At 34.3% G+C, this 57,671-nt stretch carries 54 protein-coding genes and 4 tRNA genes (1 of these 58 running past the window's edge); 32 read left to right on the top strand and 26 right to left on the bottom strand.

From position 1 onward, the window contains the following. Positions 1–1,657 carry the 5' portion of a hypothetical protein gene (locus tag H5T45_00990; protein MBC7128292.1) on the bottom strand. Its footprint begins 74 nt before the window's first position, so only the first 1,657 of its 1,731 coding nucleotides appear in the window; its start codon is at positions 1,655–1,657; its stop codon lies beyond the left edge, outside the window. A gap of 71 nt (positions 1,658–1,728) precedes the next feature. Between H5T45_00990 and H5T45_00985 the strand changes: the two genes are divergently transcribed. The 3 genes from H5T45_00985 to H5T45_00975 all read left to right on the top strand — a co-directional run bounded on the left by H5T45_00985 (position 1,729) and on the right by H5T45_00975 (position 3,176). Then, positions 1,729–2,064, top strand: coding sequence for a carboxymuconolactone decarboxylase family protein (locus H5T45_00985; GenBank protein ID MBC7128291.1), 336 nt, complete (start codon positions 1,729–1,731; stop codon positions 2,062–2,064). Beyond that, the gene (rnz, locus tag H5T45_00980; protein ID MBC7128290.1) at positions 2,064–2,978 is read left to right on the top strand and encodes a ribonuclease Z; all 915 of its coding nucleotides are present in this window, start codon (positions 2,064–2,066) and stop codon (positions 2,976–2,978) included. Before H5T45_00985 ends, rnz begins: the two co-directional genes overlap by 1 nt. Before the next feature lie 125 nt (positions 2,979–3,103). Further along, positions 3,104–3,176, top strand: a tRNA-Gln gene (locus H5T45_00975). On the opposite strand, the gene eno is transcribed toward H5T45_00975, so the two are convergent. Both eno and H5T45_00965 read right to left on the bottom strand, forming a co-directional pair. After that, positions 3,174–4,427, bottom strand: a complete 1,254-nt coding sequence (gene eno / locus H5T45_00970; protein MBC7128289.1) for a phosphopyruvate hydratase — start codon at positions 4,425–4,427, stop codon at positions 3,174–3,176. The genes H5T45_00975 and eno overlap by 3 nt on opposite strands. 31 nt (positions 4,428–4,458) lie before the next feature. Further along, complete coding sequence (locus tag H5T45_00965; GenBank protein MBC7128288.1) at positions 4,459–4,749, bottom strand: DUF5611 family protein; 291 nt, start codon at positions 4,747–4,749, stop codon at positions 4,459–4,461. Positions 4,750–4,791: 42 nt separating this feature from the next. On the opposite strand from H5T45_00965, the gene pyrH reads away from it, so the two are divergent. Together pyrH and H5T45_00955 are read left to right on the top strand one after the other, a co-directional pair. After that, positions 4,792–5,445: a UMP kinase gene (pyrH, locus tag H5T45_00960; GenBank protein ID MBC7128287.1), complete on the top strand. Its 654-nt coding sequence runs from the start codon at positions 4,792–4,794 to the stop codon at positions 5,443–5,445. A gap of 4 nt (positions 5,446–5,449) precedes the next feature. Beyond that, the gene (locus H5T45_00955) at positions 5,450–5,644 is read left to right on the top strand and encodes a DUF2116 family Zn-ribbon domain-containing protein (GenBank protein ID MBC7128286.1); all 195 of its coding nucleotides are present in this window, start codon (positions 5,450–5,452) and stop codon (positions 5,642–5,644) included. Here H5T45_00955 and H5T45_00950 read toward each other — a convergent pair. Beyond that, positions 5,641–6,657, bottom strand: coding sequence for an RNA 3'-terminal phosphate cyclase (locus H5T45_00950; GenBank protein MBC7128285.1), 1,017 nt, complete (start codon positions 6,655–6,657; stop codon positions 5,641–5,643). The two genes, H5T45_00955 and H5T45_00950, sit on opposite strands and share 4 nt — an antisense overlap. A 42-nt stretch (positions 6,658–6,699) precedes the next feature. On the opposite strand from H5T45_00950, the gene H5T45_00945 reads away from it, so the two are divergent. Next, positions 6,700–6,774: transfer RNA gene (locus tag H5T45_00945), tRNA-Met, on the top strand. Here the strand turns inward: H5T45_00945 and H5T45_00940 are convergent. Next, positions 6,775–8,976 carry a CDC48 family AAA ATPase gene (locus H5T45_00940; protein ID MBC7128284.1) on the bottom strand — a complete coding sequence of 734 codons (2,202 nt, stop codon included), beginning with the start codon at positions 8,974–8,976 and terminating at the stop codon, positions 6,775–6,777. Between the two features lie 288 nt (positions 8,977–9,264). On the opposite strand from H5T45_00940, the gene H5T45_00935 reads away from it, so the two are divergent. The 9 genes from H5T45_00935 (at position 9,265) to ftsY (ending at position 13,315) form a co-directional block, all read left to right on the top strand. Next, positions 9,265–9,654, top strand: coding sequence for a hypothetical protein (locus H5T45_00935; protein ID MBC7128283.1), 390 nt, complete (start codon positions 9,265–9,267; stop codon positions 9,652–9,654). Between the two features lie 61 nt (positions 9,655–9,715). Beyond that, positions 9,716–9,916 carry a hypothetical protein gene (locus tag H5T45_00930; GenBank protein ID MBC7128282.1) on the top strand — a complete coding sequence of 67 codons (201 nt, stop codon included), beginning with the start codon at positions 9,716–9,718 and terminating at the stop codon, positions 9,914–9,916. A gap of 73 nt (positions 9,917–9,989) precedes the next feature. Beyond that, a complete protein-coding gene (locus H5T45_00925) occupies positions 9,990–10,424 on the top strand; it encodes a 30S ribosomal protein S19e (protein MBC7128281.1) in 435 nt (144 codons plus the stop codon). 20 nt (positions 10,425–10,444) lie between these two features. Next, entirely contained in the window at positions 10,445–10,768 is a 324-nt protein-coding gene (locus H5T45_00920; GenBank protein MBC7128280.1) for a hypothetical protein, read from the top strand. Between the two features lies 1 nt (position 10,769). Beyond that, positions 10,770–10,925 (top strand): 50S ribosomal protein L39e, encoded by a 156-nt coding sequence (locus H5T45_00915; GenBank protein MBC7128279.1) that lies wholly within the window; start codon positions 10,770–10,772, stop codon positions 10,923–10,925. 4 nt (positions 10,926–10,929) lie between these two features. Continuing rightward, positions 10,930–11,331, top strand: coding sequence for a 50S ribosomal protein L31e (locus H5T45_00910; protein ID MBC7128278.1), 402 nt, complete (start codon positions 10,930–10,932; stop codon positions 11,329–11,331). Then, on the top strand, positions 11,315–11,995 hold the full coding sequence (locus H5T45_00905; protein MBC7128277.1) for a translation initiation factor IF-6: 681 nt from the start codon (positions 11,315–11,317) through the stop codon (positions 11,993–11,995). The genes H5T45_00910 and H5T45_00905 overlap by 17 nt, the downstream gene beginning before the upstream one ends. A gap of 17 nt (positions 11,996–12,012) precedes the next feature. Continuing rightward, a complete protein-coding gene (gene pfdA, locus H5T45_00900; GenBank protein ID MBC7128276.1) occupies positions 12,013–12,426 on the top strand; it encodes a prefoldin subunit alpha in 414 nt (137 codons plus the stop codon). After that, positions 12,410–13,315, top strand: a complete 906-nt coding sequence (ftsY, locus tag H5T45_00895) for a signal recognition particle-docking protein FtsY (protein ID MBC7128275.1) — start codon at positions 12,410–12,412, stop codon at positions 13,313–13,315. The genes pfdA and ftsY overlap by 17 nt, the downstream gene beginning before the upstream one ends. On the opposite strand, the gene H5T45_00890 is transcribed toward ftsY, so the two are convergent. Both H5T45_00890 and H5T45_00885 read right to left on the bottom strand, forming a co-directional pair. Beyond that, positions 13,293–15,584: a beta-galactosidase trimerization domain-containing protein gene (locus tag H5T45_00890; GenBank protein ID MBC7128274.1), complete on the bottom strand. Its 2,292-nt coding sequence runs from the start codon at positions 15,582–15,584 to the stop codon at positions 13,293–13,295. The genes ftsY and H5T45_00890 overlap by 23 nt on opposite strands. Before the next feature lie 9 nt (positions 15,585–15,593). Further along, entirely contained in the window at positions 15,594–16,520 is a 927-nt protein-coding gene (locus tag H5T45_00885) for a flippase-like domain-containing protein (protein ID MBC7128273.1), read from the bottom strand. Positions 16,521–16,565: 45 nt separating this feature from the next. Between H5T45_00885 and H5T45_00880 the strand changes: the two genes are divergently transcribed. Further along, positions 16,566–18,731 (top strand): PAS domain S-box protein, encoded by a 2,166-nt coding sequence (locus H5T45_00880; GenBank protein ID MBC7128272.1) that lies wholly within the window; start codon positions 16,566–16,568, stop codon positions 18,729–18,731. On the opposite strand, the gene H5T45_00875 is transcribed toward H5T45_00880, so the two are convergent. From H5T45_00875 to eif1A, 11 genes are read right to left on the bottom strand one after another with little or no spacing between them, the layout of a single operon-like run. After that, positions 18,732–20,399 (bottom strand): glutamate--tRNA ligase, encoded by a 1,668-nt coding sequence (locus tag H5T45_00875; protein ID MBC7128271.1) that lies wholly within the window; start codon positions 20,397–20,399, stop codon positions 18,732–18,734. It lies immediately after the preceding gene. Further along, entirely contained in the window at positions 20,396–21,343 is a 948-nt protein-coding gene (locus H5T45_00870; protein MBC7128270.1) for a polyprenyl synthetase family protein, read from the bottom strand. Before H5T45_00870 ends, H5T45_00875 begins: the two co-directional genes overlap by 4 nt. After that, positions 21,331–22,341 carry a type 2 isopentenyl-diphosphate Delta-isomerase gene (locus H5T45_00865; GenBank protein ID MBC7128269.1) on the bottom strand — a complete coding sequence of 337 codons (1,011 nt, stop codon included), beginning with the start codon at positions 22,339–22,341 and terminating at the stop codon, positions 21,331–21,333. Before H5T45_00865 ends, H5T45_00870 begins: the two co-directional genes overlap by 13 nt. Positions 22,342–22,361: 20 nt before the next feature. Continuing rightward, positions 22,362–23,687: an MFS transporter gene (locus tag H5T45_00860; GenBank protein MBC7128268.1), complete on the bottom strand. Its 1,326-nt coding sequence runs from the start codon at positions 23,685–23,687 to the stop codon at positions 22,362–22,364. Next, a complete protein-coding gene (gene purC / locus H5T45_00855; GenBank protein MBC7128267.1) occupies positions 23,677–24,696 on the bottom strand; it encodes a phosphoribosylaminoimidazolesuccinocarboxamide synthase in 1,020 nt (339 codons plus the stop codon). Before purC ends, H5T45_00860 begins: the two co-directional genes overlap by 11 nt. A gap of 16 nt (positions 24,697–24,712) precedes the next feature. After that, complete coding sequence (locus tag H5T45_00850; protein ID MBC7128266.1) at positions 24,713–25,465, bottom strand: isopentenyl phosphate kinase family protein; 753 nt, start codon at positions 25,463–25,465, stop codon at positions 24,713–24,715. Further along, positions 25,462–25,860 carry a DUF126 domain-containing protein gene (locus H5T45_00845; protein ID MBC7128265.1) on the bottom strand — a complete coding sequence of 133 codons (399 nt, stop codon included), beginning with the start codon at positions 25,858–25,860 and terminating at the stop codon, positions 25,462–25,464. Before H5T45_00845 ends, H5T45_00850 begins: the two co-directional genes overlap by 4 nt. Continuing rightward, on the bottom strand, positions 25,851–27,017 hold the full coding sequence (locus tag H5T45_00840) for an aconitase X catalytic domain-containing protein (GenBank protein ID MBC7128264.1): 1,167 nt from the start codon (positions 27,015–27,017) through the stop codon (positions 25,851–25,853). The genes H5T45_00845 and H5T45_00840 overlap by 10 nt, the downstream gene beginning before the upstream one ends. 36 nt (positions 27,018–27,053) lie before the next feature. Beyond that, positions 27,054–27,578, bottom strand: a complete 525-nt coding sequence (locus tag H5T45_00835) for an RNA-processing protein (protein MBC7128263.1) — start codon at positions 27,576–27,578, stop codon at positions 27,054–27,056. A gap of 5 nt (positions 27,579–27,583) precedes the next feature. Then, positions 27,584–28,282: a serine protein kinase RIO gene (locus H5T45_00830; protein ID MBC7128262.1), complete on the bottom strand. Its 699-nt coding sequence runs from the start codon at positions 28,280–28,282 to the stop codon at positions 27,584–27,586. Continuing rightward, the gene (eif1A, locus tag H5T45_00825; GenBank protein MBC7128261.1) at positions 28,279–28,587 is read right to left on the bottom strand and encodes a translation initiation factor eIF-1A; all 309 of its coding nucleotides are present in this window, start codon (positions 28,585–28,587) and stop codon (positions 28,279–28,281) included. Before eif1A ends, H5T45_00830 begins: the two co-directional genes overlap by 4 nt. 81 nt (positions 28,588–28,668) lie before the next feature. Between eif1A and H5T45_00820 the strand changes: the two genes are divergently transcribed. After that, entirely contained in the window at positions 28,669–31,917 is a 3,249-nt protein-coding gene (locus tag H5T45_00820) for a DNA polymerase II large subunit (protein MBC7128260.1), read from the top strand. Between the two features lie 34 nt (positions 31,918–31,951). Continuing rightward, a tRNA-Tyr gene (locus H5T45_00815) sits at positions 31,952–32,060 on the top strand. Between the two features lie 160 nt (positions 32,061–32,220). Here H5T45_00815 and aspS read toward each other — a convergent pair. Next, the gene (aspS, locus tag H5T45_00810) at positions 32,221–33,510 is read right to left on the bottom strand and encodes an aspartate--tRNA(Asn) ligase (GenBank protein MBC7128259.1); all 1,290 of its coding nucleotides are present in this window, start codon (positions 33,508–33,510) and stop codon (positions 32,221–32,223) included. A gap of 188 nt (positions 33,511–33,698) precedes the next feature. Here aspS and H5T45_00805 point away from each other — a divergent pair, with 188 nt between their 5' ends. The 4 genes from H5T45_00805 to H5T45_00790 are packed head-to-tail and all read left to right on the top strand — an operon-like array spanning position 33,699 to position 38,504. After that, on the top strand, positions 33,699–35,837 hold the full coding sequence (locus H5T45_00805; protein MBC7128258.1) for a DEAD/DEAH box helicase family protein: 2,139 nt from the start codon (positions 33,699–33,701) through the stop codon (positions 35,835–35,837). A gap of 6 nt (positions 35,838–35,843) precedes the next feature. Then, on the top strand, positions 35,844–36,050 hold the full coding sequence (locus H5T45_00800) for a hypothetical protein (GenBank protein ID MBC7128257.1): 207 nt from the start codon (positions 35,844–35,846) through the stop codon (positions 36,048–36,050). Then, complete coding sequence (locus tag H5T45_00795; protein ID MBC7128256.1) at positions 36,038–38,059, top strand: hypothetical protein; 2,022 nt, start codon at positions 36,038–36,040, stop codon at positions 38,057–38,059. Before H5T45_00800 ends, H5T45_00795 begins: the two co-directional genes overlap by 13 nt. Beyond that, positions 38,052–38,504 (top strand): hypothetical protein, encoded by a 453-nt coding sequence (locus H5T45_00790; protein MBC7128255.1) that lies wholly within the window; start codon positions 38,052–38,054, stop codon positions 38,502–38,504. Before H5T45_00795 ends, H5T45_00790 begins: the two co-directional genes overlap by 8 nt. A gap of 73 nt (positions 38,505–38,577) precedes the next feature. Here H5T45_00790 and H5T45_00785 read toward each other — a convergent pair whose 3' ends face one another. Further along, the gene (locus H5T45_00785; protein ID MBC7128254.1) at positions 38,578–39,183 is read right to left on the bottom strand and encodes a DUF1614 domain-containing protein; all 606 of its coding nucleotides are present in this window, start codon (positions 39,181–39,183) and stop codon (positions 38,578–38,580) included. A 4-nt stretch (positions 39,184–39,187) separates the two neighbouring features. Next, positions 39,188–39,805, bottom strand: coding sequence for an HAD family phosphatase (locus H5T45_00780; GenBank protein ID MBC7128253.1), 618 nt, complete (start codon positions 39,803–39,805; stop codon positions 39,188–39,190). Positions 39,806–39,873: 68 nt separating this feature from the next. Here H5T45_00780 and infB point away from each other — a divergent pair, with 68 nt between their 5' ends. The 4 genes from infB (at position 39,874) to H5T45_00760 (ending at position 44,833) form a co-directional block, all read left to right on the top strand. Then, positions 39,874–41,592 carry a translation initiation factor IF-2 gene (gene infB / locus H5T45_00775; GenBank protein MBC7128252.1) on the top strand — a complete coding sequence of 573 codons (1,719 nt, stop codon included), beginning with the start codon at positions 39,874–39,876 and terminating at the stop codon, positions 41,590–41,592. Further along, entirely contained in the window at positions 41,585–43,417 is a 1,833-nt protein-coding gene (locus tag H5T45_00770; protein MBC7128251.1) for an ATP-dependent DNA helicase, read from the top strand. The genes infB and H5T45_00770 overlap by 8 nt, the downstream gene beginning before the upstream one ends. A 21-nt stretch (positions 43,418–43,438) precedes the next feature. Continuing rightward, positions 43,439–43,509: transfer RNA gene (locus H5T45_00765), tRNA-Cys, on the top strand. Between the two features lie 37 nt (positions 43,510–43,546). Then, positions 43,547–44,833, top strand: coding sequence for a tryptophan--tRNA ligase (locus H5T45_00760; GenBank protein MBC7128250.1), 1,287 nt, complete (start codon positions 43,547–43,549; stop codon positions 44,831–44,833). Here H5T45_00760 and H5T45_00755 read toward each other — a convergent pair. Both H5T45_00755 and H5T45_00750 read right to left on the bottom strand, forming a co-directional pair. After that, positions 44,830–45,147, bottom strand: a complete 318-nt coding sequence (locus tag H5T45_00755) for a hypothetical protein (protein ID MBC7128249.1) — start codon at positions 45,145–45,147, stop codon at positions 44,830–44,832. The genes H5T45_00760 and H5T45_00755 overlap by 4 nt on opposite strands. 51 nt (positions 45,148–45,198) lie before the next feature. Continuing rightward, positions 45,199–48,282: a carboxypeptidase regulatory-like domain-containing protein gene (locus H5T45_00750; protein MBC7128248.1), complete on the bottom strand. Its 3,084-nt coding sequence runs from the start codon at positions 48,280–48,282 to the stop codon at positions 45,199–45,201. 168 nt (positions 48,283–48,450) lie between these two features. Between H5T45_00750 and H5T45_00745 the strand changes: the two genes are divergently transcribed. Genes H5T45_00745 through H5T45_00725 form a run of 5 tightly spaced genes read left to right on the top strand, consistent with a single transcriptional unit; the run spans position 48,451 to position 53,115 of the window. After that, complete coding sequence (locus H5T45_00745) at positions 48,451–48,855, top strand: hypothetical protein (GenBank protein MBC7128247.1); 405 nt, start codon at positions 48,451–48,453, stop codon at positions 48,853–48,855. Positions 48,856–48,860: 5 nt separating this feature from the next. Beyond that, positions 48,861–49,910 carry an ATP-NAD kinase family protein gene (locus H5T45_00740; GenBank protein MBC7128246.1) on the top strand — a complete coding sequence of 350 codons (1,050 nt, stop codon included), beginning with the start codon at positions 48,861–48,863 and terminating at the stop codon, positions 49,908–49,910. Continuing rightward, positions 49,907–50,311, top strand: a complete 405-nt coding sequence (locus tag H5T45_00735; GenBank protein ID MBC7128245.1) for a CoA-binding protein — start codon at positions 49,907–49,909, stop codon at positions 50,309–50,311. Before H5T45_00740 ends, H5T45_00735 begins: the two co-directional genes overlap by 4 nt. A gap of 13 nt (positions 50,312–50,324) precedes the next feature. Then, the gene (locus tag H5T45_00730) at positions 50,325–51,320 is read left to right on the top strand and encodes a bifunctional phosphoglucose/phosphomannose isomerase (GenBank protein MBC7128244.1); all 996 of its coding nucleotides are present in this window, start codon (positions 50,325–50,327) and stop codon (positions 51,318–51,320) included. A 55-nt stretch (positions 51,321–51,375) separates the two neighbouring features. Further along, positions 51,376–53,115, top strand: a complete 1,740-nt coding sequence (locus H5T45_00725; GenBank protein ID MBC7128243.1) for a succinylglutamate desuccinylase/aspartoacylase family protein — start codon at positions 51,376–51,378, stop codon at positions 53,113–53,115. An 11-nt stretch (positions 53,116–53,126) separates the two neighbouring features. Here H5T45_00725 and H5T45_00720 read toward each other — a convergent pair whose 3' ends face one another. Together H5T45_00720 and H5T45_00715 are read right to left on the bottom strand one after the other, a co-directional pair. Continuing rightward, a complete protein-coding gene (locus tag H5T45_00720) occupies positions 53,127–53,567 on the bottom strand; it encodes a toprim domain-containing protein (protein ID MBC7128242.1) in 441 nt (146 codons plus the stop codon). After that, a complete protein-coding gene (locus H5T45_00715) occupies positions 53,564–54,907 on the bottom strand; it encodes an NADP-dependent malic enzyme (protein MBC7128241.1) in 1,344 nt (447 codons plus the stop codon). The genes H5T45_00720 and H5T45_00715 overlap by 4 nt, the downstream gene beginning before the upstream one ends. Before the next feature lie 201 nt (positions 54,908–55,108). Between H5T45_00715 and H5T45_00710 the strand changes: the two genes are divergently transcribed. Beyond that, complete coding sequence (locus H5T45_00710) at positions 55,109–55,339, top strand: hypothetical protein (GenBank protein ID MBC7128240.1); 231 nt, start codon at positions 55,109–55,111, stop codon at positions 55,337–55,339. 151 nt (positions 55,340–55,490) lie between these two features. On the opposite strand, the gene ligA is transcribed toward H5T45_00710, so the two are convergent. Continuing rightward, complete coding sequence (gene ligA, locus H5T45_00705; protein MBC7128239.1) at positions 55,491–57,485, bottom strand: NAD-dependent DNA ligase LigA; 1,995 nt, start codon at positions 57,483–57,485, stop codon at positions 55,491–55,493. Positions 57,486–57,671: the final 186 nt, after the last annotated feature.

Here is a 57,671-nt window from a genome sequence, read left to right as displayed (position 1 = left end):
CGATTTTTCTTAATTTTTTATATTCTATACCATATAATTTTTTATCTATTTTTTCAAATATGCTTTTCACAATTTCAATTCCTTTTTTATATTCCCCTTTTTTTATATAATCCGATGCTTTACTATAATCACCATCAAATTTGCTACCATTTATAATACTTTCAACATCCACTCTTGTTTTGCACATGCTCAAAATAATTTCTCCTATATCATGAGAAAATCTTCCAATGCTATCAATATTTTTTTCAATTTCACATATTGTTGTATAGTAATCTTTTTTCCATAAATTCCTCAAAAAATTTTTTTCATGCTCGCTGGCATTTAACCATATTCTCTGAATTATTATTGCTTGCTTTTGCATTTCAATATCAACAGCAGTTAGTATATCGCCAGCCTTCTCAATATTTTTTTTAGCTATATCTTCTGCTTTTTCATTTTCATATAAAAGCATTTCTTCAAAGTTCCCAAAACTAACATTTCCATGCCCATATTTTCTTAAAATTGTAAGGGCAATTTCACTTGCTTTACCATTTTTATAATCTTCATATATATCATAATCGCATATATGAACTGGAATAAATACTGATGCGCATTGGTCGGGTGCAAACCATCCAGCAAGCAGCGTATTTGCATTGCTCAGTGGTATTTTAAAAATCATACATGCTTTCATTTCATTTTCACATAAGCCCCTCAGCCCCTCTATTTCCCATGAATGAATGCGAGATATATTCATCAGATCAATTACACCTATATCTCCATATTTTTCATTTAAAATTTTTGTGATTCTACTTTCCCATTCATAATATTCATAACAAACCTTTAAATTAGCTTTTTTTCCATTTGCTTCTTTAAATTCAACATAAAAATTCCCAACTTTGCTTCCATTTCCTCTTTCGATTTTTATCTCGCTTCCAAAAGGAAATTCATTTACAACAACATATCCATCTTTGACTTCCACCAATTTTACTCCGTAAATTCCTCCTATTCTTATTACTTCTTTTTCAAAAGCATCTCCTTCAAAAACTCTATCAAAAGATGATGCTATTCCAATTCTTCTTAGTAACCTGCTTTTCCATAAATATTCTGGATAATTTGACATTACATCTATACTACTCGCCTTTCTCGAATAAAAATGAAATGCATCCGCCTCAACAACATAAGCATCTTTTCCAACAACAAATAGATTTTCTCCTATGCCAGGGGCACGCATATCAACAACTTCTTCAAGCAAATCAAGGGCTTCTTTCTCGCTGCCCGCCTGCTGGGCGGCGTAGCGGAGCCAGTCAAAATCATCCCATGCTTTTCTTGTTGGATTTATGTAATATGTTGGCACATCCGCATCGCCATATGCAATTCCTGCGCTTGTCATCATCATTCCAGCCTTTATTATGTTTGGGGGTGTATCGCCGGCTGTTGCTACTCCTATAATCTTGTATTTTGTTTTAAATGCCATGTTATAGTTTCTCCATGGGTGGTGGTATGTATATTCATATCCTTCATTTACAACAAATAAAACCTGCAAGCCGGAGCGGGATGGGTCACGAATTTTCATAAAAAGATTGTAATTTCCTGATGTTGCATCATCCATTACAATTATATCCTTGCATGCCGATGAGACAGGAAGAATTAATATTATAAGCAGAGCAATTTTCTTCACAAAAATAATAAAAAGGAGGTAAATTTATTTTTCTAATTGCAAAATATTTTTATTACTAAGATATATTAATCATGGGAAAATTTAGAGAAATTGTTGAAAGTTATAAAGAGGCAAAAAAAGATTTGATAAGGAATGAGCCAGAAACAATGAAAAATTACCAGAAATTTGTTGATTCGGTTCTTAAAGATGCTCAATTAAGCACAAAAACAAAAGAGTTAATTGCCCTTGGGATAGCAATTGCAAAAAGATGCGATTACTGCATTGGCATACATGTTGAAAAAGCATTGAAGGCGGGAGCAACAAAAGAGGAAATTATTGAAGCATCTCTTGTTGCAGTGCTCATGGAAGGAGGACCAGCGATGACATACTTTACTGAAGTTAAGAAAGCTTTGGAAGAGTTTTGCTGATGCAGCTCTATATATATTTTCTGGGGACAGGAGGAAGCTGGCCAACAATTCAGAGGAATGTATCTTCAATAGCAATAAAAAGAGGGGGAGAAATAATTCTTTTTGATTGCGGAGAAGGAACACAAAGACAGCTTCAAAAATCTGAAATAAGTTATATGCAGATAAAAAAAATATTTATAACACATTTCCATGGCGACCATATCCTTGGTCTGCCTGGATTAATTCAAACATTTCAGCTGAATGATAGGAAAGAAGATTTGTATATATACGGGCCAAAAGGGATAGATAAAGTTGTTAATGATGTTATTCATCTTGGCTATTTTAAGCCATCTTATAATATATACCCCCAAGAATTGAAAGAGAATGACTGCGTTGAATTTGATGGATATAAAATAAAGTGCATTTTTGTAGAGCACAATGTTCCAACCCTTGCATATTGTTTGGAAGAGGATATGAGACCAGGAAAATTTAATAAAGAAAAAGCTCTCTCGCTTGGCATTCCAGAAGGTCATCTTTTCAGAGAGCTACAGAAGGGAAAAATTATAGAAATAAACGGGAGGAAAATAACCCCTGATATGGTTCTTGGCGAGCCACGTCCTGGAAGAAAAATAGTTATATCTGGAGATACAATGCCTTGCAACAAACTCATAAATTTTGCAAAAAGAAGCGATGTGTTAATACATGATGCAACCTTTTCATCAGATATGGAAGAAAAAGCAAGAGAATATTTCCACTCCACCGCCATGCAGGCGGCAAATATAGCGAAGGAAGCATGCGTAGAAAAATTAATTTTAACCCATATAAGCCCGAGGTACAAAAATGCAAAATCCCTTGAGGAGGAGGCAAGGAAAATATTTCCAAACTCATATTTGGCAAATGATTTCATGAAGGTTGAGGTTAAATTGAAGAAATAATTTGAGGAGTGAGGTAGAGGAGGTGAAAAGAAAATAAAAAGATGACCTCACTCCTCATAATGTATAGAATATCAATTTATAAATTTTTGGTAAAAATTTTAAAGAGTAATTTTTTTACATTGTTCAGCCCCGTGGTGTAGTGGTCAAGCATGTGAGGCTCTGGACCTCACGACCCAGGTTCGAATCCTGGCGGGGCTATATTCTCCATTTTTTGCCAGCATATATTGGCTTTTCAATTTCTTCTTCAATTCTAATCAACTGATTATATTTTTCGGTTCTTTCTGCCCTGCAGGGGGCGCCTGCCTTTATCTGCCCGCAGTTTATTGCAACCGCAAGCTCAGATATAAATGAATCGCATGTATCACCTGAGCGATGTGAAACCATTATTGAATAGTTGTTTTCATTGCATATTTTTACAACTTTGAGAGTTTCGCTTAGCGTGCCACACTGATTTGGTTTTAAAAGCAATGCATTGCATGCTTTCTTTTTTATTCCTTCCTTTAATCTTTTTGCATTTGTAACAAAAATATCATCTCCTACAATCTGTATCTTTTTCCCCATTTTTTTTGTTAATTTTGAAAATCCATCCCAGTCATCCTCGCTAAATGCATCTTCTATTGAAACTATATGATATTCCTCCACTATTTCTTCATAAAAATCTATTAGCTCATCCCGGCTTTTTTCCCCTTCTATATAGTATAAATTATCCTTATAGAAAGATGAAGCAGCACAATCTATTGCAAGCATGACTTCATTTTCATATCCATTTTCTTCAATAGCATCCATTATAAGCTCAAGAGCATCTCTTGTTTCTTTAAGAGGAGGAGCAAAACCACCTTCATCACCAACATTTATTGCATTTCTTCCATATTTTTTAAGAATTATTTCCTTTAATGAATAATAAACCTCACAACCCATCCTTATTGCTTGAGAAAAACTTTTAGCCATTATAGGGGCAATCATAAATTCCTGTATAGCAAGCTCATTTCCCGCATGCTTTCCACCATTTATTATATTCATAAAAGGAATTGGCATAAGATTTGCTTCTTTGTTTAAATAAAGATGGACAGGGATTTTTTTTGAATTTGCAGCGCATTTACAGCAGGCAATAGAAGTAGCTATGCAAGCATTCCCCCCAATTATCCTTTTATCAGGAGTACCATCTATTTTAATAATTTTTCCATCAATTTCCTCCTGCTCATTTACATCCATTCCAACAATAGCGGGTGCAAGAATTGTATTAACATTCTCTATCGCCTTCCTTACCCCTTTTCCATGAAACTCCTCCCCACCATCTCTCAGCTCCACCGCCTCTCTGCTCCCGCGGCTTGCGCCGGATGGCGCGCTTGCCCTTCCCTCTGCATTTTTTGTTTTTACCTCAACTTCTATGGTAGGATTTCCCCTTGAATCAAGAATTTGCCTTGCCTTTATGCTCTCTATTCTCTGCATGATAATAAATAAGGAATATTTAATAGATTTTTTAATTTTCCAATTCTTTTTCAAGCAATTTTTTCCTTTCTTTTGCTGTTCTCCCTGTTGCTTCAAATAAAAAATTATTCCATTTTTTCAATATTTCTGGATTTGGCTCTATTTTTTCTGGTGGCTTTATATCTATTAGTATTTCGTTTCCCTCTTTTTTTATAAATATCTTCCCTATTCCATTTTCTTCAAACTCAAATCCCTCATTCAAGTTTCCTTCAACACTAAAATATTTTTTTAGCAATTCGTCCAGATTTGCTTTATGCCCTTTTTTTATTGAATATCTTCGCATAATGGTATAGAAAACATTTTATAAAATCTTTTTAATACAAGCATGAAAGTTGTTGTTTCACTCGGTGGCTCATTGCTTTCATTGGATAATCCAGAATTTATAGAAAAACTTTCTCTTCTTTTAAAGAAAATATCAGATGAAATTTCTCTTTTTATTGTCGTTGGCGGAGGAAAAACTGCAAGAAATTATATATCTACTGGAAGAAAATTTTGCGAGGATGAAAGATATTTAGATGAAATTGGGATAGCAGCAACCCGCTTAAATGCTTATCTTATAAATTCCTTCTTCAGAAAAAAAATTCCTCTGACTATAGAAGAAGCATTGCAGATTGGCCCGCCGGTTGTAATGGGTGGAACTTTCCCGGGTCATTCAACTGATGCAGTTGCTGCAATGCTTGCAAAAGAAGCAAGGGCGGATCATCTTGTAATAGCAACAGATGTAGATGGTATATATGATAAGGATCCCAAAATTTATAGGGATGCGATAAAATTTGATAAAATAAGGATAGATAAGCTGATAGAGATGGTTGGGGGAGAATGGAAAATGGCTGGATATAAAGTTGTTGTTGATCCTGTTGCCTGTAAAATAATAAGGGATGGGAGAATAAAAACATTTGTTGTAAATGGAAAAAATCTGAAAGAATTAGAAAATGCTATATATGGAAAAGAGTTTAATGGAACAGTTATAGAGGTATGAAATGATTCCCCAGCACGGACATTGCCATATATGTGGAAAAGCAATAAAATATGGTGAGGATTTTTGCAGTGAGAAATGTAAAAGTGAATATGAAGGATATATAAAAAAGAGGAGGAGATTACAGATAATATTTTACATCCTGATTTTTCTTGTGATTATAGCATATATGATAGTTATACTAAGCCAGAGAAGCGTTTAAATTAATTTTTCTCCTTCTACCTCTACTTCAACAATCTTATTTTTTTCTATTTTTGCATCAATATCAATGAATTTTTTTAATAAGAAGATTTCTGTGGAGGCATGCATGCTCAGGTCTGAACATTTAAATTTTATTTTGCTTCCACTTATTGCCATGAAGGGAAGGAGCTGATCAACAGCCTTTTCATCTAAATCAACTCCAGCATCAATCTCTTCCAGAATTTTTTTTGCTACAAATTTTCCTATTTCTTCTGCTGGCTTCCCTTTTTCACCCAAACAATCTGAGCCAATTATTTTTGGCTTGCTCCATAGCACGATGCCGACGCCTGGAGAAATTGCTTCATTTTCTTCAATCCTTATGTTTGAGGGATATTTACCACTTATATTTTCTTCAGCTGATTTTTTTATTCTCTCAGCAATCTGCAATGGTAGATTTGAAATATGAACAATTCCCTCTATTTCTTCAAATTTTTCATCAAAATATAATGGCTTTATTTCCCTGCAGGGGTTTATTGAAATTTCTATTTTTCCCCCACCGGCTGGGTAATATCCTCTCTTATGCAATTTTCCCTCAATTTCTATTCCCATTTTTTTAAGATTTTCAAGAAAAACATTTCTGAAATAATCCCATGGAGGGGACCATCTTACATCAGTACCTCCTTTCAGAATTAATTTTGTCTCTTTTTCAGCAAAGATTGATGGAATTATACATGCCTGCAATACAAGTGTAACACTTCCAGCAGTCCCAACATCAAATTCATACTGCCCTCCACAAATTTCTCCTGGATAAAATTCTATTTCTCTTGAACCAATTTTTAAACCCTTAACTTCTGCATTGCATATTTTTGCAACAGTTTCAATTGCGGTTATATGCTGGTTTCTTAGTCCTGGATTTGGACGATTTGCTCTTATATTAAAAATTTTTACTGGCTTATTTGTTATGGAGGAAAATGCTATGCTCATCCTTAAAATCTGCCCGCCGCCCTCGCCATAACTTCCATCTATCTCTATCATTTTGACCACAAAGCTTAAATTATTATATATTTATAATCCTATAGCGGGGTGGGGTAGTCAGGAAAACCCGTCGGGCTCATAACCCGAAGATCCGTGGTTCAAATCCACGCCCCGCTACTACATTACTTCCACTCCCTTTTTGAGTTCTTTCTTTGCAACTCCCTTTCCCAATTTTTTCTCCATTTCTTTGTAATATTCCATCATTTCCTCATCAACAGATGGATGAGCCTCCTTTATAGCTCTCATGAAATACTCTTTTGTAACTTCATTTGCATTCTCCCTCAATGCTATCATTCCTGCTTCCCTACATATTGCTTCAATATCAGCTCCAACATATCCGTCAGTAATTTCAGCGAGTTCATCTATATTAACATCCTTTGCGAGTGGCATATTTGCAGTATGTATCTTGAATATGTTTTTCCTCGCCTCTTTGTCAGGTATTCCAACAAGAACAAGTTCATCAAATCTGCCAGGGCGTAAAAGAGAAGGATCAAGGATATCGGGTCTATTTGTTGCACCGATTATAACAACATCACTCATCTGTTCAAGCCCATCCATTGAAGTTAAGAGTTGGTTTACAACAGTTTCAGTAACTCTTGTGCCTTCATAACTCCCTCTCCTTGGGGCAATTGCGTCTATTTCGTCAAAGAATATTATTGATGGAGCGGTCTGCTTTGCTTTTTTAAATAATTCTCTTATTGCTTTCTCGCTTTCTCCAACCCATTTGCTATAAATCTCTGGCCCTTTAACTGATAAAAAGTTTGCCTCACTCTCTGTTGCAACAGCCTTTGCAAGCAATGTCTTGCCAGTGCCTGGTGGCCCATAAAGCAAAATTCCTTTTGGTGGCCTAATTCCCAATTTTTTAAATGCTTCTGGATTTTTAAGTGGCCATTCAACAGCCTCTCTGAGCCTTTGCTTCACATCTTCAAGCCCGCCAATATCATCCCACCTAACATTTGGAATTTCAATAAGAACTTCTCTTAAAGCAGATGGTTCAATCATTTTAAGTGCTTCTTTGAAATCATTCATTGTAACAACCATTCTTTCAAGAATTTCAGTAGGAATTGGCTTGTCAAGTTCTATCTCTGGCAAATATCTCCGCAGCGCATTCATCGCCGCCTCCCTCGCAAGTGCTGCCAAATCAGCGCCAACAAACCCGTGGGTTACATCTGCAAGAGCGTCAAGATTTACATCTTCAGCAAGAGGCATACCACGGGTATGAATCTGAAGGATTTCCTTCCTTCCATCCCTGTCTGGCACGCCTATCTCTATTTCTCTATCAAATCTTCCAGGACGCCTTAAAGCAGGGTCAAGAGAATCTGGTCTGTTTGTTGCACCTATAACTATTACCTTTCCTCTTCCCTTTAGCCCGTCCATAAGTGTAAGCAATTGAGAAACAACTCTTCTCTCCACCTCACCATGCACTTCCTCTCTTTTAGGAGCGATTGCATCTATTTCATCAATAAAAATTATAGAAGGAGCATTTTTCTCAGCCTCCTCAAATGTTCTCCTCAAATTTTCTTCGCTTTGCCCATAAAATTTGCTCATTATTTCTGGACCATTTATGGTAAAGAAACTTGCTCCAGATTCGTTGGCAACTGCCTTCGCAATCAATGTCTTGCCAGTGCCTGGTGGCCCATAAAGCAATACTCCTTTTGGAGGGTCTATTCCAAGCCTTTCAAAAAGTTCTGGATGCTTCAATGGCAATTCTATCATTTCTCTTATTTTCATTATTTCTTCATCAAGCCCACCGATGTCTTCATAGCTTATCTGCGGCAATTTGAGTAATTCTTCCTTTATTGGCTCTTCTTTAACTACTACACTTGTTTCATCACCTATCACAACCAATCCTTTTGGCTCTGTTTTAACAACACCAAATGGTAGAGAATTTCCAAATAGAGCAATTCCAGGGACAATTATTGTGTCTCCAGCAGTAAGGGGGCGCTTATAAAGTCCTCTCTTAACTATACTTTCTATTCCATGCCCAAATTGTATCCTCTGACTTTGAGAAATTGCTGGGGCGATAACAACCTGGCTCGCAACCTTAACTTCACCCTTCCTCACTATTACCTTATCTCCTATCCCGACCCTTGCATTTTTCCTCGTAAGATTATCAATCCTTATTATTCCCTTTCCCTCATCAACAGGGCGGGCGCGCCATACAACTGCGCCAGTTTTTCTTCCTCCCTCTATTTCAATTATATCTCCAGGGGCAACATTAAGCTTCATTCTTGTTTCAGTATCAAGCCTTGCTCTTCCTGCCCCTACATCCTGGCTTAATCCTTCAGCAACCCTAAGCATAACTTCATTCATTTCCATCACTTTTGATAATAAAACATATATTAATTTCTTTTGCTGTAGTCATCCATTCCAAATCTTTTTCCATAGATTTGAAAAAGAAAATCTTAAGAAATGCACTAATTTTGAAGGAGAATTAACAATAAGAGCACCCATCAGTGGAGTTGATTTATAAAGGGTCAATGTATTTCTCTTTTGATGGAAGGGGTGCAGAAGGAGATTGTTGGTAAAGTATGGTTTTCAAAGGAATAAGTTAAAGAGGTATAGATACAACACTGTAGAAAGATATTCAACCAGAAGTATGGAGCATTGTTCTACAGGGGAAGATTAAGCGATGAGGAGATACTCAAACAGTTTTTCTTACAGTTTCAGAAGTTCAAGGATTATGCCCTTATTCCATCAGATTATATACCAGAAGTTATAGAGGTCGATGAAACACATATCAAATTGCAGAGTGAAAAGAAGTTCTATGGTTGGCTAGCATATTATCCTAAAAACAAGTTCATCATAGATTTTTTTATAGGTAAAAGAGACGATGAAACTCTTGAACAAATGTTCAAGAAATTGAAACGGTTTAGAGGAAGGGTTAAGCTGGTTCTTATAAATGGGTATCAATTTTGTGAAAAGTTTATCAACAAATACTTGGGTATAAAAGACAGGACGGTTCTACACCTATGGATTGTTTGGTGTCAGCGGTAAAACCATAAGTCCAGCACTCATAGAGAACCTGAACTCATCTCTCAGAGGAGCTAAACAGTACTTGGTTAAAAGAACAAGGAGAATTGCTCGACTGTTAGCATGGCTGAGGGATACAATCTTTGGCTATACTTTCTTACATAACTATCTCAAACCTCACTGGAAGTTGAGCGAGATATCAAGCAAGAATTGGATAAAAAATAGTGTGACGCTAGCTGGGAGTTGTGTTGTTGCAGAAGTTCAATATTCTCCCACGAAGTTTTAACATTTCATCAACTCTAAATTGGTGGTGTGCCTAATAAGTTACATTTTTATATTCCTTCTTTATTGCTTTTTCAATGACTACAGCATATGATGTGCCTGCGGAGCCGTTAATAAAAAGGTTAGCGGAAAAGCTAAAGAATGATTTCAAAATACAGCCACCTGAATGGGCTAAATGGGTAAAGACTGGAATGCATAAGGAAAGACCGCCTGAAAATCCAGACTGGTGGTATGTGAGAGTTGCTGCCATTCTTAGAAAAATTTATATGCGCGGGCCCATTGGAACATCTCGCTTGAGGGGCTTCTATGGAGGGAGGAGGGACAGGAGAAATGCTCCATATAAACATGTAAAGGGAAGTGGTTCAATAGTAAGGAAAGCACTTCACCAGCTTGAAGAAATCGGGCTTGTTGAGCAGATAAAAGGAAAAGGAAGAAAAATCACCGCCAAAGGACAATCACTCGTTGATAATACCGCTCATGAACTTGCGACTGAAATAGGAAAACTTATATAGTAAATAAGGAGTGATTTATAATGGATGAAACAGAAGAAATAAAAAGAAGAATGATAGAGCAAATGCAGCGCGAGGCAGAAGAAGAGCAGAAAAGGCAAATTGAAAGAGAGATATGGGAAGCCCAAAAAAGGAATATACTTAAATTTTTGCTTGATGCGGAGGCAAGAGCAAGATTGGAAAGAATAAGGATGGCAAAGCCGGAAGAGGCAGAATATATAGAAAATCAGATTATAAGATTATATCAGATGGGTAAAATAAAAAATAGGATAAATGACGAGGTTTTAAAAGTTTTGATATCCCATCTCATGCCAAAGAAAAAAGAGATAAGAATAAGGAGGTTATAAAATGGCAAGAAACAAGCCAGCGGCTAGAAAAAGGAGATTGATGAAGGAAACAAAAAGCAATAGGCGCGTGCCGGCATGGATAATAATAAGAACGAGCAGAAGATTTTTACAGCATCCGAAGAGGAGATACTGGAGGAGAAACAATTTAAAGAGGTGATTTTATGGAAGAGAAAATTTATACAGTGCCAATAATTAAAACAAAAAATTCTCCCAGAAGCAAGAGGGCTAAAATTGCGGTAAGGGAAATAAAGGAATTTTTGAAAAGACACACAAAAAGTGATAATATCAAGATAGACAAGAGTGTAAATGAACTTGTATGGGAAAGAGGAATAAAAAATCCTCCAAGTAAAATAAGGCTGAAGGTTGTTAAAATTGATGATATTATATGGGCTTATACGCCCGAGGCAGAAGTTAAGATTGAGGAAATTAAAAAGGAAAAGAAGGAAAAAGAAATAAAAAAGGAGGAGGAAAGTAAGGAAAAAGAGGAAGAGAAGGAAGAGAAAAAAGAGGAAGATGTAAAGAAAGCAGAGGAGGAAAACCAGAGCCATGCTGAAAAAGATTGATTTTAATGGAAATCCATATTTAGGTATTTACTGCAGGGTTAATAATTCAATAGCTTTTGTTCAACCTTTCCTTCCAGAAAAAACAAAGAACGATATTGAGAAAATTCTCAAAGTAAAGGCTTTTGAATTAACAATAGGAAGCAGCACAATTATTGGCTCGCTTGCAGTTATAAATTCAAATGCAATTGTTGTAACGGATTTTATTGAAAAAGAAGAAATTGAAATAATCAAAGATAAATTCGATGGAGAAATATTTATTTTAAAAGATAAGTTCAATGCTGCTGGAAATAACATACTTGCAAATGATTATGGAGCAATTGTTCATCCTTTAATTGGGGACAGCACAATAAAAAAATTGGAAAAAATTATGAAAGTGGAAGTAAGGAAAGGAACAATAGCTGGGCTCAATACCGTCGGAATGCTGGGGATAGCAACAAATAAGGGTGTTTTATGTCATCCAAAAATAAAGGAAGAGGAAAAAAAATTGATTGAGCAGGTTCTTGGAGTTGAGGTGGAAATAGGCACAGTAAATCACGGGATGCCATTTGTGGGGGCGGGGGCTGTTGCGAATGAGCATGGCGCAATTGTTGGGAGCGAAACAACTGGAATTGAGATGGGGAGGATTGAAGAGGCACTTCATCTTTCGGAAAATGAAATATATTAGAAATTGATATAGGAAGAATGAATGATGAAGAATTAAGAAAAAATATATATTTATTGCAGAGACATCAGGAGGAAATTGAAAATACATATGCACAGATTGATGTAATTGAAAGAATGATAAATGAATACAGGAGGACTATTGAAACATTGCAAGAGATGGCATCAATGGAAGAAGGAAAGGAAATTCTTATGCCAATAGGTGGAAATGTTTTTGCATATACAACGCTAAAGAATACAAAGAAGGTTATATTGAGTATAGGAGATAAGGTATTTATAGAGAAATCAACAAATGGAGCGATTGATTTTCTGAATAAAAAAATAGAGGAATTGATGAAGAGCGAGGAAAAATTGATAAATCTTGCGGAAGAATTGAGCGACAGGATGAACGAAATTTCAAAGAAGATTAAAAAAGAAGATGTTCCAGTTTCTTAAAAAAAAGTTAAAGAAAGCAGAAGAAGTTATTGAAGAAGAAAAAAAGAAGGGATTATTTGGAGTAAGTGAGAAGAAAGTAGATGAATTGCTATGGCAGGTTGAAATTGAGCTAATTGAGGCAGATGTTGCTTTTGAAGTTATAGAAGAAATTAAAAGAGAAATAAAAGGGAATTTGGTCGGTCTATCAAGGAAAGAGGCAAAGGAGGAAGTGAGTAAAATAATTGAAGATGCGATATACAAGATATTGAAAAATAGCGAGGGAAATTTTTTTGAAGAAATTAAAAAATTTGAGAAACCAGTGATAATTTTATTTGTTGGGGTAAATGGCTCAGGAAAAACAACAGCAATAGCAAAACTTGCTTGGCAGTTGAAGAATATGGGTTACAGCTGTGTAATTGCGGCATGCGATACTTTCAGGGCTGGCGCAATTGAGCAACTTGAAAGGCATGCCTTGCAAGTAGGAGCAAAGTTGATAAAGCATGATTTTGGCGCCGATCCTGCTGCTGTTGCGTATGATGCGATAGGGCATGCAAAAGCGAGGCACAAAGATTTTGTTTTAATCGACACTGCTGGGAGAATGCAGACAAATATAAATCTAATGGAGGAAATGAAGAAAATAAAGAGAGTTGCAAAGCCGCACATGACAATTTTTGTTGGTGATGCACTTGTTGGAAATGATGCAATAGAGCAGGCAAGAAAATTTAATGAAGCAGTTGGGATAGATGGGGTGATATTATCAAAAGTAGATGCGGATGCAAAAGGAGGGGCATCGATATCAATAGCATATTCAATAAAGAAGCCACTCTACTTCATAGGGACTGGGCAGAGATATGAAGACCAGATACCATTCAATGCTGAATGGATGATTAAAAGGATATTTGAAGAATAAATGCTGATAAACTATCTTCTTTACTTCTCCCGTTTAAATAAGATATTGCCTTTATTTCATAATTTCCAAAGCAATTTTTGCTAAGAAGCCATTCAAATGGAGGAGAATAATCAATAAATTCAATTTTATCATTCAAATAAAATTCAACCTTATTTCCATTTGTAGTAACTTCTACATAAATTTTTCCTATTATTATTGCTTTTTCGGAATTTATTATTGCAATTTCTCTATCCATAAAATATATTTTACCCTTTGATGGTTTTAAAATTTCAACGAAAAGCTCTTCATCTTTTGAATATAAAATAGTGCATTGATTTGAGAAATTTCCATATACTATAGTTTCATTTCCATTTTCATAAAATTCAACATCTATGATTTCCTCCATAAAATTCAAAATTTTTACATCTTTTATTTTTCCTTTTATCCTAATTTCTTCTAACCCACCAAAATTTATTATCCTAATTTCTTCTCTTCCATCTTTTTCATATTTAAAAGCAACAGCATTTCCCGATATTTCAAAATCCTGAGGGGCATTTGCTTTTTCAATTAATTCTAAGAATTTTCCCCTCCATTTCTCTGCCTCAATTTCATTTCCTTCTTCTTCCCATGGATTTGCCTCCCATATATAATATCTTCCAACTGGCAAAGGATAAAAAATTGATTTTCCTTTTCCATATTCATTTAAGTAAATTTTTTCTTCGATATCTGATAAATTAACTCCAAATAAATCATTCAGAAGGAAATTTTCTCTTCTAATTCCATATTCATTATAAAGAGATGTTTCATGTGTTGATATTAGAATTCCTCCATTCATAACATATTCTCTTAAAATATTTGCTTGCTCTTCTGACATGCACGAAAATTCTGGTAAAATAACTGCCTTATACTTTTTTATTTCTTCTAAATTTCTTTCATCTATCACTTTAAATTGTATGTTTGATTGAATTAGCATCATTATTGAACCAGTAATTTCATCATGATATGCATAACCTTCCCAGCTTCCTTTATCTGCATAATCAAGCGTATTTCTTGAAAAAATTAGGGCAATTTCTGGATTATTTTTCCATCCACAAAAATAATCATCATTATTGCTAAGCCATCTAAATAATTCTTTTAAGAAATTTTCATTGATATACCCAGACATTGTTTCATCCCCAGAAGCATAATAGTTATCATAGCATGATGCTAAAATTATTCCGGCGTGGAATTTTAGAAGATTTAAATTATTTCCATCAACATATGAAAGAAGAAATGAATAGTTTTTGTCAATATCATGCCATAATTTTAGATGAGCGAGCATATATATCCATCCATAGTATTGCAAATCCTCAAAAGGACCACCGTATTCATGGCAAATAGCATCGCATGCCCCATTAAGCAATTCTAAATCAACTCCGTGCTGAGTAGATGAAACAGTTGAAGAAGATGTCTCAACAATTAGCTTGCAGTTGGGATTTACTTCCTTCAGCGCTTTATTAAAATCTCCTACGAAATCGTTTATTTGTTTATATCTCCATTTAACAAATGCAAGCCATGAGGAATTATTCCAATCTGGGGAAAGGGGAGGAGAAAGAATGAAGCCGGTGTCATTATAAAAATCTTTCATGCTTGCTTCATCAAGACTGCACCATTGCTCCTTCCATACATCACCAAATTCAAAACATAAATGAGGAACATCAAGCCATACGCCATCAACAAAATTTGCTATTTCTTTTGCTATATTTAATACAATATTTTTATATTCTCTATTACTCGGGCTAAGCCATACATCCTCACTTTTTTCATCCACCCAGAAGGGCATGCCAGGCAGGCAGCCGTAAAAAACCGCCTTCCTTGCATCTTTTCCAACCTGGAGCCATTCAGGATGATCTGTATATGCGCTGTTTTTTCCATCATCGTCTTTTCCATCTTCATTCATGTCGCTATCAATTGTCTGCATTTCAAGAGGTGCTACATATACAACATATTTTATTCCTGGAAAATTTGAGTGAATGAAATTTGTCTTTTCCTTCAATTCTTCTATTGATTCATTTATATTCAATATTCTTCCTTGATATGTATCGCTGAAGCCTGCCCAATCAAGAATAACATTTGCATTGTTTTCAACAGCTTTTTTAATTGCATCCTCCCATGAAAGATTGTAGGAATATGGAGTTAAAATTCTTGCATTGGTTAGCCATTCATCTCCTTCATCGCTATTTATGCTATGGCTTTTAAATTTAAATGGAAAAATTGTTAAAATTATAAGCATTGCAACCAATTTTTTCATAATAAAAAATCAATCTACTTTTAAATTTTTTCTGATTGAAAAAATTCCACCAAAAAGAGCGGGAATAAGTATTGTTATTATATACCCGCTTAAAGAAAGAGCTATTACAGATGCGCTATCAATTCCATAAAAAGAAAAGAAGTATATAAGAACACTTTCCCTTGTTCCAAACCCAGCAATGGTTACTGGAATTATTCCTACTAATGAAGCAACTGAATATATTAAAACGAAATCAAGAAATGGAATCGAAATATTGAGGGAAAATGAAATTATATATATCTGGAGAAACATGATTAAATAACTTAAAATTTCTATAAAAATTGTTAAAAGGAAAAAAGATATGGATGGAAAATTATAAATGTAATCTGGAGAAATCCATGAGGAAAATTTCTCTGGTATTACAAATTTGAAAAAAGATAATATTTTTTTGCTTTTTTCCTTGAATATGAAATAAAGAAATAAAATTATTAAAGAAATTGAGAAAAATATGGGAAGGAAATAAGGAAATTTTCTGTAAATAAGGATTGAGCTAAAAAGAGCTAAAAAAATGAGGGATGCTAACTCAATAATCTGGTCAATGAAAACATTTATAATGCATGCATGAATGGGTCTTTTGCTTTCTTCCATTAAATAAGGAGCCCTTATGTAATCTCCTATCCAGAGAGGTGTTACGCTTCCATAAAAAAGACCTATAAGATTTATTTTAATTAAATAAAGATATCTTGTTTCTATTGCCTGCTTCCTGCATATCAGCATCCATTTATAAGTGCTTATAAAAAAGCGAGGAATAAAAAGGATTGAGGATATTAAAATAGCTAGAGGAGAAACTTTTTTAAAAATTTCAAAAATTTCATTAATTCCAGCATCATAAACAATGTAAAAAAATAGAATTAAGCCAAAAAAAGGCAGAATTTTTTTTATGCTCTTCCATTTCATACTGAAAAAATGAATAAGTTTTTAATATTTTTCTGATATATTCCTGTGAAATTTAGATACAAGATAACAATTATCATGCTTGCAATTTCAATTATACCACTTATAATACTACCCTATATCCTCTCTGAAAGAAGTGGGCAAGAAATGAGGGCGCAAGCGGAAAAAAACATAGCAACTCTTGTTGAATCAAAATCTGAATTTTATGATTTTATTTTTAAGTATTTTAGAAATAAATTGGAAAATGTAGTTAAGTTAATAGAGGAAAACTGGGGGAAAGGAAAATATTACAACTTATCCTATATATGGAGTGTAAATGGAAGTTATGATAGCGAGGAAATTAAAAATTTTGAATTTATAAAACAGGCATTTGAATTAATGGAAAGAGATGAAAATATAACTCTTGTATATTTTGGAATGGAGAATGGTTTATGCTTTTTAAGCGATAGCAACTTTACAAAAAAACTAGAAGAGATATCTAATGAGACAGGTGAAAGGTTTGATTACAGGAAAAGAATATGGTATATATCTGCAAAAGAAAATAATTCAACATTATGGAGCCCTCTATATATAGATGCAAATACTGGAAAATTAACAACAACAATTTCTACGCCAGTGCTTGTAAATGGTGAATTTGTCGGGGTGGCTGGCGCGGATTTGCTACTTGAGAATATAAGGGACAATATACTTGATATAAATTTTGCAGGATATGGATATGCAATTCTTGTGGAAGAAGATGGCGATATTTTAGTTCATCCTGAATATAGCGAGATGGGTAGGAAATGGAATGAAACTTTTGAGGAAGAGAATATTTTTAACATAAGTGGGCTTAAAGAAATTGGAGATTTTATAAAAAATTCATCAGCTGGAATGAAAATTATAGAAATGAATGGTGAAAAATACTATGCTTTCTCTCATCCAATTGAAGAAATGAAGGGCTCCCTGATTTTTCTCTTACAGGAAAAAGTCATTACTCAAATTGTTTCTGCTAGGACAAGAGAATATTTGGGGATGTTTTTTTGTGTTTTGGCGGCGGTTATAATTACTTCTCTTGTTCTTTCAAAAAATTTAACTAAATCGCTTGAGGATTTAAGAAATGTTACAAGGGAAGCAAGCAAGGGAAATCTTGATATAAGGGCAAAAACAGGTGGAAATGATGAAATATCAGCGCTTTCAAGAGATTTCAATAGAATGATGGAGGAATTGAGCATATACAGCAAATCTCTTAAAGAATCTGAAGAAAAGTATAGAGGAATTTTTGATGAATCAATGGATGCAATCTATATTTCTACTTATGAAGGAAAATTTGTTGATATAAATAATGCTGGATTAAAACTTCTCGGCTATAGTAGAGATGAAATTTTTAAGATAAATATTGATGAAATTTATGAAAAGAGTGAGGATAGGGAAAAATTCAAGAAAGAAATTGCCAAAAGAGGGTTTTTAAAAAATTATGAAGTTAGATTGAAAAGGAAGGATGGAAAAATAATTGATTGCCTCGTTTCTGCAATAAAAATTGAAAAAGATAATAAGATATATTATCAGGGGATAATAAAGGATATAACTGAACTGAAGGAAACAAGAAGATTGCTTGATATGTATAACTCCCTCATAAGGCATGATATAGGAAATAGAAATCAGATAGCTGCTGGTTGTTTAGAATTGCTCGGAGAAAGTGATTTAAGCGAAGAGCAGAAAAATTTGCTTGATAAAGCATATGAAAACATTATGCAATCCCAAAAACTTCTCTACAAGTTAAGCATAGTAGGGAGAATTGGAGAAAGAGAACTCAAAAAAATTAGTTTGGATGATGCAATAGAAAGGAGTATAGAATTTCATAAAAATATTGCTGAAGAAAAAGGAATAAAAATTTCTTTTAAGAAAAAGATGGCTTTTGTTATCGCTGATGAATTGCTTGAAAATATATTCTCAAATTTCATAGAGAATTCAATAATTCATTCAAACTGCAAGAATATTGAAATAGATATTGATGAAGAAAATGATTACTATATTGTAAGAATAAGAGATGATGGAAAGGGAATAAGCGAGGATGTTGCAAAAAGAATATTTGAGCTTGGGGCAAAAGGGAAGGAAAGCAAGGGAAGCGGCTTGGGCTTGCATCTCTCAAAAATTATTGTTGAAGGATATGGAGGAAAGATAATTCTTAAAGATGCAAAAAGAGCAGAATTTGAAATATATCTTAAGAAGGCATAATTATTTATGAGAAAAAATGCCAGTTATTCCATCTCTCCTTTCAATCCTTACAAATCCAAATCTTTCAAATTGAACAATTTCTCCATCTTCAATCTTTTCCACATTTTTTTCTGCATATCCATTAATTATTTTTAAGCTATTTTCATCAAATTCATCATTTTTAAATGGCAGAAGGGGAACAATTACTTTCAGTTCTATCTTATCCTCGCCTACCCATTGTATTTTTTCCACTCCTTCAATTATATTTTCTCCCGCAAATTTCCCATACAGGTATGAATTCTTTTTCTCTATTTTTACATTATACAAATCTTTTAGCCTTATTAAATTTCCTTCTTTTATTTTTAAAACATCTTCCTTGGGAATATAAAATACTTTGCCAACAAATATTTTCCTTTTACCCATATCGATGGACGGATGATTTCTCAGCTCAACTTCTTTTTCAATTCCATCTTCAACAATAAGTTTTACTGGCTCTGGAACAAAAAAATATCTTTTTGCTTTTGCATCCAAATTTTTTCTATTTATTGCCTCTATGTTCTCAAAAACAACCATTGCCTCAGATTTTGATATTCCCTGAGAAAGAACAAATTCTTTTATGCTCTCTGCCAGTATGCCACGCCTTTTTAAACCAATAAGAGTTGGCAGGCGTGGGTCATCCCACCCCATAACAACTTTATTTTCTATCAGTGGTTTTATCTTTCTTTTTGAAACAGGCATTCCCTTTATCTCAAGGCGTGAAAATTCCATTAAATATGGCTTTCTTAAACCCAAGCAATCAAGTATGTAGAAATATACCTCATCCCTTAGTTCATATTCCTTGCTTCTAAAAGGATGAGTAACTCCTGATAAAGAATCCTCAACCGCTCCATAAAAATCATATGTAGGCCATATCCTAAATCTTTTTCCATGAATTGGATGGGGATGCTCTATTATGCGGAATAAAACTGGGTCTCGCATTGCTGTATTAAATGATTTCATATCTCCTTTTAACCTTATAGTTGCCTCTCCTTCCTCCATTAACTTAAAATCTTCCCATGAAAAATTTTTATTTCTGCATTCACATTCCCTTCCATTTGCCCTATTTTCCCTCACTTTTTCTTCACTGCATGTGCATACATATGCATTCCCCTCATCAAGCATTTTTTTAATCAACTCATAGTGCTTTGGTAAATTATCAGAAGTCCTGTATTCTTTGTCCCATTCTATCCCAAGCCATTTCAAATCTTCTTTCTGAGCTTCATAAAATTCCTTCCTTTCATTTACAGGATTCGTGTCATCGAAGCGAAGAATAAATATCCCATCATAAATCCTAGCATACTCATAATCAATAAGAGCTGCCTTCGCATGCCCAATATGGAGGTAGCCATTTGGCTCTGGCGGAAAGCGGGTAATAACTTCCCCTTTCTTAGCAAATGGCAATGGTGGAAGCTTTTTTTCTTCCTTCTCTTTTTTTATTTCCTCAATGCCAATTTTTTCGCATTCTTCTCTTATTTCTTCAACACTAAGTTTATTTATTTCCTCAATAACTCTCCTTACAACAGGTATTACTTCTTTTGCATCAGCATTAGTTTCAGCAATTACCTTCCCAATAACTGCTTTTAAATCTGCTTTGCCAAATTTCAATGCATTTATTAAAGCATGTTTTCTTGCAATATCCTCTATCTTCATTTTTCCCTTTTTACCGCAAATTCAGCAATTTCAATTAACTTCTTCTTTTCTTCGCTATCCTTAATTTTCTCTATCGCCTTTTTTGCCTTCTCTGCATATTCAAAAGCCATATTTTTTGCATAATCTATTGCCCCTACTTCTTCAAAAAATGATATTACTTTTTTAATTTCTTCATTGCTTTCCTTCCCATAATTTTTAAGCAATTTTTCCCTATCTTTTTTATATCCATATATATAAAGAATTGTTTTCTTACCCCTCCTTATATCACTTCCAACTGGCTTTCCTATGTCTTTCCCAATTACATCAAGACAATCATCCCATATCTGAAATGCCATTCCAAGATTTAGACCATAATTTCTTAATGCTTCTATATCTATTTCTTTAGCCATTCCAATGATTGCTCCTCCCATTGCCGCATGTTCAAACATTTTTGCTGTTTTCTTTTCAATCATTTTAAGAAATTTTTTTTCATCAACATATTCTTCTTTTTCAAAACTCATATCCATATCCTGTCCCTCGCATATTTCTTTTGCCATAATTGCAAGATTTCTTAAAATTCTCTTTGCAATTTTATCATTTTCTATATAGCTTGCTATTTCAAAAGATTTTGCAAAAAGAGCATCCCCCGCAAGAATTGCTGTATTTTCTCCAAATATTTTATGAACGGTTGGTTTGCCCCGCCTTTCCTCATCCTTATCCATTATATCATCATGTATAAGGGTAAAAGTATGAATTAGTTCAAGAGCAACTCCAAAAGGAATTGTATTCATTCCATCCCCACCCACCGCTTCGCAGGCAATAAAGGCAATTATCGGGCGCAATCTTTTCCCCCCCGCGAAGGGCAGATGCTTTACCGCATTATACAAATTTTTTGGCTCAATTTCATAGAGATAATTTTCTATTCCTTTATCAATAGCATCTCTTATTTCCTCTAAATAGTCCATATCTCAACCTCCCTAAGCTCCTTAATATTTTTGCACCCCGTAAGAAACATTGAAAAAAGAAGAGATTTCTTAAAAATTTCCATTTTTTCGTCCATTGATTTGCTTTTTAAAATAGCACTTGCAACACCCGCACAATCTGCGCCAAGTGCTATTGATTTTGCGACATCAAGTCCATGCCTTATTCCTCCAGTAGCAACTATTTCAATTCCAGCATTTTTGCATATCTCCGCTATTTCAATCAAGCAATAAGGAGCGGGAATTCCCCAGTCCCAGAATATTTTCCCTATCTCCTCCTGTATCCTGTTTCTGATTTTTTTTGCCCTATAGCTTTCAACAGCTGAAAAAGATGTTCCTCCAGCCCCTCCAATATCTATTCCAACTATATCAGTATCTAGTAATTTCTCAACAACCTTCCTGCTTATTCCAGCCCCTGTTTCCTTAACAATAACTGGCTTATCAACTGAGGAAGAAACTTCCTTTATCATCCTAACGCATCCCTTTGCATTTCTATCTCCTTCTGGTTGAATAACTTCCTGCAAAAAATTCAAATGTATTGCAAGCACATCCGCATCTATCATCTCTATAGCCTCATTCGCTTTCTCTATTACATTATTCCATTCAAGCAGTTGAGGAGCTCCAACATTTGCAATTCTCAAAGGCACACGATAATTTTTCACCACACTGTAGCTTTCAACAACTTCCCTGTTTTCAAGCCCCGCCCTCTGCGAGCCGACGCCCATGCCAACGCCAAATTTTTCCGCAACCATCGCTATTTTTCTATTTATTTCCTTCGCCTCCTCGAAGCCACCCGTCATTCCTGCAATTATTATCGGCATTGAAAGCTTTTTTCCGAAAATTTCTGTTGAAAGATCTATTTCATCAATATTTATCTCAGGTAATGCATCATGAATCAGCATGAAATCATCCCAATAGTTATAAGAATGCATGACATCCTTTTCCATTACTATTTCAAGGTGCTCCTTTTTTCTATTTTTCATCTTCCCATTAATTATTTAAATTATTTATAATTATTTCTACCTCTTGCAATTGATGTGAATATTCCAATGATGCATAAAATCGCTGAAATTATGAATGCTTTTTCCATTGCATCAACAAAAGAATAATTTTTTGTGAGCAATATTGCAATTCCCATGCTTGCGGATTGACCAATCGTGCGCATTGTAGCAAGTGTAGCAGATGCAATTCCATATTCTTTTCCTTCAACACTTGCCATTATTGCATTTGTATTTGGAGAAGAAAAAAATGCAAAACCAAATCCTATTAATGAGAGAATTACAACTATTATTATTAAACCTGGATCATTTCTGATATATAAAGCTAGTAAAAAAATGCCAAGAGCAGTTAATCCTATACCCAATGATGCAATTATTTTTGCATCTATTCTATCAGATAATTTTCCAGCAGTTGGAGAAAAAATTGCCTGAAAAATCGGCTGAGACACAAGAACTAATCCAGCAAAGCTCGCTGAATAGTTTTTTATATTTTGAAGATAAAGGCTCATAAAAAATGTTAATGATGCTGTGGCAGTATAATGAATTAATGCCGTTAAATTTGAAAAAACAAATACAATATTTTTTCCAAAAATTGAAGGGTTTATCAATGGATTTTTCATCTTGCTCTCCCAAAAAATGAAAAATATAAAAAGTAAAAAAGAGAAAATTGCAATTATTATTCCTCTTATTGAATCAATTATTGAAAGGGCGCATATAATAGAGATTATAGATGCTCCTGAGAGAAATGAGCCAAAATAATCAAATTTCTCATAATTACCAGAAAATTCATATTTAAATCTGCTGAGGAAAAAAATTATTAAAATACAAATGAAAATCATGAGGAGAAATATGCTTCTCCATCCAAAATAACTTGTTAAAAATCCCCCTATAAATGGGCCGCTTGAAAGTCCCGCATAGGTAAATGACGCATTTATGCCAAGTGCTTTCCCTCTTTCTTCCCTAAAAAATGAAGATAAAATTGCGATTCCATTTGAGAAAATCATTGCACTTCCTATTGCATGAATTATTCTTAAAATTAAAAAAAGATATGGCAAAAAGGAAATCATTGATAGAAAAGATGCAACTGCAAAAATTATTATCCCGTATAAAAAAATTTTAATTCTTCCATAAATATCTCCAATTTTGCCAAATGGCAAAAGAAGGACAGCTGTCGCCAGTATATAGGATGTTGTAATCCATCCAAGAAAAATTGAATCAACGCCAAAATCTCTTCCTATAGAGGGAAGGGCTATGTTAATTGATGAACTTGTAAATGGAACAAGAAAAGATGAAAAACATGTTATAATCAAAACTATATTTTTATCCTTCATTTAAAAGCTCCTTAATTTCAGCTATTATCTCTCCAAATGACTTCACTTTAAAAAATCTTCTCCCTGTTATTTCATTGCATAAAGATTGATAAATCGACGAAATGCTTTCCCTGAGTATGGGAGGCAGGAACGGCGGCTGAGTGACCTTTCGCCTCCAATCTATTGCATCAATTTTCTTTGCTTCCTCTATTTCTTTATACCATTCTGTTTTTCTATAATAAATTCTTGCAATTTCCTTGCTTATCGGTATGCCATTTATTGTAAATCTGCATTCATCTGGTGTGCCAACAACATCAACAACAATAATATTTCTTTCTTCATCAAAACCGAATTCAATTTTTCCATCTTCATTTCTTGCTCCAGTTTTTTCCACTTCCCTGCTTATCATCCCATTTATTTTTTCTGAAATTTCTATAATTTCCTCTATTTCTTCATTGCTTAACATAGCAATTCTTTTTACTTCTTCCCTGCTTATATATCTATCAATTTCTTCAAGCTTTGTAGAAAATTCATATATTGGCTGATCAAGCTTTTGATTTGCCTCCACTTTTTTTAAACCATATTCAGCAAGATTTATTTTTCCTTCCCTCAACCTCTTAAGAAAACTTGAGCCTTCTGCTATAAAATTTCTGTATATTACTTCAACAGGTATAAGAAAATTTGATTTTTCTTTTGAATAAACTGAATAATCATATTCTTTCCCGCATATTCTTGGCTTAATAACTCTTAAAATTTTTATTCTCATCCTGTTTGTTGCTTCTTTAATTTCTTTTATACTTTTTATTTTTTCATCCTCAACAACTCCAACATAATGATTTTTTATTCCATTTTTATTCATTTTTTCAAAAAAATATGCTCCAATTAAGCAGAGTGACTTGCCCTTATTTTCTATTAAATCTGGCATTTCACCCCAATCAAAAACTGAATAGCGGTCTGAAAATATGAATTCAGCAATCCCAGGCTTTTCTTTTGCTTCTTCAATAATTCTCAAATCCTTTACGCTTCCCATAAAGTTATATCCTTTATCATTTAAATTTTACTGTTCCAACTTTTTCTCCCTTAATCGCTTTTGTTAAATTCCCTTTTATTTTTCCATTTATGAAATAAACATCGCAATCAATTTTCATTGCTTCTTCAATCTTATTTTTTATTCCACCAGTAACATCAAAAAATCCTTTACTTGCCTTTATTTCAATTTTTTCATCAATTAATTCAATTAATTTCGCATCTCCTTCGCTTGGATTTCTATCATAAATTCCGTCAACATCCATCAAAAATATGACTTTTTCAGCAGAAAAATTATTTGCAAGATATGTCACTATTTGATCTCCCGATAAAATATCGATTCCCCTTTCAACTGAAATTGATACATCTCCATAAAGGAAAGGAATAAAATCTTTTTCAATCAATTTTTCAATAATCTCTGTATAGCCATCAACAATCTCTCCCTCCTTGACTATAAAAATTGAGGAAGGGCAAACAGGAAAGGATGGCAATTCCTTTTCAACAAAAATATCAACTATTTTCATGTTCAATTCCATCATTGCCCTATGCGTCTTATAAAATCCCGCCGCCTTTTCCTTGCTCCATCCACCCTTTATTCCATATTTTTTAGCCAGAGGATGGCCGTAGCTCCCGCCGCCATGCACAATCAAAAATTTTTTTTCTGGGTAAAATGGCTTAATTTCATCTGCAATCTGCTCAACAATTCTTTTATTGAAGGAGAATGGCTTTTCTTTATCACTTATAACACTTCCTCCTAATTTTATGATAATCATTTTTCCACTATCACATCCGCTTCTTCTTCTTTTGCATCCACTATAACAATATCCCCATCTTCTATGGCATCTATATCAATTCCATCAACGCATACTAAGCCAGCAATTATTGCCCCAGTTGCAACTATTGTTTCCGTCTCCTTATTTATTATTGCCTTAGGAGCAACTCCATTCCTTTTTAGAGCATAAATTACATACGAGCCAACCGTTGAACCCCTTCCGCAAGGAAAAACAAATATCTTATCCTTTATACATTTTCCATATAGAGAGCTATTTTTGTCAATTATTATTCCACTTTTTGTATCAACACCTCCATAAAAGCTGAATGCTTCCCTGCTCACTATTGCCTCACCCTTCACTTTCCCCGGGTATATTGTCCTCCCTTTCATATTAATTCCTCCATTCTCGCAAAAAGAACCTTTTGATTGCAAAAACTTGGTAGATAGTGGGCCGCTTTTGCAGAATTCACCCCAGTTTTTTCAAAAATTTTTTCAATTGGTGAAACAACCATGCATGTATCTGCTATTATCTTTCCGCCAGCTTTCTCAATTTTCTCATTTATACCCATTCTTTCCGCAACTTCCTTAACAGCTCGAGAAGTGCATATCCAGAAATTTCTTTTAGCTTTCCTATTGCCTAAAAATTTTGCAATTTTTATTATTTCATTAAGGGAGGCGTGTGGGCAGCCGAAAATCACTATATCCACATCCCCGCTATTGCTCAATTTTGAATAAACTTCTTCCACATCTTCATTGCCCACCTCAATTTTCTCCTTCCCCTTAATTTCATATTCATTTGCCTCGGGTGTAATCCCCTCAACATGATACATTGCGACAGCGCCAGCAGCCGCCATCGCCGCCCCCATCTGCTTTAAATCATCTACATCAGCATCTTTTATTCCCCTGAAATATGGTATTTTATTCTTGATTTCTTCCCCTACATGATAGCCCAGTGCTGCAAAATCTGTGGGGTTCAAAAGATTTGCTTTTACATCTATAATAAAATCTGGCTCCCTGTTTTCATCTAAATGCAAGCCATAATAAGGTGTTAAACCTGTTATTGCTGCTGCAAGAGCGGAAGGACCTCCTTCACGGTTTGTTCTTGCCCCTATAACCGAGTTTGCAAATGAAACAGCGGATGACTCGCTCCATGCTATGTGCTGGCGATATCTTGGTAAATTTCCTGCAAGATATGGTGTGCAGGTTGCAGAAATTACAATTCCCATCTTTTTAAAGGCATTTATTATAGCCATCTGTTTTTCAGCAAACTCCTTGCTTATACCCATTTCCTCCCACTTTTCTAAATCCATGCCAGCTGGATTTAAATATGTTAAAATTTTAACCCTTGCTTCTTTTGCTATATCTTCAAGAAATTCGAGACCAGCATCTTCTATTGATTTATATGAAACACCCGCAATCTGGGCTGAAGAAACTTCAATCATTTTTTCCGCTTTATAAACCTCTCCAAGCCTTACAAGAAGGCGGAGCATCCTGGCGACAATTTCCCCTTCTTCACCATCAAGCATTTTTTCCTGCTCGGGCGTGAGGTACATAATTGAATACCTTTAATAATTAAAAAATATATCTATTCAGAGCATTTCCATCATCTTTCTTCTTCTATTTTCTTCTTCAAGAAATCTATAAACTGTTGAATGATTTGCTCCTTCAAGCAACATCTCTACTGCTTTTTTTGCAATCTGCAAATTCTCGATTTTCCCTATTATTCCAATTGTGTGTCCATAAATGCTCACATATGCTCCACTTAATTCTTCTATAATTTCTCTTGCCCTTCCATTTTTTCCAATCACTCTGCCAGCAAGCCTTCTTATATGATTTTCCTTTTTCCCAACCCAATCTCTTATATCAATTATTTCAAGATAGTAGTCCTCATTAAACAGAAGAATTGCTTTCTCTGGAGAAAATCCTCTTCCAATTGCAACAACAACATTTTCTGCTTCCATCTCCCTTATCTTATCCTCACTTTCTATTTTAACTTCTCCTATGCTCGAGTTAACCTCAAGCTTTAATCCATAACTCTCTATGCTGCTTTTTGTTTCTCCGTTCTTGCCAATTAAAACACCCACCCTATCAATAGGAATTTTAACATATTTCATCTTCATCACCCAATTATGTAAGAGATTGTATCTTCCTCTTCTATATTAATGAATTTTTTAAAAAATTTTACTATATTATATACATCTCTCCTTAAAAATTCCATTGCCATCGGATTTTCTCTTTTAACAGTTTGTCCCACATCTATTATAACTGGGTTATTTCTATAAATTAGAACATTATATTCAGAAAAATCGGCATGAACAAGTTTTGCTTTTTGATACATAAGCTTGAGATATTTTTTTATTTTCTCAAAAATTTTCTCTGCATTTTTTATATTTGCATCTTTAAGCAATGGGGCTGGCTTCGCCTTGCTCCCTATATACTCCATTACAATTACATTTTCCTCAATCGCTATTGGTTCGGGCACCCTCACGCCAGCCTCATACAATTTTTTAAGATTGCCAAATTCTTTTTTAGCCCAAGCAAAAATTATGTTTCTTCTGTCAAATTTAATTTTTTCAGGTGGGTCATACATAAGATATTTTGAGATGCTTCTGAATGTTGCAGTATTTATCCTATAAATCTTGATTGCTATTAATCTTTCACCACATACCCCTCTAAAAACATTTCCCTCCTTTCCAGTTGAAATTGGAAAATCAATATAATCAATAAAACCGTCATTCATCAATTTTGCAAGGGCATCGAGGGTTGTTTTTTCAAAAACTTCTCCTTCTGTTTTCCTTAGCTCTTCAATTTTTTTCATAAAAATCCTTTTAGGGTATCGGGAATAAGATTTTTTCTATCAAGATTTACTATCTGGGTCGGGGTGTAGCGATATATTACATCCGCTTTTTCATCCTGAAAATCCCATGCCTTGACAATGATTAAATCCCCTGTTTTTATCCACTTTCTTTTCTTTATTTTTCCAGGTATTCTTGCCATTCTTGATTTTCCGTCCTCGCAAACAATCTTTAATCTACCCCCTCCCATGTGCTGTTCAACAATAGCAAACATTTCTTTTTCATTTTTTTTTGGCAAGGGTATTCGTTGCTCAACTTCTTCATCCATTATAAGGTTAATTTGTAAATATATATGAAGATATCGATTTGAAAAATAAAAAACTAAATTTATGTCTTCTTTATTCTTTTTGTGGAAGAATATTTTAGATGGATAGAAAATAAGGCAAGAGAATGTTATGAAATAGCGAATTTAGCAAGGAAAAAAGGTTATGATCCAAAAAAAGAAGTAGAGATATCTTTTGCAAAGGACCTTGCTGACAGGGTTGAAGAGCTTGTTGGTCCAAGTGGGATAGCTCATAAAATAAGAAAATATTTGAAAGAAAAAGGAAGAGAGGAAACTGCTATTCAGATAGCAACTGAGATTGCCGAAAATATGAATGGAAGTCACGCAGAAATAATTGAGCAAGCGGTAAGGACCGGACTCGCAATATTAACAGAAGGTGTTTTAGTTGCTCCCATAGAAGGAATATCATCTGTTGAGATTGGAAAAAATTTTGATGGAAGTAGATATGTTGACCTTTATTTTTCTGGACCTATTCGCTCTGCCGGAGGAACAGGAGAAGCAATGAGTGTATTAATTGCTGATGTTGTCAGAAGAAAATTAGGAGTAGATAGATATAAGCCAACTGATGATGAAGTTGAAAGATATAAGGAAGAAATCCCTCTTTATGATAGAATAACACATTTGCAATATTTACCATCCTCAGAGGAGATAGAACTAATCATAAGAAATTGCCCTATCTGTATAAATGGCGAGCCAACTGAAAAGGATGAGGTAATGGGTAAAAGAGATTTGCCAAGAATAAAAACAAATAGAATAAGAGGGGGGGCATGCCTTGTAATAGCCGAAGGACTCTGCCTTAAAGCACCAAAGCTTATGAAACATGTTACAAGATTAAATCTTGAAGGATGGAATTTCCTGAAAAACTTTTCTAAAGAAGTGGATGAGAACAGGGAAATAGAACCATCTAAAAGATATATTGAAGATCTGATTGGTGGGCGCCCTGTAATAAGTCATCCATCTCGCAAGGGTGGCTTCAGGCTCAGATATGGGAGGGCGAGAAGTTGCGGGCTGGGGGCAACAGCAATGCATCCTGCAACCATGTATTTGCTAGATGGATTTATTGCGGTTGGGACACAGCTTAAGACCGAAAGACCGGGGAAGGGAACGATTGCAACTCCTTGCGACAGTATCGAAGGACCGATGGTTTTGCTTGATAACGGGGATTTTATACAGGTGAATTCTCTTGAGGAAGCGGTTAAAATTGCCAAAAATGTTAGGGAAATAATTGATTTGGGAGAAATTTTAATACCTTTTGGAGAATTTTTTGAGAACAATTCAATTCTTCCTCCCGCAAGTTTTTGCTATGAATGGTGGATTAAAGAACTTGAGGAAAAAACAAATATTGAAGAGGTAAAAATAAAGCATGGAATAGAGAGTTTTGAAAGCATATCTTTTGAAAAAGCAATTGAATTATCGAGAGAATATGGAATCCCGCTCCATCCTTCCTATAATCTTTTCTGGCATGATATAAGTAAGGATGATTTTCAGATTTTGAGAAATTTTATAAAAAAAGCAAGATATGATGGAAAGTTATATCTTGAAAGAGATAAAAGATTAAAGGAAATTTTATTAAATCTTGGAGTCACTCATCTTGAAAGAGATGGCTATATTGTAGAGAAATATGCAGATGTAATTATCAAGTGCTGCGGATTTGAATTGATTGATGGAAAAATTTTTGAAGTTAAAAATAGTTCAAAGGAGGCAATTGATGCTGTTCAGGAAATTCTTGGAATAAAAATAATTCCTAAAGCAATTCACAGAATAGGAGCAAGAATGGGAAGACCCGAGAAATCCGCCGAAAGGAAAATGTCGCCCGCCCCGCATGTTCTCTTCCCTGTAGGAATTGAGAAGGGGGGAAAGGAAAGGATTTTAAATACAACAGGGAAAATAATTGCTGAATTGGGAGAAAGGAGATGTGAAAATTGTGGAAGAATAGGTTATAAAACAAAATGTGAGTGCGGCGGGCATACATATTTTACGGGAAATATAAAAAATTTTGAAATAGATGTTAAGGAGGAATTGAGTAAATCCGAAAAAAGAATAAATACACAGATGAAGAAGGTTAAGGGAGTTATTGGTTTATCCTCTTCAAGTAAAACTCCAGAATGCATAGAAAAAGGAATTATAAGAGCAAAATATGATGTTTATGTTTTTAAAGATGGAACTATAAGATACGATATGACAAATATGCCATTAACTCATTTTAAACCATATGAAATAGGTGTTTCTGTAGAAAAACTTAGAGAGTTAGGATATAAATATGATTATAAAGGAAATGAATTAGTAAATGATAATCAAATTGTTGAACTGATGCCACAGGATGTTATACCCTCAAAAAAATGTGGAGAATACTTTCTCAGAGTTGCTAAATATATTGATGAAATGCTTTTAAAAATTTATGAAATTGATGCATATTACAATGCAAATAGTCTGGATGATTTAATAGGACACTTAGTAGTTGGTTTATCCCCCCATACATCAGCGGGAATCATTGGAAGAATAATTGGATTTATTGACTTAAATGTATGCTGTGCCCATCCATTTTTCCATGCAGCAAAAAGGAGGAATTGCGATGGTGATGAGGATTCATTGATGCTTCTTACCGATGTATTAATAAATTTCTCAAAAGAATATATACCCGAAAAAAGAGGGGGAAAAATGGACTTACCACTTGTTATAGCAACAAGAATTTCTCCAAGTGAAATAGATAAGGAAGCATTGAGTTTGGATGTCTTAAGTTCCTATCCTCTGCTATTCTACAGAAAAACTCATATTTACGCTCATTCAAAAGAACTTGAAAAGGAAATGGATTTAGTTGCAAATAGAATTGGGAGTGAAAAAGAGTATAAATTTTTTGGATTTACTCATGATACAAGCAACATAGCAAATGCTCCAAAAACATCTTCATATAAGCTATATGAAAACATGGAGGATAAGGTAATGGCACAGATAAATCTGGCAATAAAGATAAGGGCTGTTGATGAAGTAGATGTTGTTACAAAAATAATTCAAAAACATTTCCTTCCGGATTTAACAGGAAATTTAAAAGCTTTCACAAAACAGCAGTTCAGATGCACAAATTGTAATACAAAATATCGCCGCATCACTTTAACTGGAAAATGTGGAAAATGCGGAAGCACGCTATTACTAACAGTTCATGAAAGTTCTATAAAGAAATATTTAGGAGTTATAAAGAAACTGGCAGAGGAATTTGATATACCAAATTATACAAAACAGCGCATCTTGCTTTCAGAAAAATTTGTTGAATCACTCTTTAGAAATGGAAAAGATAAAACCCTCACCGATTTCTTCTAACAAAAAATTTAAAAAAATGTATTATATATTATTGCCCGGCGTAACTCAGACTGGTAGAGTGGCGGACTGTAGTTGCATCTCTTGGGTTATAACCCACCGCCGCGGAAATCCGCAAGTCGCTGGTTCAAATCCGGCCGCCGGGACTTTAAAAATTTATATGTTAGATCAATTTTAGTTGGAATGAGATTTTAATAAGATTTGAAGATGAGAGAAAACAGGCATATAAAATGCATATCACAAATTTCAGGGTTTGTATGGAATAAGAAATTTTATACTTCTCCAAATGAGGAAATTATTTATGCCTTAAGGTTTAATTCTGTATCTATCTCTTGGAAAAAGTATGCATTCTCTTATATTTTTCAATTTAAGAAAGCTCATTAGGAAGCGCTCAATTCCATAACCAAATCCGCCATGGGTAGGCATTCCATATTTAAATGCTTTCAGATATTCTTCGAAATTTTTTAGATTCATTCCAAGCTCGATCATTCTTTTAGTAAGCAGTTCATAATCATGAATGCGCTGTGCGCCAGATGCAATTTCCATTCCCCTTAGCTCGAGATCAAATGCTCTTGCATATTTCCCAGATGGCATTGCATAAAATGGTTTTGATGATAGAGGGAAATCCTTTATGAAATAAATATCATATCCCAAATTTTTGTATAAAATATTTTCCTCATCCGCCCCCAAATCTTCTCCCCATGAAAAATTTATTTCCTTACTAAGTATTTCAACAACTTCATCATACCTTATTCTTGGATATGGAGGAGATGGGAATTCTATTTCAGCGTTAAGAATGCTCAATTCCTTGCTATTCTCACCAACTATTTTATTTATTGAATAATCTGTCATTTCCTCTGCAATTCTCATCACATCTTCCTCGCTATCGATGAATGCCATTTCTATATCAACAGCAGTTGATTCATTAAGATGGCGGGTTGTGTCATGCTCCTCCGCCCTGAAATACCATGCTATTTCAAAAACTCTATCAAAACCAGTTGCCATTAACATTTGTTTGTATAGTTGGGGAGATTGCACAAGATATGCATCTCTATCAAAATAATCTATTCTGAAGACTTCTGTTCCTCCTTCAGATGATGAAGATGAAATTTTTGGAGTATGAACTTCCATAAAACCTTTTTTTCTTAAAAATTCTGAAGCATACTTTATAAATGAATTTCTTATCATAAAAATTGCTTTAACATCATCTTTTCTTAAATCTATTATCCTGTTATCAAGACGGGTATCGAAATCAACATTAACCTTATCTATTACTCCCATTGGAAGAGGTGTTGATGCCTCGCTGATTAATTTAAATTCCTCAAGCAAAATTTCCCATCCATTCATTACTTTTTCATTCCTCTTGCATATTCCGCATGCTGATATCACACTCTCCCTGTTCAGCGAGGTAATTGCCTTAAAAAGTTCGGCATTTTCCTTTTTTATTGCTGTGATTTGTGCTTTCCCACTTCTATCCCTTAAAATTATGAATGCTATTCCTCCAAGATTTCTTATTTCTTCAACCCATCCAGCAATGCAAACCCTTTTTTCATGTTCCTTTTCGCTTATTTCATTTATATAATGGGTGCGAAGCATAAAGTTATATTTCCTTGCCTTATAATTTTTCTCATTCATTGCTGATATTCGGCATCGCAAAAAGTTAAATAATTTTTGAAGATCGGGCAACGGTTGATAAAGAGGATTTTCATTCGCTCTATAGAGATAGTTATAAGCGATAGGCACAAAATTTTTAAAATTCTATTATATTAGATAATAGTAGTTGATTGAAAATTGGTGCAAATATGGGGTTTAGAGATTTGTCATTAAAAAAGACATATTCATCAGATACTGATGATATTTTAAACGATTTTTATATCCCGGCGTTATCAGAGTGTATAGAGTATGACAGGATTGCTGGATTTTTTTCATCGACTAGTTTAGCTATCGCGGCACGAGGAATTCTTGGGTTAATAAAAAACAATGGCACAATGAAATTATTGGTATCACCAAAATTAGATGAAAAAGACATTAAAATTATTAAAGATGCTACTGAAAATCCTCAAAACTATGTAGAGAGGAGAATGGTTGAAGAACTAGAAAAATTAGAGGATGAATTTATAAGAGATCATATTTTTGCGCTCGGATGGATGATTGCGAATAAAAGATTAGAAATAAAAGTTGCCATAGTTTCAGATGAAGATGGACAACCCCTGAGTTTCGATGAAATTCAATTACAAGGTGTGTTTCATCAAAAGATAGGAATTTTAAAAGATATAGTGGGAGATATTCTTACCTTTAGTGGATCTATAAACGAATCTGCGTCTGGATGGCTAAAAAATATTGAGGAATTTAAAGTTTTTAGAAAATGGATAAAAGAGGAAAAAGAATATGTAGAGGCCGACATATTAAAATTTGAAAGATTCTGGAATAATAAAGCTTCCCGAATAATAGTTATGGAGGTGCCCGAAGCAGTTAAAAGGAAATTAATCGAAATAGCACCAAAAAACATCGATGAGGTTTACCTCCAAAGATGGTATCTGAAGAAAGGAGAAAAGAAGAAGGAAATAGAGTTTTACCCACATCAAAAGGATGCGATTCAGAAATGGTTTAATAATGACATGAAAGGAATTTTTGAGATGGCTACAGGTTTAGGGAAAACTTTTGCTGCTTTAGGATGCCTTAAAAAAGTAATGGAAAATTATAATAAAACAATAGCAGTTATAACTTGCCCATCTAATCATTTGATAAGACAGTGGATTAATGATATAGATGAATTTGGTTTAACCTGTGAATATATTGTTGCAGACAGTAGCAATCCTGATTGGAAAGATAAACTCTCTGATTCCCTAATAGATATAAAAATCGGGATTGAAAATAATTTAATTGTGCTAACAACACACGCCACTTTTCATACAGATAATTTTATCAAAATAATTCGATCTGCAAATGAAAAATTGTTTTTGATTGTAGATGAAGTTCATGGAATTGGAGCGCCAAAAAGGAAAAGAGGTTTGCTGGATCTCTACCATTTTAGGCTAGGATTAAGCGCAACACCTAAGCGATGGTTTGATTTGGAAGGTACTGAAACACTTTTCAATTATTTCGGTGGCACTGTGTTCGAATTTTCGTTAAAAGATGCTGTTAATACACTAAATCCAGCTACAGGGAAAACTTATCTGGTACCCTACGAATATAAACCTTATTTTGTGGAATTAAATAAGGAAGAATTGGAAAGATACGAGAGTGTCACAAAAAAAATCGCTAAATCATACTATAGCTCAAAAACAGATAACGAGCGTAAGAAATGGTTTTCGTTATTGTGCGTTAAACGACAGGAGATTATAAAAAACGCAATTAAAAAGTACGATACTTTTAAAAAAATAATAGAAGAAATGGGTAAGAATATTAAACATTGTTTGGTTTATTGTTCGCCAGAACAAATAAATCATGTACAAAATATTTTGAATGAATTGAATATCACCCAACATAAATTTACTCTAAGAGAAAAGATTACCCCTAGCGAGGAGTATGGTGGGTTATCAGAGAGAGAATTTTTACTTCAAAAATTTGCGGAAGGAACATACCAAGTTTTAGTGGCTATCCGATGCTTAGATGAAGGAGTTGATGTACCAGCCGCTACTACTGCAATAATCCTAATGAGTAGTAGTAACCCCCGAGAATGGATTCAGAGGAGAGGAAGAGTTCTAAGACGTTTTCCCGGAAAAGAAAAAGCAATAATATACGATGTTATAGTGGTACCTGCACTCTCATGGATAAATAACTCCTCAATAGAAGATTTGGAAAGAAAGATATTTTATAAAGAATTAATCAGGTATAAAGAATTCGCTGAAATCGCGGTCAATAGTTTAGAGTGCCTCAATAATATTTATAAAATCGAAAAAAAATTATGGGAAGGGGTGTAAAGGAAAATGAGAAAAGAGAAGAAAATAGAAGAAGATGTTAGTGAAAGAATAAAGAGTAAAATAGATAAAGGCGACTACCCAGATATAATTAAGAAATTTTTGTGGGAAGTAATTATGCTGGAGTTCAATTATATATACGAAAGTCGCCCACGAGGGGTGCAAGATGAATATATGAAACTTGTTGAAAAATACGCAAAAGAGTGGGAGGTGTAGAAATGTTCATTGATTATATTAAATTAAAAAATTATAGGCAGTATAAAGATGTTGTAATTGATAATATGTACGTGGAACCTGGAAAAAATGTTATAGTTATCGAAGGGACAACAGGTGCAGGAAAAACTAATTTTCTAAACGCGATTACTTGGTGCCTTTATGGCGAGGAATTTTACCTATCTAAAAAATATGAAGGGTTGCCACTCCTTAACACACTCTCTCTATCCCAGGTAGGAGAAAATGAAATCGCTGATATAGAAGTCGAGATAGGCCTAACTAATATTGATAAAAGTAAAAAATATAAAATTAAAAGATCCGCTAAGGTGAAAAAATTAGATGAAAATAAAATCGAAATAATCAAGGATCGATATTTCTCAAATCAATCAGATGGTTCAAAACTTGAGATACTTGTACAGATAGGGAAAGATATGGGCTACTTCCGTGACCCAACTAATGCGATTCAAAGGATTTTTCCTAAAGAAATTCATGAATACTTCTTTTTCGATGGGGAGAGATTGGATGACTACTTTAGAGAAGAGGCTGGAGAAGAAATAAAAAAAGCCGTATTTAGAATCGCACAACTAGATTTGTTGAAAAAAGTGATTTCTCATTTAGAAGAGGTGAAGAAAAAGTTTTTTGCCTTATCTAAGGATCTAACGCCTAAAATAAAAGATCTAGAAGAAAAAAAGGCGTGTTTTGAAGCTTCAAAGAAAAAATTAGAAGAAGATTTAGAAAAACTAAAGGCACATAGAAAAGAAGCTGAAGCAGATAGAAAAGAGATTCAAAAAGAATTAATAGGCATTTCTCCTAAAGATATTAAGAGATTAGCAGAAGAGAGGGAGAGTATTGAAAAAGATCTAAAAAGGATTGATAATGAATTTGCTGAGGAGGAAAAAAATAAAGCCGCTTATCTTATCAGTGTTGCGCCAACAATATTCCTGTGCGATGCAATCGATGAATCACTAAAACCTATATCTAAGAGAAAGGAGGCTGGAGAGATCCCGCCAGATTATAAAAGAAATTTTTTAGAAAAATTGTTAAAAGAGGGTGTCTGTATATGTGGTATGGATATATCTAAGGATAATGATTATAGATTAAGAATAAAGAAACTTTTAGAGGAGTGCGACGAGATAACTAATATAACAGAGGAAATTATAGAGCTTCACAACGAATTGAGAAGACACCAAGAAAAAATGATTGGTTTTGATAAGAATCTTAAAAAATACACCGAGAAAATTAAGGAGATGGAGGAAGATCTTAATAGGAAAAGAGATAGATTGAAAAATATAGAGGACGAAATTAAAGGTGTGAATATTGAAAAGATAAAAATGTTGGAGGAGAGATACGAGGATTATAACAACGAAATAAAGAAGGCAGATGAAAAGATAGGGGAATTGTGCGCCCAAATCAGGCAAACCGAAACAACGATAGAGGCTATTAAGATAGATTTGGATGAAGAACTTAAAAAAGAGAAAAAATTAAGTGAATTAAGAAAAATAAACTCATTTTGTGAATATGCTTTAAATGCTGCACAAAGGATTACAGAAGAAATCATGAGGGAAACCAGAGAGGAGATAGAAAGAAAAACTAAAGAAGAGTTTTTCGCTATAATCCCAAAAGCGATAACATATAGTGATGTAAAAATAGATGATAACTACACCTTTTCAGTAACTGACCAGCAAGGTAGACCTGCGCTAGGAACATTAAGTGCCGGAGAAAGACAATCATTGGCACTCGCATTTATAGCGGCATTAAATACGGTGTCAGGTATAGACGCTCCTATAATTATAGACACACCCTTAGCAAGAATTGATAGAGAACCTAGAGAGAATATTGCCAAAACGATACCAAAGCATTTCAAAAATACTCAGGTGATATTATTGGTAACCAGTACCGAGTACACATCCCATGTAAGGGATGCATTATCAGATGTTGTTTGGAAGGATTACAAAATAAATTTCAAAGAATATACTTCTGGAAGCGAGGCGGAGGTGAAACCCTATGAATAAGGATAGACCCAAAGAACCGTTAATAATACGGGTTAGAGCTACTGACTTAGATGATTTCAACACCCTACTCAACGAAAAAGAAAGCCCATTTATAAATTCTACAAGAAAAGCAGTGTTTCTAATGGCAATGGCTATCGGCTATCGTGAAAGAAAAAAGATCTCTTTAGAAAGAGAAAAAACAAAGGATTATGATAGAGTAGCATATTTAAATCCAGCGGAAAAAGCTCTTATAAAGGCTGTTGCAATCGCTGATAAAAGGGGGGATTTACAAGTTTTACTCAATCCAAAAGAGGTCTATTCAATTGCTGAGAGTTATGCTGCGGGCGGGATAAAAATACTAAAAAACAAGGTTTTTAGTGGGGAATTTGGAAGCTACATTAAAAAACTCGAGATAGAGCTTTTGAAAATATTCGAAAAGCTATCGCATGAAAAAACGGTTGAATGAACATATCGTCCTGGGGAGTAAAAAATGCGTTGCAGTTTAACTCTTTCCACCAAATTATGCCGCTTAATTTTTCTCATTCATAAAATAAGGCAGCTATTATAACCGCAATTATTCCAGTAAGAAATACCATATCAAGAATCGCTGCCCCTCCTATGCTTGCAACAATTTGTCTGCTCGAATTCATTTCCAAAAATTCTTTAAAATGGAGGAAATCCGCGCCTATAATCGCCCCAAATGTCCCACATGAATAGGCAATGCTTGCAACCTTCCTTTTATTTTTATAGCCAGCGACCAAGCTGTAGAGAGCTGAAGAAATGGGCGGCAAAAGCCAGTATGGAAAAGGCGATACAATCCCTTCATGCGATGCATAGCTAACCATGTATGCAACAAATGTTACAATTATTATTCCTGGCAAACTTCTTAAAAATATTTTTCTTGATAAAATTAAGTAGGCACTTATCAGCAACGGGAGGAGAGCACCGCTTAAATTTATTGCTATGGTTAAATTTTCATATTGAAAAAGAGGGATATTAACCTCTCTAAAAAGCAGGGAGCTAAAAACTATTAAGCTTGCTTCCCACCATTTAAAACCAACTTCTTCAAAAACATATGTAAAGATTGAATAAACAAGGAAGGAAATCAGCGCAAATATTATTAATATAAGGAGTGCGGTCAGCATATTTTTAATGCTTTTCAAATATTTTAATTAATTCATTTAAATCTCTTTTTTCTATTACAAAATCTGCAAAATTTTTTATTTCATCTGTTGGATTGAAGGCAATTTTTAAACCAGCCCTTTTAAACATATCAACATCATACTTTGTATCCCCTACAACAATTACATCTTCTTTTTCCAAGCCCAATTTTTCAATTAACTTTTCAAGTATTTTCCCCTTTTCCATTAGAGGAACATTTAAAATTGCTTTCCATGGTAGTTCATTTTTATAGATTATTCCATTTACAAAAACATATTCTACTCCAAAATTTGCAATTCTTTTTGCAAGAATATCAATTCCCCCTGATATTATCGCAACTTTCCCGACTTTATTAAAATATTCAATACATTCCCTGCATCCAGGGGTCAGTTCTATTGAATTGAAAACTTCTTCAATATCTTTCCTCCTTATTCCTCTTTCCCTCCATCTTTCAATGTCTCTGTTTAAAAATTCCTCATCGCCTATCTCCCTTCTTTTATATGCTTCAACAATATCATCATTTTTTATTCCATATTTTTTATGAATTACCTTCCATGAGCTCCTTTCTTCAATAAATACCCCATCCATGTCAAACACAGCAAGCATAATGGTATTCTAACAATGATAAAAATGTTTTTGGCAAAAATTATTTAATTGCCTGCAATTTTTCTTTCATGTACTTCAGACAACCAATTGTTGCAGTTCTCGGACATGTTGACCATGGAAAAACAACACTCCTTGATTACATAAGAGGCGGCTGTGTCGCCGCAAAGGAGGCGGGAGCAATCACACAGCATATAGGAGCAACTGAAGTGCCAATAGAAACAGTAAAAGAAATATGTGGTAATTTGCTTAAAGGAAAGGAATTTAAAATTCCTGGCTTGCTTTTTATCGACACACCAGGACATTTTGCCTTTACAACTTTGAGAGCAAGGGGTGGAGCTCTTGCTGACCTTGCTATTCTTGTTGTTGATATAAATGAGGGAATAATGGAACAGACAAAAGAGGCGGTTGCAATACTTAAGAAATACAAGACACCTTTTGTTATAGCAGCAAATAAGATAGATTTAATTGATTTATGGAGAAAAAAAGAAGGGGTAATATCAAAAAGACTTGAAGAACAAAATGAAATGGCAAAAAAAGATTTTGATAAAAAATTTTACAGGCTTGTCGAGCAAATTTATGATTTGGGTTTTTCTTCAGATAGATATGACAGAATAAGGGATTTTACGAGAAATGTTGCAATTGTTCCTATTTCAGCAAAAAATGGCGAAGGTATAGACGAACTGATAATGATTCTGATTGGCTTATCTCAAAAATTCCTTGAAGAAAATTTGATTTGTGAGGAAAAAGAAGCGGAGGGAACTGTTCTTGAAGTTAAAGAAGAAAAGGGTTTAGGCACAACTATTGATGTAATAATTTACAATGGCGTAATTAAGGAAGGAGATGAAATAATAGTTGCTGGAAAAAAAGGAGCAATAATTACAACAGTAAGAGCCTTGCTTAAGCCAAAGCCACTTGATGAAATAAGGGCTCCTGAAGAAAAGTTCAGGAGAGTTAAAATTGCTACCGCAGCATGCGGGGTTAAAATAGTTGCCCCGCGACTTGAAGATGCTTTTGCTGGAGCTCCGATAAAAGTTTTAAAAAATGTTGAAGAAGATATGAAGAAGATAGAGGAGGAGATGAAAATAAATATTGAAACAACCGATGAAGGAGTTGTATTAAAAGCAGATGCGCTCGGCTCTCTTGAAGCAATATCCTTAATTCTTAAAGAGAAAAATATACCTTTAAGGAAGGCTGAAATAGGAGATATATCAAAAAGGGATATTTTTGAGGCAAAAACAAATGAAAGAGAGGTAAATAGGGCAATAATTGGTTTCAATGTAAAAGTTCTTCCTGAAGTGGAGGATAGTGAGGGTGTGGAAATAATAACAGATAGTGTTGTTTATCATCTAATTGAAAAACTTGAGAAATGGAGAGAAAATAAAAGGAAGGAAGAGGAGGAGAAAAAAAGAATGGAAATAACATATCCAGGAATGATTCTCTTCCTTCCAAATTGCACCTTCAGGCTGAGTAAGCCAGCAATTATTGGAGTAAGAGTTCTTGCTGGGGAAATAAGACCCGAGCAACATTTAATAAGAGAAGATGGAAAAAAGATTGGAAAAATAAAAAGCATTCAGATGGAAAAGAGATCTCTTGATAGAGCAACAAAGGGAATGGAAGTTGCAATTTCAATAGAAGGGGCAACTGTTGGAAGGCAGATAAAGCCAGAGCAAATACTCTTTGTTGATTTAAGCGAAAATGATATTCAAAAATTGCTTGAAGAAGATTTGAGCATTGATGAAAAGGATGTTCTTGAAAAAGTAATAAAAATAAAGAGAAAGCATGATTGATTTTTTCCCATATAACCCAAGAAAGTTTCAGCTCGAAATTATTTCAAAAATTGAAGAATGCCTTAAAAGAAGAAAAAATCTCGTGATGGAGGCGCCCGCCGGGAGTGGAAAAACAATAAGCGTGCTGGCGCCCTGCATTAAATTTGCAATTGAAAATGATATGGGGGTGGTTTATACAACAAGGACAAACTCCCAGCAAAAGCAGGCGATAATTGAAATTAAAAGGATGAAAGGGGGAATTAGAGCGACTGGATTGCAGGGTAGAAATAATATGTGCCTTCTGGTTGAAAATTTTCCATCTCTCAGAAATTGTGCAAATGAAGAGCTTTCGAGGATATGCGCGAGGAGGAAGAAGGGAAGTATGGAGCGCAAAAAAGATGATTTTAATAGATGCATATTTTTTGAAAATTTTTTAAAAATGAAGAATGATTTTGAGAATGTTATATCATCTGAGGAAATTTTTTTATACGGTAAAATTCACAATATATGTCCATATGAGATAAATAAGGAATTGGTTAAAAAAGCAAGAGCAGTTATAGCACCATATATTTACATTTTTGATGAAATATTAAGGGAGAAATTTTTTTCCATGTATCAATATCCTCCAGAAAAAACAATACTTATAATAGACGAAGCCCATAACTTGCCAGATTTTTGCAGGGAATTGCTTTCAACATCTCTTTCATATAATTCATTAAAAAATGGAATGGAGGAGATAGAGGAATACGATGTCAGAGATAGAAACATTTCTAATTTTATGGATATCTTGGATAAGATTTTTATTTTGATAAGAGAGAAATTTGAAATATCTGAAGGAGGAGATGCAATAATCGGGGATTTTTTTGAAAATATGCTTAAAAAATATTTTTCTGTTGAGCAGATAAAAATAATTGCGGAGGGCATGATTGGATATGGTGAGGCAATTGCTGATATAAAGGAAAAGAATAATAGTTTTCCTCGCTCTTTTTTAAGAAGCATAGGTAACTTTATTCTTTACTGGATTGATTTAGATAACAGATGGGTTAAATTGATTGAAATGGAAAATGAAAATTTAAGGATAGTTGCCTACTGCTTGGAGCCATCTATAGCATCTTCAATACTGAATTCATTTTATTCAACAATTCATATGTCGGGCACATTGCAACCCTTAGATGAGTATATAAATTCAATTGGGATAAAGGCGGAGAAAGCAATCTTTCCTTCTCCTTTTCCAAAAGAAAATAGGAGGATTTTATATCTAAAGGGAATATCAACGAAATATTATATTGATGATGATATGGTTAAAAAAATTTCAGGCTACATAGAGAAGATATGCAATAATGTGAATAAAAATACTCTGGTTTTCTTTCCTTCTTATTCAGTAATGAATAGATTTATCAATGTTCTCAATATAAGCAGAAATTTGTATGTTGAAGGAAGAAATGAGAGACAGGAAGAATTAATGAATAAGATAGAAAATTTTAAAAAATCAGGAGGAGTTTTTTTATCTGTTATAGGAGGAAAAATATCTGAAGGAATTGATTTTCCCTCAGAGGAACTTGAAATTGTTTTGATAGTTGGATTGCCATATCCTCCTCCTTCTGCAAAACAGTCAGCACTGCAAAAATATTATGAAAATAAAAATCAGAATGGATGGAAATATGCTTTTGAAGCCCCCGCAATAAGAAAAACAATGCAGGCAATCGGCAGGCTTATAAGGAAGGAAAATGATAGAGGAATCGCAATCATATTGGATGAGCGAGCTATAAGGCTCAGAAAATACATTGAAATGGAAAAAGCAGATAACTTGCTGGAAGAAATAAACAAATTTTTCGGAAAAAATTAAAAACCTTTCATGTTTTTTAATGGGCGGGTCACCTAGTGGTAGGGTGGCGGACTGCAGATCCGCATACGCGGGTTCAATTCCCGCCCCGCCCTTCCAAAATATTTATATGTTTTCATAACTTGCAATGTTATGATTGACCCATGGGGCTCGCAGAAATATGAATATGATGAGCTATTTGAGAAGTTTGGAATAGAAAAATTTTCGGGCAATCTATGGGAGGATTTACCTCATCCACCATTTTTCTTCCGCCGAAATATTGTTTTCGGGCACAGAGGATTTGATAACATAAAAGAGGCAATTAAAAGAAGAATGAAATGGAAAATATTAACTGGATTAATGCCATCTGGGAAAATGCATTTCGGTCATAAAATAGTAATAGATCAGGTTATTTATTACCAGTCAATAGGAGCAAATATTAGTATTGCAGTCGCAGATATAGAAGCATACGCCACAAGAGATATTTCTATTAAAGAAGGAGAAAGAATTGCAATCGAAGAATATATACTTAATTACATTGCTCTTGGTTTAAAACCATGCAGAATATATTTTCAATCAAAAAATGAAGAAGTAAAGGATTTGGCATATCTTCTTGCTAAAAAATCAAATTTTTCCCAGATAAATGCAATTTATGGCTTTCAGGGTTCAACAAACATGGCACATATTTTTGCACCATTCATTCAAATAGGAGATATTTTGCATGTTCAACTCGATGAATATGGTGGAATATGCCCTACACTTGTTCCTGTTGGGATTGACCAAGACCCCCATATAAGGCTTTGCAGGGATGTGGCGAGCGCCCATCGTATATATAGTATAATTAGAGAGGATGATAGGGTTGGAATATTTATAAAGGGTGAGGAAAATGTCAAAAAATTTTTAGATATTGCTGAAGAAATTGTAAATAATTTTGGAAGGGTTATAGAGAGAATTGATGGATATAAAGCAATATATGCAAAAATTGATGACATATTTTCTTTTGAATATGAAATTGCTAAAGCAGAGAGAGAAAATGGTGGATATGGCTTCATCCTTCCTTCTTCAACATATCATCGCTTCGTAACTGGTTTGGACGGAAATAAAATGTCGAGCAGCAGACCGCAATACGCAATATTTCTTACAGATGACTTAAATGATTTAAAAAAGAAAATATGGAATGCAAAAACTGGAGGAGCAACTTCTGCAGAAGAGCAAAGAAAATATGGGGGGAAACCGGAGGAATGCATTATATATGAAATTTTCAATTATGGAGTTATAGAAAGCGATGGAGAAATTTTAAATATAAGGGAGAAATGCAGGAATGGAGAAATTTTATGTGGAGAATGCAAAAAATATGCCCATGAACTCCTTTCAAATTTTTTAAATGAATTAAAAGAAAAAAGAGAATTCGCAAGGGATGAAATAAAAGAATATATCTAAGCTTTTTCTATTTCTAAATCAAGAATGCCATTTTTAAAAGTTTTCTTTATTTTTTTCTTGATTTTGCATGGAAAATCAATTTTCTTTGCCCATCCATTTTTTAATCTTATTTCAATCGCATTTTTATATACCTTAACTTTTATATCTTCCTCTTTTGTATTTAGCTCAACAGTTACATAAATTTTTTTATCATCTTCATTTATTTCAAAAATTTTTTCTCCAGAAAATTGTTCCATAACATCCTTAAATACTTCCTCAAATATTTTACCCATTTCCTTCATTATTTTCCTGAATTCATCTTCTTCATCAACCATTAGATAAAAAGAAAAAGAGATATTAAAATATTTTGGAAAGAGGGGTTTGGTTTATCTTCTTCTCCTCAAAAGTATTATCGCTGCAAGCATCGCAATTGCAAAGCCCAATAGTTCAAAGCCAGGCGCCTTCGCCCCCGCTTTCACTTCTGCTGTTTTTGTTGCCTTGTAGTAGCCGTCTTTCTCTGCAACTATTGTTATGTTTCCTTCCTTATCTGGTGTGAATTTAATCTCTCCATTTGCATCTGTTGTAAATGTCTGTCCGTCTATTGTTACCTTTGCTCCAGAAACTGGTTTTCCACCTCTTGTTGTAACTGTTATTTTTGCTTCCTTTCCTTTTTCAAGTTCTGGAACAACTATCTTTAAGCCGATGGCTATATCTATGCTTCCCGCCTCATCTCCTTCAACATATATATGTATTTTTCCTGTTTCAAGTGGAAGAATTCCAAATAGTAATTTTCCATTTGCATCTGTCTCTCCAACATCTATTGCACCCATTGGAGTAATTACTTCAACATTAAGTCCTTCAATTCCTGCATTTGTTAATGGATGCTTTACAACTATTGTTATCAGATTTTCCTCTGCAAGGAATGCAACTTTTTCCGCTGGCTCGAGTATTTCAACTGTTGGAGTTGTTATCCTTAACATTCCTTCCGCTTCTGCAAAAACACTTCCCTCAGTAGCTGGTTTGAATTCAAATGTTATATTTCCAATTGTTGTTGCATTTATCTCTGTTACATTTCCTATTCCATCCGTTATTGTTATCTCAATTGTATCATTTACCCATGTAATGTTCTGCGGGCTTATTCCTATTATACGGAGTGTTCCGTTCAATGCTTTTTCATTCCATACAACACTGAATGAAACTGTTGTATTTTTATCAACATTTTTTACAAGCAAACTTGGGCTTGCAGTAACCTTCGCCTTTGTTACTTCAAAGCTTGGCTCATTTTGCATATTGTCATGCTTCTTATCCGCTGTTCTTACATATAGGTAATAATCCCCTGCCTCCTCTATATAATACTTGAATGTCGAATTTGCACTGCTTGTTATATATACTGGCAATGGCAGATCAAGTGTTCCATCATGCAATTTCTGCAATTCTGTTTCATTCAATATGTAGAATTCGAAGCTATCTGAATATGCCTGTCCGCCTTTTGTTACATTAACTGTAAATTCGGTATTCTCTCCAGCAAGAACTTTTGATGGAGCAAAAGTTACATTTAAATCATGAGCTGCTCTTGATTCAATTCTTGCATATGTATATTGTGTTCCTGTTCCGCTTATTACATAATCCACTACAACTATTATATTAGTTCCAGCATATTTTGAATTAATTGTGAAATTGTATTTTCCATTCAATCCTTTTCCAGGTGAGCCATCTCCTGATATGCTTCCGTTTGCAACAGCCTCACCCAAAAGGTATAGATCATCCTCATAATACATATTTACATTTGCATTTGCAACTGGATTTCCATATTTATCCTTAACCTCCACTTCAATATCTGTAGGTGTATCTACTATTACTGATTTTGGTGTAACAATTGCAACTCCTCCATCACTTATATTTATTGTTTCCTTTGCTTCTCCTTTCTCAGGCCATGTTATATTTATATAAATAAATCCATTTCCTTTTATCGGAAATACATCTATTTCCCATGTTCCATTTCCTATATAGTTATACGCATCTTTTGGTGGAGAATAAAGCAAATCCCCTTCTATCTTAATTCTTTCAGTTAAATTTTCATTATTTGCTCCTATGCCAAGCGCTTCTGGCGTGCCATAAGTAGTCATATTGCTTCCAAATATCTGAATTCTTAATAGCTGTTTATTCGCTGCAGGTGCCAAAACATTCATTGTTTTATCCACTGGCTGTAAAATCTTTAGGTTCACTGCTGGCGGCGAGGCAATGGCAAAATCTTTTTCGCCAACATATTCCCAGTTTCCATCTCCTGTTACATCAACATTCACTTTAAGCAAATAGTTTCCAGATTCCCACATTGATGATGTCAGATTAAGGAATTTTCCATCTATGGTAAATGCAATTTTTGTTTCATTGCTTGTTCCAGTATTATTTCTCCATGCATATAGCTCTCCGCCTTTATAGATGGATAAGTTATAGTTGCTTCCTGGAAGCAATTGCAACCCATCTTCTGGATATGTTACTTCAAATGCCACTTTTCCTATATCAAATCCACCAACTGCATCATTAACCACTACACTTATATTTGGAGTAACTGTTTTAACATTTACAACATCATAGCCAGATGCATCTGGATAATCTTCATCTCCAATAAATGCAGTAACATTATATGCGCCCGCTCCCTTCTGCCCTATATTTTTATCTATAAATGAGAAACTTCCTGTTGTGGTAACATTCTGGATTTCACTGCTTCCATCGGGATAAATTAACTTAACTTTTGCCTGAGTTGCGGGCTGACCAGCCATCGTAACTGTTCCTTCAATGTTTATGTAGCATCCTGGCTTCCCTACCTTTATGTAATCAACTTCATCTGGTGTCGCATTTACAACAAGCTCAACGGGTTTAACATCTATTGCAAATGCATTTGCTTTGCTATCATCTACAATATCAATAATCCACCATTTTCCACTTATATTTAGCAATACATTTGACCATCTTATGTAGCCTGGTCCAGCAGTTGTATATCTTGGTGTTGTTTCACGGGGAGCATATAAATAAGCTGTTCCCTCCGCATTGTTTATTTCAATTGTTTTTGTTTCATTCCAGTTTGCGGTTGCTGGAGTTACCTGCAATGCAGTTAAATTTGCAATTGGAATATATGCCGTCTTAGGCTCTTCTTCATTTCCTTCATTATCGATGCTATAATATTCTATGGTATGCTTTCCTGGCGCGCTCAATGTAAATGGCGCCGTATATGTTATCCAATCTCCTTCATTTATTCTGTAATATGTTGCATTTACCCCACTCTCATCATCAGTTGCAGTTAATGTTACTGTTACATTTGTTACATGCCATCCCCAGACTGGCAAATCTGGCTCAAATGTTACTGTTGTAACTGGCGGATTTGTATCCTGTGCTCCAACTGGCAACGCGCTCGCTAATATTGCAACTACCACAACCAAACTTCCTATTTTTTTAATATTTCTTCTATTCATTTTCATTCCCCCTTAATTTTTCTTTCTAAAATGCTTTTCCTTTTTTAACTTTTTCTCTTTTTCCATTTTAAACAAGTAGAATTCAATTCCTTTTTATAAAGATTTTGCTTTTTACCAAAGATTTGCAAAAGGCTTATATTTAAATTCTGCTTATATTGTTAGCAAAATATGAGCAAGCCGATTGGAGTAAGGGTTGATGATAAACAGGAAAAAATATGGCTTAAATTTAAGGAGTTTGTAGAAGAAAAATATGGAAAGAAGCATACTGTTTTAGGAAATGAGCTTGTAAAGGCGCTTCAGCTTTATCTTGAACTATATGAAAAAATAAATTATAGAAAGGAGCCACAGACGCATCTTATAAGAGAGAGAAGAGGAGATCTGGAGCTTACTCCTCTAAGAGAAATTTCATATGATTTGCTTAATACATTGATAGCGTGCCGAGGGTATTTGGAGCATATAGAGGATGAAGTAGAAAGCATGCCTGATAGCACAAGGGAAAAAATAGATAAAATAAAACAATCCCTTTTTAAAATGCAAAAAATCATTCAGGAGAGAATAGAAACCATCAAATGAAGAAAATAGGTTTTATAATCAACCCAATTGCTGGAATGGGAGGAAAAGTTGGCTTAAAGGGCACAGATGGAAATCTCGAGGAAGCAATAAAGAGAGGGGCTAGACCAATAGCGATAGAGAGGGCCATTGAATTTTTATCAAATATAAAAAAAGATTATGAATTTATAACATGCTCATCTGAAATGGGAGAAAATGCTATTTTAAAAAGTGGAAAAAAATTAAGTGTTGTTTATAAAACAGGAGGAAAGACAACAGCTGAGGATACAAAAAAAAGTGCAAAAATAATTTCAGAGCTTGCGGACATAATAGTATTTGTTGGAGGGGATGGAACTGCAAAAGATATTTATGAAGTTGTTGGCTCCTCGATTCCAATTCTTGGTGTTCCCTCTGGGGTTAAGATGTATTCTGGTGTATTTGCACTAACTCCGAGAGATGCTGCTGAGATAATCGATGAAATCGATGAATTGAATTTCGAGGAAAGAGAAATATTTGATATAGATGAGGATGCAATTAGAGAAGAGAAGATAATAAAAAAGATGGTTGGCTATGCAATTGTTCCCTCCCATAAAAAAATTCAGTGTGGAAAAGAAACTTATTATGGAGATGATAAGGAGGAAATCGCTTCATGGGTTATTGAAGAAATGAATAATGAAATTTTATATATAATAGGAGGAGGAAGTACAACATGGGAAATAAAAAAGAGGATCGGCAATGGCTCTTTTCTTGGTATAGACTTGATAAAGAATGGAAAGATTATTTTTAAAGATGCGGGGGAGGAAGATATAAAGAGATTTTTAGGAGAAAAGGCAAAAATTGTTATCTCTCCGCTTGGAGGGCAGGGATTTATTTTTGGAAGAGGAAACCAGCCGATAAGCGCCGAAATAATAAAAAAAGTGGGAAAGGAAAATATAATAGTTGTTTCAACAAAAGAAAAATTAGATAAAATTGATTATTTGAAGGTGGATACTGGAAGTGAGGAAGTAAATGAAATGCTCCGAGGCTTTATTCCTGTTTATATAGGGTATAAAGAAAAGAAGATAATGAGAGTAATATGATAATAAAAGAATTTGATAAAATAATTGAAATTTTGAAAAATGCAAAGAATATTGCAATCGTGGGTATATCAAAAAATGAGGAAAGAGCAAGCTATCAGATTGCAAAAAAACTTGATAAACATAATTTATTTCTGGTAAATCCTAAATATGCAAACGAAGAAATTCTTGGGAGAAAGGTTTATTCATCTCTTAAAGAGATAAATGAGGAAATAGATATTGTGGATGTTTTCAGAAACAGAGATTATGCAGAGGAAGTATTGAGAGAAGCAATTGAGATAAAGGCAAAATTTATATGGTTTCAACCTGGCTCGGAAAATATTGAAGCAATTGAGAAATATAAGGATAGGATAGATATTATATTTAATGCCTGTATTGGGGTTATAAACAATTTTATACAATAAAGTTTTTACTATCATGGAAGCAATATCGCTTCTTAATTCATTTCCGGAACAAATAAAGGATGCAATAAAAATAGCAAAATCCCACGATTTTTATTTTGATGCAAACAAGATAATATTCTGCGGAATGGGCGGCTCTGGAATAAGTGGGGAGATAATAAAGCATTTTTCAAAAGTTCCATTTATTGTTGTTAAAGATTATAAGCTCCCATATTTTGCAGATTCCTCCACTTTATTTATTGCAATGAGTTACAGCGGGAATACCTCAGAGGTAATTTCTTGCTATAGAGAGGCTAAAAAAAGGAAGTGTAAAATTCTTGTTATAACATCTGGTGGCATTCTTTCAAAGGAGAGAAATTCGATAATTTTGCCCGCCGGCTTGCCCCCGAGATTTGCTATCGCCTATCTACTTTTTACTCTTATGGTAACTCTTGAAAATAACGGGTTCATAGAGAGGCAAAATTACAGGGAGGCAATAGAGATAGCGGAGACTTTAAGAAATAGAATGAATGAAAAAGGAAATATTGCGGAAGAAATTGCAAAAAAAATAGAAGGCACTGCATTGATATACGGCTACGGATGCATGGCAAGCATAGCCACAAGATGGCGCCAGCAGTTCAATGAGAATGCAAAAATGCTTGCCTTTGATTTTTCGGTTAGTGAATGCAATCATAATGAAATTGAGGCATGGGAAAGAGATTTGGAGAATTTAACTTGTATATTTTTGAGAGGAAATGAAAATGAGGAAACGGCAAAAAGATTTGATTTTATGAAAAAAAGATATGGTGAGAAGGCAAAGGTAATTGAATATTTTGCTGAAGGAAAGAGGGATTTTACAAAGATGATATCCTCCCTTTATATGGGGGATTATGTAAGCGTTTATAAAGCAAATTTGGATAAATTTAATCCTATAGAAACAAAATTAATAAAAGAATTGAAAGAGGAACTCAGCACTCAAGATCCTCATCATAGCAGATGGCTCAGAAGGAATTCTTTCATCACGAGATATTAATATCAAACCCTAGAAAAAGCTTTTTATTCGTAAGGATATACATGATGGTGTTAAAATGTTTGAAAAAAATAAATTAAGAATTGTGCTTGCTATCTTATTATCAATATCATTTATTACAGGTTTTTCGCAAGCAAATTATGAAAAAAAGAAACCAGATAATTATGAAGAGCTTGTTTCATGGTATAAAAGCCTTGAAGAAAAGTATCCTGAATATATTGAGGTTTTTAAGGCAAATGAGGTTTTTGGCTATGGAAAAGCCGATGGAGGATATGATTTATATTATGTAAGGATAACAAATGAGAGCAATGGCTTTTTAAAACCAGAAGTTTTGTTTCTTGGTGGTCCTCATGGAGATGAAACAGTTGGAACAGTTGGCTTATACTGGTTTACAAAATGGCTCATGGATAGAATTGATGAAAATGATAAATGGATAAGAAACCTGCTGGACAACAGAGAAATATATATTGAAATAAGCCACAATCCCTATGGATTTGATAATAAACAGAGATGGGATAAAAACGGATGGGATTTAAACAGGGAGGCAGACTATGACTGGCAGGGTGTGAATTCAAAACTATGGGGCAGTATAAATGGGAAAACACTTTGCAGTTTTATAGAAAACCATTCAGTAAGAGTTGGAGTTGATTTTCATGGAGGAGCAAGAATGATTCTCTACCCATGGGCATCAACCCATAAAGAGATTTCAGCAATCTCTCCTTCCGGAAAAATATATTATTACGCGCCACCTGATTTTTATTTTTATCATATCTCTTCTCTTCGCCTCGGTGAATTTGTTGGCTCATATGGAGGGGCTTTAAATGAGGATAATATTGGCACAATTCCTCTCACTGTTGGCTATGAGGCGCCAGGCTGCATAGCTGCATGGGCATATGGGGCAGGCAGCGGGGCGGAAGAGAAGTTCGTAAAAGGAAAATATGAAAGATGTAATATTTTATGGATAACACCTGAGATGTCTAAAACAAAAGACCCGCCTGAAAGGCAGTTTGGAGATGAAAATAGCGGTTATATATCTGAGGTAATTAAAATTGCTCTTCATCAGACTGATATTGCCCAGCCATATATAATGTGGCTAAATGACGAATTTTTTACAGGAGATAAAATTAATCTTGAATGGCAGGTTTATGGCGCACTTGTTGTTGAGGAAACCTATGTTTTTTATAGCTTCTCAGATATATCAGATGGAATAAAAGGAAAAGTTCATGATGAATATAATGGAAGTTATAGAGGAGGGACATACTGGGACGGAAAAATCTGGGAGGAGGAGATAGAAATACCAGATAATGCTAATGATTTATATGCAGTTGCTTTTGCTAAAGTTGATGGAATATATTCAAATATAGTTGCTAAAGAAATTTATGGAAATTCATATTTAAGAGTAATATGGGAAAGAACAAATGAAAGCTATTATGAAGAATTAAATACGAGCGACGGAATTGAAAAAATTAAGGGAAATATATGGTGGCAATCTCCTTTACTCCATATAAAAATCGGAGGGATAAGCGAGCCAGAGGAGGGTTATCTTTATATAATGGGAAGAAAGATAGCAAAAATAGGGAAGACATTTATAATCGGAAAAATGAGTGTAAAGGTTGAAGGAAATTATGATAAAGTTGAGTTTTATATGAATGATGAATTAAAATATGAGGATAATGAAAAACCCTATGAATGGGAAATATGCAATGCAATCGGAAAGAATAAAATCATTGTAAAGATGTATTATGAGGATAGGGTTAGGGAAGACGGTTTGGATGCTTATCTTTTAATTTTAAGATGACTCCAAAATAATTAATCACCAATATCGTTATTTTCCATATTTCTCGCTTGTTTTTTATGCACATTTTTATCCAGAACTTTTTTCCTCAGATTTTTTATGAATTTTGGCATTCCTTCAACATTTTTTGAATTTATGAATTGAGAAAAAAGGGAGTGATAATCTGTAACACATTTTATTCTTCCTTTCAAATTCTCTTCCATTCTTCTGCATAATTTCCATCCCTCTTCATCCCAGTCAGTTAATATAATTACTTCCTTATATTTCAAAGCAATTTCATCGCATAAATTTGGTAATTTTCCATGAATTGTTATTATTTCCCCTTTTATGTCCAAATCATGTAAAGCTTTTACATCTTTTTCTCCTTCAACAATTATGGGAATGCTAATATTTTTCTCCTTTAGCTCCTCCAAAGTTCTTTCTATCTTCCGGAGATTTTCTTCGTCCCTCTTCATGGAAGTTTTATCAATCCGTGTTTCATTAAAAGCTGGGTTTGTTCTCTTGCATTTCTTATTGCTTCCTCAGCCATTTCATAAATTTCTTTTCTGCTTCTCTTCACTCTCGCAACCCCTTGCTCAATAGCTTTCATTGCAACCGCTGTTGCTTCGTAAGGGAATACCTCCCAGTCATCCATTGTTGGAACGATATAATCCTCTCTAAGTCCCTTCTTTTCCGCAACCTCAGCTATTGCATATGCTGCTGCTATATGCATTTCATCAGTTATTGTTTTTGCTCTCACATCAAGAGTGCCACGGAATATGCCGGGAAAACCAAGGCTGTTATTTACCTGATTTGGAAAATCACTTCTGCCTGTGCCAAAGATTTTAACACCAGCCTCTTTTGCCTCCCACGGCCATATCTCTGGTATAGGATTTGCCTCGGCAAACATTACTGCGTCATCATTCATTTCTGCCACCCATTCCTTTTTTATTGTTCCTGGTCCTGGTTTTGAGGCGGCAATGCATACATCGGTGCCTTTTATTGCTTCCTTTACACCTCCTTCCCTTCCCTCACCATTTGTTTCAATTGCAATCTTATATTTGTATGGATTTTCCTTTTCCATTTCTTTTATATCCTTTCTGTTTGAATTTAAAATTCCTTTTGAATCAACAGCAATTATATTTTTTGGATTTACACCAGCCTTTATCAAAGTTCTTATAAGGCAGGTATTTGCAGCCCCTATCCCTATTATTGAGAAAAGAACTTCATCAAGTTTTTTTCCTACTACTTTAAGCCCGTTTATGATGCCAGCAAGAGTTATGGCGGCTGTTCCCTGCTGGTCATCATGCCATACAGGTATGTCAAGCTCCTCTCTAAGCCTGTCAAGGATATAGAAGCATTTTGGCGAGGAAATATCTTCAAGATTTACACCTCCAAATGTTGGGGCAAGCCACTTTACTGCCTGAATAAATTCATCAGCATCCTTTGTATCAATCATTATTGGAAAAGCATCCACGCCCCCAAGATATTTAAAAAGTAGAGCCTTTCCCTCCATAACAGGCAGGCCAGCAAGCGGCCCAATGTCCCCTAATCCAAGAACTCTTGTCCCATCACTTGCAACAGCAACATAATTTCCCTTATTTGTATGCTCAAAAACTTTTTCAGGATTTTTGGCTATATCCTTGCAGGGCTCCGCAACGCCAGGCGTATACCATATTCCAAAGTCATCATAACTTCTTATTGGACATTTCGGCATTATCTGAACTTTCCCCTTATAAAAAGGATGCAATTTCATTGCTTCCTGGGCTGGTTTTTTTGCCTTTTCTAATAACTCTTCAACACTTTTCTTTTCCATTAAATCACCAAGCATAATATTTTAGATAAATTAAATTTTTTCCTAAAATCAGTATTTCCGAAAGTGAAAATTTAGAAAAAATTATTTCCTGAGGCAAATAGTAAATCTTTAAGGAAATTAAATAGACTTTGTTTTAGTTTTGTAAGAAATATTATTAACTTTCATTCCAATAAAAATTCGATATATGAATATGAAGAAATTTTGAAAGGGATAACATTTTGCTCAATAAGGGGAAGATACCTTGAAAATGGTTGCAAAAGATTGGAAGAAATAACAAAATATAAAATTCCAGATGCTGACACAGTTTATACAAGATTAAGTAAGAAAAATTTTAAAGAAATTTTAGATGAATTTTATTCAATTCAAAATAAAATTTTATCCCAGATAAAAGATACAAAAGATGGAATAGTTGTTTTCATAGATTTAAATTAAGTTGATAAAAAATTTTTATTTTTTGCAAAAATCAAAATCTAACACAACATTCGGAAATACTGAAAATAGAGTGAATGAAGAATCACACCAAAAGAAATGAAGGATAAGCAAAAATAATGTTGGATTAAAGATAGGATAAATCAATATCTTTCTAACTTACCATCTTTTCAAATTCTTCCTCATTTATTATTTTTAATCCAAGTTCTCTTGCTTTTTCATATTTACTGCCAGGTTTTTCACCAACCACAACATAATCAACTTTTTTGCTAACAGAATTCGCAATCTTTCCTCCCAATTTTTCAACAATTTCTTTTGCCTCCTCTCTTGTAAATCTTTTTAGTTCGCCAGTAAACACAAAAGTTAATCCAGATAATTTCCCTATTTCCTCTTCATATTTCATTTTTACACCGCATTTTTTCAATTCTTCTATTTCCTCCCTGTTTTTCTCTTCCTTAAAGAAGTTTATTATGCTGCTTGCTGTCTCGGGTCCTATTTCCGGCACACCCATCAATTCTTCTTCTTTTGCATTAATAAGGGTATCAATATCTTTAAATCTCTCAGCAAGCAACCTTGCCATGTGTTCCCCAACATTGGGAATACCCAAGGCATAGATAAAGCGTGCGAGACCCCTCTCCTTACTTTTCTCTATTCCTTCCAGCAAATTTTCCGATGATTTATCAGCAAATCTAGGAAGTTTTGTCAAATCTTCTTTTTTTATCTTATATATATCACTAACTCTTTTTATTATTCCTTTATCAACTAACAAATCAACTGTTTTTCCTCCAAGCCCCTCAATATCCATTGCCCTCTTAGAGGCAAAATGAACGATACTTCTCTTCAACTGAGAAATGCATGATAGCCCGCCCGTGCATCTGTAGTATGCCCCGTCTCTAACAACATTACTCCCACAAACAGGACATTTGCTTGGCATCGAAAAAATTTTTTCTTTACCGGTTCTTCTTTCTTTTATTACTTCCATTACTTCTGGTATAACATCTCCTGCCCTTCCTACTTTTACCCAATCCCCAATCCTCACATCCTTCTGCTTTATATAATCCTCGTTATGTAAAGTTGCTCTTGATACTGTTACACCTTTGACATCAACAGGTTTAAGGAGGGCAACAGGTGTTAATATGCCAGTTCTTCCAACCTGAACGACTATATCCATTATCTGTGTTTCCTCCTTGCGGGGAGGGAATTTATAGGCGATTGCCCACCTTGGGGAGCGGGTTTTTTCTCCCAAGAGAATTTGATGCCTAATCTCATTTACTTTTATTACAATCCCATCTATTTCATAACTCAGTTCCTCTCTCTTTTTACTCATCTCTTCATGGTATTTTATTACCTCTTCTATATTCCCGCATTTTATTGAATGAGGATTTGTTTTAAGACCCCATTTTTTTAGCAAATCCAGAGCTTGCCACTGATTTTTTACCTCAATTCCATCAACCCTCATAATTTCATAAAAAAATATATCTAGAGGACGGCTTGCTGTCTCCCTAGGGTCAAGCCTTCTCAAAGAGCCAGATGCCGCATTTCTTGGATTTGCCATCGGCTCCTCTCCTTTTTCAATCAACTCCTTATTGAATTTCTCAAAATCTTCGATATGCATTATCACCTCTCCTCTTACTGCAAGAAAAGTGGGAGGTTTGACTTCCTCTTCTCTAAGCACAAGTGGCACAGCCCTTATTGTCCTTATGTTTTCGGTGACATCCTCTCCATTTATTCCATCCCCTCTTGTAGAACCTTTAACATATTTTCCGTTCTCGTATATTAATTCAACACTTAAACCATCCATTTTTGGCTCAGCAACATACTCTACTTCATTAATTCCTAACTCTTTTTTTACCCTTTTATCAAAAGCGATTACTTCTTCAATATCATTTGCTGTATCCAAGCTTAGCATGGGTTTAACATGACGAACACTTTTGAATTCTTTAGCAGGAGGAGCCCCCACCCTCTGAGTGGGCGAATCTGGGGTTATTAAATCAGGATATTTTCTCTCAAGAGATATTAATTCCTGCATTAATTTATCATATTCCTCATCAGATATTTCGGGCTTATTCAAAACGTAATAAAGATAATTATGCCTGTTTATTTCTTTCCTTAACCATTCTATTCTCTTAACTGCCTCTTCTTTATCCATATTAAGCATTAAAGACTTTGATTAAAAAATTTTTTCATTTTTGGAGCTTTCTCTGTTGCAAGGCGGATACAGATTAGGCTTCATCATATAAAAGGCTAACCATTTTTGGTATAACTCGTAGCCTGAAAAATTTATAAAAAAATAAAGAGAGGATCCCATCATTTTTTTGATTAAAATGGGATGGGA

This window comes from Thermoplasmatales archaeon (assembly GCA_014361245.1).
Classification (GTDB): domain Archaea; phylum Thermoplasmatota; class E2; order UBA202; family JdFR-43; genus JACIWB01.
The sequence above is the reverse complement of the archived record's forward strand: the minus strand, read 5'-3'. Positions and strand labels throughout refer to the sequence as shown.

Excerpts from the sequence above, each read along its gene's own strand:
- H5T45_00985 (MBC7128291.1), top strand. The coding sequence starts at position 1,729 with ATGGGAAAATTTAGAGAAATTGTTGAAAGTTATAAAGAGGCAAAAAAA.
- rnz (MBC7128290.1), top strand. The coding sequence starts at position 2,064 with ATGCAGCTCTATATATATTTTCTGGGGACAGGAGGAAGCTGGCCAACA.
- eno (MBC7128289.1), bottom strand. The coding sequence starts at position 4,427 with ATGCAGAGAATAGAGAGCATAAAGGCAAGGCAAATTCTTGATTCAAGG.
- H5T45_00965 (MBC7128288.1), bottom strand. The coding sequence starts at position 4,749 with ATGCGAAGATATTCAATAAAAAAAGGGCATAAAGCAAATCTGGACGAA.
- pyrH (MBC7128287.1), top strand. The coding sequence starts at position 4,792 with ATGAAAGTTGTTGTTTCACTCGGTGGCTCATTGCTTTCATTGGATAAT.
- H5T45_00950 (MBC7128285.1), bottom strand. The coding sequence starts at position 6,657 with ATGATAGAGATAGATGGAAGTTATGGCGAGGGCGGCGGGCAGATTTTA.
- H5T45_00940 (MBC7128284.1), bottom strand. The coding sequence starts at position 8,976 with ATGGAAATGAATGAAGTTATGCTTAGGGTTGCTGAAGGATTAAGCCAG.
- H5T45_00925 (MBC7128281.1), top strand. The coding sequence starts at position 9,990 with ATGACTACAGCATATGATGTGCCTGCGGAGCCGTTAATAAAAAGGTTA.
- H5T45_00920 (MBC7128280.1), top strand. The coding sequence starts at position 10,445 with ATGGATGAAACAGAAGAAATAAAAAGAAGAATGATAGAGCAAATGCAG.
- H5T45_00915 (MBC7128279.1), top strand. The coding sequence starts at position 10,770 with ATGGCAAGAAACAAGCCAGCGGCTAGAAAAAGGAGATTGATGAAGGAA.
- H5T45_00910 (MBC7128278.1), top strand. The coding sequence starts at position 10,930 with ATGGAAGAGAAAATTTATACAGTGCCAATAATTAAAACAAAAAATTCT.
- H5T45_00905 (MBC7128277.1), top strand. The coding sequence starts at position 11,315 with ATGCTGAAAAAGATTGATTTTAATGGAAATCCATATTTAGGTATTTAC.
- pfdA (MBC7128276.1), top strand. The coding sequence starts at position 12,013 with ATGAATGATGAAGAATTAAGAAAAAATATATATTTATTGCAGAGACAT.
- ftsY (MBC7128275.1), top strand. The coding sequence starts at position 12,410 with ATGTTCCAGTTTCTTAAAAAAAAGTTAAAGAAAGCAGAAGAAGTTATT.
- H5T45_00890 (MBC7128274.1), bottom strand. The coding sequence starts at position 15,584 with ATGAAAAAATTGGTTGCAATGCTTATAATTTTAACAATTTTTCCATTT.
- H5T45_00885 (MBC7128273.1), bottom strand. The coding sequence starts at position 16,520 with ATGAAATGGAAGAGCATAAAAAAAATTCTGCCTTTTTTTGGCTTAATT.
- H5T45_00875 (MBC7128271.1), bottom strand. The coding sequence starts at position 20,399 with ATGAAGATAGAGGATATTGCAAGAAAACATGCTTTAATAAATGCATTG.
- H5T45_00870 (MBC7128270.1), bottom strand. The coding sequence starts at position 21,343 with ATGGACTATTTAGAGGAAATAAGAGATGCTATTGATAAAGGAATAGAA.
- H5T45_00865 (MBC7128269.1), bottom strand. The coding sequence starts at position 22,341 with ATGAAAAATAGAAAAAAGGAGCACCTTGAAATAGTAATGGAAAAGGAT.
- H5T45_00860 (MBC7128268.1), bottom strand. The coding sequence starts at position 23,687 with ATGAAGGATAAAAATATAGTTTTGATTATAACATGTTTTTCATCTTTT.
- purC (MBC7128267.1), bottom strand. The coding sequence starts at position 24,696 with ATGGGAAGCGTAAAGGATTTGAGAATTATTGAAGAAGCAAAAGAAAAG.
- H5T45_00850 (MBC7128266.1), bottom strand. The coding sequence starts at position 25,465 with ATGATTATCATAAAATTAGGAGGAAGTGTTATAAGTGATAAAGAAAAG.
- H5T45_00840 (MBC7128264.1), bottom strand. The coding sequence starts at position 27,017 with ATGTACCTCACGCCCGAGCAGGAAAAAATGCTTGATGGTGAAGAAGGG.
- H5T45_00835 (MBC7128263.1), bottom strand. The coding sequence starts at position 27,578 with ATGAAATATGTTAAAATTCCTATTGATAGGGTGGGTGTTTTAATTGGC.
- H5T45_00830 (MBC7128262.1), bottom strand. The coding sequence starts at position 28,282 with ATGAAAAAAATTGAAGAGCTAAGGAAAACAGAAGGAGAAGTTTTTGAA.
- eif1A (MBC7128261.1), bottom strand. The coding sequence starts at position 28,587 with ATGGATGAAGAAGTTGAGCAACGAATACCCTTGCCAAAAAAAAATGAA.
- aspS (MBC7128259.1), bottom strand. The coding sequence starts at position 33,510 with ATGCTTCGCACCCATTATATAAATGAAATAAGCGAAAAGGAACATGAA.
- H5T45_00800 (MBC7128257.1), top strand. The coding sequence starts at position 35,844 with ATGAGAAAAGAGAAGAAAATAGAAGAAGATGTTAGTGAAAGAATAAAG.
- H5T45_00790 (MBC7128255.1), top strand. The coding sequence starts at position 38,052 with ATGAATAAGGATAGACCCAAAGAACCGTTAATAATACGGGTTAGAGCT.
- H5T45_00785 (MBC7128254.1), bottom strand. The coding sequence starts at position 39,183 with ATGCTGACCGCACTCCTTATATTAATAATATTTGCGCTGATTTCCTTC.
- H5T45_00780 (MBC7128253.1), bottom strand. The coding sequence starts at position 39,805 with ATGCTTGCTGTGTTTGACATGGATGGGGTATTTATTGAAGAAAGGAGC.
- infB (MBC7128252.1), top strand. The coding sequence starts at position 39,874 with ATGTACTTCAGACAACCAATTGTTGCAGTTCTCGGACATGTTGACCAT.
- H5T45_00770 (MBC7128251.1), top strand. The coding sequence starts at position 41,585 with ATGATTGATTTTTTCCCATATAACCCAAGAAAGTTTCAGCTCGAAATT.
- H5T45_00760 (MBC7128250.1), top strand. The coding sequence starts at position 43,547 with ATGATTGACCCATGGGGCTCGCAGAAATATGAATATGATGAGCTATTT.
- H5T45_00755 (MBC7128249.1), bottom strand. The coding sequence starts at position 45,147 with ATGGTTGATGAAGAAGATGAATTCAGGAAAATAATGAAGGAAATGGGT.
- H5T45_00750 (MBC7128248.1), bottom strand. The coding sequence starts at position 48,282 with ATGAATAGAAGAAATATTAAAAAAATAGGAAGTTTGGTTGTGGTAGTT.
- H5T45_00745 (MBC7128247.1), top strand. The coding sequence starts at position 48,451 with ATGAGCAAGCCGATTGGAGTAAGGGTTGATGATAAACAGGAAAAAATA.
- H5T45_00735 (MBC7128245.1), top strand. The coding sequence starts at position 49,907 with ATGATAATAAAAGAATTTGATAAAATAATTGAAATTTTGAAAAATGCA.
- H5T45_00730 (MBC7128244.1), top strand. The coding sequence starts at position 50,325 with ATGGAAGCAATATCGCTTCTTAATTCATTTCCGGAACAAATAAAGGAT.
- H5T45_00725 (MBC7128243.1), top strand. The coding sequence starts at position 51,376 with ATGTTTGAAAAAAATAAATTAAGAATTGTGCTTGCTATCTTATTATCA.
- H5T45_00720 (MBC7128242.1), bottom strand. The coding sequence starts at position 53,567 with ATGAAGAGGGACGAAGAAAATCTCCGGAAGATAGAAAGAACTTTGGAG.
- H5T45_00715 (MBC7128241.1), bottom strand. The coding sequence starts at position 54,907 with ATGGAAAAGAAAAGTGTTGAAGAGTTATTAGAAAAGGCAAAAAAACCA.
- ligA (MBC7128239.1), bottom strand. The coding sequence starts at position 57,485 with ATGGATAAAGAAGAGGCAGTTAAGAGAATAGAATGGTTAAGGAAAGAA.